Below are 49936 nucleotides of genomic sequence, written 5' to 3'. Positions count from 1 at the left end.
CACCAGCGGGGAGAACTACTGGCCGCCTACGGGGAGAACTTCGTGGCCATTGACATTCCACCTGCGGCATCGGGAGACTTTCTGCTCTCGATCATTGCGGCTTCGAGGGAGGCCTCTGTCTGAGGGGTGAGGACCCGCCCATCATTCGATGCCAGAGCCTGCTCGACCGCGACGCCGTCGGGGAGTTCATCCCTCCGTGAGCGATACATGTCGACGTCGAAGACTGGGTCAAGCTCTCGAAGGAACTGCAGTGACCGCGTTGCCAGCGCTGCGGTGACCGATTCGGCTTCCGGCGGCCCCTTTCGCGCCATGACTTTCAAGGTCAATCCGGACGTCGGATCGCGACGTAAAGATGAAGCAGACAACGTCACTCCTACTCGAAGACGATCGGCCAATCCGAACAGGCTCTGGCGCTACACCGGATAACCCAACGCCGCCCGCACCGCCACGATGTCGGCGGCAGCGACCTCCATTGGCTTGTCCCCCAACCGAATCAACGTGCCAGCGGGCAGTTCCTCGATCGCCGCAGATCGGGGGAGTTTGCTGCGATCGAGTGTGATTCCGGAATGAAAGTACGTCTCCCATCCCACCTCGACCTCGCCTTTCGACCGATTCTGAAGTTTCCTGTAGTCGCCGATGCTCCATCGAGCCCGATCCGGTTCCCAATGTTCGACGATCACTTTCATGATCGAGTCTCCGATGCCTGGGTCGAGCAACCGTCGCAGTTCGGAGGGAACATCCTTTTCCGTCGGCAACGCCACCTGAACACTGTTGGGTGCACTGGTTTCCACGCCGCCGACCCAGGCGATGATCGCCCGCGCGGTTCCGTCTTCCGGCGACAAACTGATGCTGTAGCCCGGCCCCGGGGTATCCGAGTATCCCATCTCCCCGGAGCGGGAGTGCTCGAAGATTCGCACCAACCCGTCCACACTGAGATCCGCAGTACCTCGACTTCGCTGCTTCGTATTCACCCACGGCAATGCCCAATCCGGGTCGATCGCTTCCAGATCGTCGAGGAAAGCCCGCATCGTCTGCGCCACCTCCTGACTCGACTGCACCCGCGTGCCCCAATACCCGATCACTGTCGGCCATCGCCCGACTATGCTCATCGCCCCACCCTCTCCAACCCACGAATCTTCATTGTCGCCACGGACACCGCAGACTCTGGCGAGTTCAGCACATCGTTCGGTCATCTCGCAGTGCAGGACTGTGTGCCGTTCGGCACCCGAAGAACCCGCACTCTGCCTCCAGATGCGGGTTCCTCCTTTTCAGCCTCGGGTGGGCGGACAGTTCCTTGCTTCCCGCATTGAGATCCCCGCGAAGCTACCTCGCTGAGATCGGCCAGTCTGGCGAACGGCGACGCCTGCCCGGCGGCCGATGTACTGGGTGGTCATCGGGATGCGTGGATCATGCTGGATGACGATCGTTCCGTCCCTGTGCGGCAGAACCTTCAGTTCTAGTAGTTCGATGGCGTCGTCGGTGGGGTGTCGAGAGCGCTAGTGCGAGAACGCCGAGCGCGGATAGAGCCGATCCTGCTGCGAGGCTTATTGTCGCGGTGGTGAATTGAGCGATCAATCCGGCTCGGGCGTTGCCGAGTTCAGGGCCGGCGATCTCGACGATGTGGTCGAGAGCGCTGATCCGCCCCCGGTGGGTGTCGGCTATTTCTCGCTGAACAATCACTCCTCGGGCGACCACGCTGACGGTATCTGCCGCGCCGGCGATGGCCAGAACACCGAGGGCCGCAGCCAGGTGCGGGGCGGCGGCGAGTGCCAACAAGGAGAACGCCCAGATCAAGGCAGCTCCGAACATCAGTGCCGCCGGCCGGTGGGAGTGCGCGAAGTATTTGGACGCTGCGCCCGCCAGGATGCCTCCGAGCGCCAAAGCGGCGAACATCAGGCTCAACGTGTACGTCTGACCGCCGAAACGTTCGGAGTTCAGAGCCGGGAACAGGGCGGTGGGCATGGCGAGGACCGTGGCATTGAGATCGACCAAGAACGCCCTGCGTAGGGCCGGTGTTCGCCATCCGATGCGTAGGCCGCTCAGCAGGCCGTCAGAGGTGCGTCGTGGTCGCGGGGTGCGGGGCTGTGGAGGCGTGCGCGGTAGGCGGGCGATTCCGTAAACGGCCGAGGCTGCCAGTGCTGTCGCGAGCGCGAAGCACCCCGCGACCCCGTGTGTGGCGGCGACGATTCCGCCGATTGCCGGTCCGAGCAGCACGCTGAGTTGAAAGGAGGTTGCGGTCAGCGCCAACCCTCTACCCCATGTATCGACTGGTAGGAGGGTGACGACCAGGGCCTTGCGGGCTGGAGAACCCACGGATGATGCGGCGGAGAGGAGGGCGAGGAGGCCGAAGATCACCGCCGGTGAAATGTCGGGGCCCAGTGCTGCCGCTGTCATGGCGACCAAAGCGATTGCCTGGCCGAATGTGCTGGTGAGAGCGATGGTGCGGCGATCGATTCGGTCGGCGAGCATGCCGCCGACAAGTGCGAACACGATGATCGGTACTGATTTAGCGAGACCGAGCATCCCCATCCACAGCACACTGCCGGTGGCGTCCCATATCGCTATGACGGCAGCGAAGGATGCAACCTGGGCCGCGATCGCAGTGAGCGTGGTGCTCGTCCAGAGCTTGCGAAACATTGGCGACTGCACCAGAGGTGAGGGTCGCCGCGCCGGAGTGCCCCGAGGGCGGTGTCGTTGTTTCCACGTCACGAGTGGCGAGGGCCTGAGCATCTCTGATCTCCGATATCGCTTGCGCGAGAAGACCAATCTGCACTGACACTAGGAGCCCGGGCAGGAATGATCCCGGGCCTCGCTGGGTTGTCAGCTGGAAAGGGCGCGCCGGGTATCCGGCGCTGCTGTGCACATTTGAATCGTGACCATGGTCAATGACAGTAACAATGTCCGTGGGCGTGCGTCGTTTGAGCACCGCACCAGCGGGTGACACCCCGTGGGTGGGCAGGAATGCCCGGATGCGTCCGCTATGTGAGTACGTCGAGTGGGTTCCGTCGGCCAAAACATTGGTTCGCGCCGGGTGTGTGGTTCGGTAGGAGTTCCGGCGATGTGAACATTCACCGAAGCGCGCTGCAATAGTTACACCCACATATGTAACTTTTGCAGATCGGTGGATATTTACGCTGGTATAGTGGTGCATATGTCCAGCGATACCCGGATCCTCGACCTTGCTGACCTCTCGTCGGAGCAGTGGGGTCTGTTCACCATGGCTCAAGCAAAGGAACTGGGGTTCTCTGCGCAGCAGATTGCTCGCATGGCTAAGGCTGGAACGGTGGAGCGGATCCGCCATGGTGTCTATCGGATCGGTGGGGCGCCGAGTGTTCCGTCCGAGCGGCTGCGGGCTGCGTGGATGATGATCGAGCCCGGTGCCACTGCTGGTGAGAGGCTGCGTGAGGGGTCTCCGGCTGTGGTGACGCACAGGTCTGCTGCGTGGCTTCACGGCCTCGGTGACGTGGATGCGGATGTGATGGAGTTCGCGACGTCGAAGCGGCGGCAGTCTCGTCTTTCCGATGTTCGATATCGCGTTGCGTCCTATGAGCCGGATGCGTGGACGCTCGAGGATGGGCTGCCGGTTACGACGGTGCTGATGACGATCGTCGATCTCGCCGCGGGGCATCTTGACGGTGGACACCTGGCGGGCATTGTTCGTGACGCTGTTGTCACCAATCGTGTGGATTCGGAGAGAGTGAGTGAGGCGCTGCGGCCGTTTGCGCACATGTACGGGGTTCGTCTGGGCGATGGCGAAGCTCTTCTGAGTCGCTTCCTGGAGGAGGCGGGGATTCCTCAGTCCACGCGTGCGCTGGGGCAGCGTCTGGCTGGTCAGGGGGTGCTTGATCTCCCGAACTCCGCGTTCATGGATATTCCGGCGCTGCAAAGTCTGCGAGATACGGTGGCTCTGATGAATTCTCCGGCGCTGCAAAGTTTTCGGGATGCGGCAGCGCTGCTCAATTCTCCGACGATGCACAGTGTCCGGGATGCGGAGGGGTGGATCCATTCTCCTGTCATGCAGAGCTTTCGGGATGCTGCGCTGGTCAATTCTGAGGCGATGCAGAGTATTTGGGATGCGGCGGCGCTGATGAATTCTCCTGCGATGCAGAGTCTTCGGGATGCGGCAGCTGCTGTGGATATGCCCGTGGTCGAGGCTGCTCGGAAGGTCGCCGACGGTCAGCGGCGCGCGCAGTGACGCGAGGTCGAGGAGCTGCGGCGTTCAAGCGGTCGCTGACGGACCGGCTGAAGAAGGAGTCCACACTTCGGGGGCGCCCGTTCGAGCATTTGCGGCGGGAGTTCTATCTGCAGCGGTTTTTGGCGCGGATCTTCTCGCAGCCGGAGGGGCGGTGGTTGCTCAAGGGTGGGGCGTCGCTGTTGGTGAGGCTCCCAGATGCACGGTACAGCCAGGATATCGACCTTCTGCATACTGCTGCGGGCCTGGCGGAGGCAGTCGAAGATCTTCGGGCGGCGGCCGATTTGAGTGAACTTGATCCACTTAGCTTCGTGATACGCGATGAGCCTGTCGCGATGACTGGTGGTGTCGATGGCGCGAAACTGAAGGTTGAGGTCTATTACGACGCGCTGTATCTCTTCAGTTTTCCGATAGACCTTTCCACTGAGCTTGTTGCGGTAGGTGATGTCGATTATCAGTCTCCGAGACCGATTGTGGCGATGGAGGGTTTGGCTGCGATGCCGGAGTTTGCGTTGTATCCGTTGCCGGCGCAGATCGCCGACAAGGTGTGTGCAATGTATGGGCGGTACGGGCGGGATGGGGGCCCGTCGACGAGGTATCACGATTTGGTGGATCTGGTACTGATCATTTCTGCGTGGCGTTTCCCGGCGGATGTGTTGGTGCGTGGTCTATCTCAGGAGTCTGAGCGTCGTGGATTGGTGTTGCCGGCCGCTATGTCGGTGCCTTCGGTGGGGTGGTCTGCCGGTTACGAAGCGATCGCTCGGACGGTCTCGGGGTTGCCTGGTGGGGCGTTGACTCTGGATTCGGCGTTGGTGGCTCCAACATCGCTGCGAACACCGCCGGTGCCGGATCGAGGTGAACGACATTGTCCGCCAGCACTAAGTGCGCCGAGCCAGGCGGATGCGGAGTCACAAGTATGTTGTATCAGATACAACATTGATGTGCCACATGTTGATGCGCAGCTAGCGCCGATGAACGTCACCGCTACCATCGGAAACGACAAGGCTGACCAGCGAAAATGATGCACGAGCCTATGCCGAATTGATGCGTTCAATGCAATTCCGCTCAGTTCTCGCGGTATTCCACGTCGCAGACTAGGACAGGTCTTGACCAGGAAGCATTGCGGGTGACCGCTCTCGGTGGCTCGACGGTGAACGGGCTGATGGACTGTTCGAGCTCGGTGAGCTTGTCGCGCAGTTCGCGGCGCTGCCGATCCGTCAGGCCCGTACCAACGTTTCCGATATATCTGAGGACCCCCGAATCGTCGTGGGCGCCGAGGATCAGGGATCCGACTCCGCCTGTTACACCACCCGCGCCGGGGAGGAAGCCGCACACTACGGCCTCACAATTAGCTCTCAGAGGCGTTTTGACCCAATCCCGAGAACGCTTGCCGGGCTGGTAGTTTGAGGCAATGTTCTTGGCGACTATACCTTCCAGATGATGTTTGCGGGCTACCTCGAGCATGGTCGGGCCGTCGACGTTGAGCCAGTGCGGTGGGACTTTGATGCGCGGGTGTTCGAGGCTGAGGTTGGCGAGCGCTTCGCGGCGTTCGAGGTAGGGCAGATCGGTGGTCGATGTGCCGTCGACGTCGAGGACGTCGAACACGTAGTACGAGGTCACGGCCTCGTTGCGGAGCTGCGCGGTGGGCCGCAGGACGTGCATCCGTCGTTGCAACAGGGAGAAGGACGGCACGCCGTCGGGTCCGAGTGCGACGATTTCGCCGTCGAGGACGGTTTCGCGGTGATCGAGCACAGAGCGGAGTGCATCGACGATCTCGGGAAACGATGCGCTGATGTTGTTCCCGTTGCGCGACCAGAGTAAGGGTGGCTCGGAACCTGTTGTCGCGATGGCTCTTTGGCCACTGGAGTTCGAGCGGGTTCCGGCGTTCGCTGGTTCCTGGTATCGATACTGCACCGCTGGTCAGGGCCGGTGGTTCTCTTCATCCGGTAGCCACCCAGATTTCACCCACAACTAGCGGAATCTGCCAGTTGATTGCGTAACTTCACCGTTTGTGTCAGATTTCGCTACTCGTCGCAGGCAGCGCATTGCTGCGGACTCGGCACCGACTGGCGCGGCTACTCCGGCGCGGGCACTAGCCGATGTCGAGTCGCTGCAGCGACTCGATCCTGATGTAGACGAGCGCGAGTTCTACCGGAACACCCTGGTCGAATACGGATGGGCCCGAGACGTCGCGGGACTGACTCCGTCGACCCTGCAACAGATCATGTATCCAGTTATCGAGGTGTGCGACTACTTCGATTGTGTGCCATGGCGATTGACGCAGAAACAGTTCGACCAGTATTTCTCGGGTCCTGGTAAACGCAGCCACGCAACCGTGCGCAAGAAGACAGTCCAGATCGACAACTATTTTCGGTTCCTTGAGCAGCGATACGCGGGTGAGCTTTTGAGGTCTTTCGGCGTCGGTGTCGAATCGCCAGTCGATCCGTTCAACCGGCCCCGGCACCGAGGAGATTTCAAGCTCAGGATCCCGCCGTCTCACCGGGCGATGACGGCGTTCTTCGCTGACTGGCGTGACGCGCTTCCGTGTTCGCGGAAGTACCACGTCAACGCCCGTGACTACACCATGGCCAAGATTGCGTACCTATCTGGAGTACGTGCGTCGGAGCTGTGCGCCGTACGGATCGGTGATATCCATTGGGAAGTTGGTCAGTGGGGACGCTTTGTCGTCAAGGGCAAGGGCGCACGTGGATCAGGGCCGCGGGAGCGGCAAGCGTTCTTGTTCGAAGAAGGCCGTGATCTGCTGTGGTGGTACCTCGAACAAATTCGGGGTGACTTCACCGATGACCCCACCGATGCCGGCGCACCTCTATGGCCATCGGAGCGTCTACCAACTGCTGTGGTGGCGCTTGACCTGGCTGTGGCACCAGCAATTCAGCCCTCGACATTTCGGCGCAACCTCAAGACTGCCTCGCTCCGTCACCTGAACGGCCCGGTAACCGAGCTGTATCCGCATCTGCTGCGCCACGCTTGTGCCACACACAATTACCAGCAGGGCATGCCGTTGTGGGATGTGCAGAAGCTGCTGGGACACGAGTGGGCCAGCACGACTGTGGGTTACCTGGCGTCGGCCGGAGGTGACCCGGAACGGGCGGTCATCGAATCGACACAGCGCGCTGTACGGCGCTTGAGTACGGAGAACTGAGAACTGAGAACTATGAAGTGGAACTTGCGAATGGTCGCGGCGCAACGAGACATCTGGCGCCCAACGCAGCTGCTGAAAGCATTCGAGGAAGTCGATTTCCATCCTTCGCTCAGCAAGGCCGCAGCGTTGTGGTCCTCGGCCCCCATCACCGTGCGTCTCGACGATCTCGACAAGATTTGTTCGGCGTTGAACTGCACCGTCGGCGATCTGATGCAGGCAGAAGAGGCTGCTGCCAGCCACTTGGAGCAACCAGTAGCACGTGTAGTCGGCGATCGAGTAAGGCCGTCGTCGCCTGTGACCGGTAAAAGATTGCGCGGTACCCGCCGAGTGCCACCCCCGAACTGATGGCTGATTGCAGCCCCACGACCGGGTCGATCGCCAGCAATGCCGCCCGTCATACCCAGCGGACGTTGCGCATGATCGACGACACTCCGCCGCAGTTCCAGGAGGACGTTCGAGCTTGGGTCGCGGCGTTGGGTGGTCGGGGCCGACGGCCGTCGCGTCCGCTGTCGGAGGCGACGATCGCGATCTACCTCAACTTCGCGCTGCCGGTCCTCATCGGTTGGGGCGAGACATACGAAAGCCTGCGTGCCGTCGAAGTCCGGGACATCGAAGAGGCTCTGGTTGGGCATGCCGGGCAGTCACGGCACAACGTTCACACCGCTCTGCGGTCGCTTTTTCGTGGGCTCAAGCGAGAACGGCGTGTATTCGCAGATCCGGCACGAGCTGTCGCCGGGCGCTACAACCGCCGGATGCTTCGCCCTGTCTCTTCGGACCGACTGCACGGACTGTTCGAGCAATTCGAACGCGCCGATCATCGAATCATCCTGGCACTCGTGGCAATTCACGCACTGACCATCGAGGAGATCATCGATCTGCGTCTGGACCAGATCAACCGCACGAGCGGCCGAGCGACCATCGTCCGACCTCACACACGGCACACGGTGTGGTTCGACCAGCTCACCACCGAATTACTGCACAGCTGGCTGGCGTATCGACACGTACGGTGGCCATCGAGCGCGAACCCCTACCTGCTGATCAGTGGATACACCGCGCCGACCGCAGTGCCCGTCAGCCGCCACTACATCACCAGACCGTTCCGGGAGATCGGCCTGACCGCCGGGCAATTACGGGTCGATCGCATCCTCGACGAAGCAACCCAGACCGGCGATCCCGTCAGGTTGATGACCGTTTTCGGCATCGGTAACACCACCGCAGTGCGGTACGTCAGAACCGCTCACCCCGGACAATTCGACGTCGATCCCACCGCGCCGTAAGCGGCTCGACGTCGAACGTCGCCGGAGGTGGGGAAGCGGCGAGCGAGCTTCCGAACCTGTAGGACCCGGGCTTCAAGGTCAAGCACTTCAGTCAGGCGACTCAGTTGTAGGCGTGTACTCGTGTTGGCGGGTGGGCCTGTGCGGCGCGTCCGTCAGGTGCGCGCAGTGTGAAGCTTGAGCTGTACGGCGTGGTCGTAGTCGTCGTCGATCAGCGTCACGGTGCGGTGTTCGCGGTCGAGCAGTGAGGCCGCGATCGAAGCTCGGTAGCCGGAGGCGCAGTGCACCCACACGTCGCCGTCGGGGACCTCTGCAAGTCGGTGCGGCAGTTCGTGAAGGGGGATATTCACTGCACCGGGGATATGGCCGTCCGCGTACTCGGACTGTTGACGTGTGTCGAGCACAGTGATGTCGGAGTCGGTTGCGGCAAGTCCGGCGAAGTCGGACACCTCGTAGGACCGCACGTGGCCGTCGCCGGCGAGTGAGTGAATCTCACCGACAGCCGAACCGGAGGGGCGGTCGATGCCGATGCGCGCCAACTCTCGTGTGGCATCGTCGATTTGGTCGGAGGTGTCACCGATCAATGTCAGCGGCGCACCCCACTGGTAGAGCCATCCGAGGTAGGTGACGAACGTCGTCGACAGCTCGAAACCGAGGGAGCCGTCGAGATGTCCAGCAGCGAAGGCGGTTCGTGCGCGGAGGTCGACGACCCACTGGCCATCGTCGATGCGCCTGCGTAGTTCGTCGGGATCGACAGGCTCCGGGGTGGACAGATCGATCGGGGCCGGACCTTCGGTGTTGATGACGCCCATGTGGGCGTAGTACGCGGGGTAGGCCGACAATCCTGCGATCAACTCGTCGACGTACGTCTGCTCGTCCTGGGTCAGCGCGGGATTGGACTGCTGCTGTTCACCGATGGTCGACGAGTCGCCGCTGGTGGGGGTCGCGGAGCAGAAGCTACCGAACCCGTGGGTGGGGTAGACCTCGACATCAGCGGGCAGCTCGGCGGCGATACGACGGACCGAGTGGAACTGCGCGTGGGTGAGCTCGTCGGTGTGCTCGGAACCGAGCAGGTCGGTGCGGCCGGTGGATCCGTACAGCATCGAGCCACCGGTGAAGATCGCGATCGGTTCGTCGCCGAGTCGCAGCACGTAACTGACGTGATGATGTGTGTGGCCCGGGGTGTGCATCACCTGAAATGTCGCCGATCCCGCTTCGACGACATCGCCGTCGCCGACTGCGCGCCGTTCGTATTCGACCGGGTCGCCCTCGGGGACAACGTATTCGGCTCCGGTGGCGCGTGCGAGTTCGAGTCCGCCGGTGACGTAGTCGTTGTGGATGTGGGTTTCGAGTACGTGGGTGATCGCGGCGTTCTTCTCCGTGGCCAGTGCCAGGACGCGGTCGATGTCACGTTGGGGATCGATCACGACGGCGATGCCGTCGTGGCTGATCAGGTAGCTGCGGTCGCCGAGGCTCGACGTTTCGATGATTGCGATGTCTGGATCGGTGGTGCTCACGGGGTACTCCTACGGTGTAATCGGGTCGGCCTCGTTTCTGACGTGAAACGTCCTCGTTCAGGCCAGTGCGAGGAAGAGCTTTTCCAGTTCTGCTTCGGTCATGGGCTCTTTGTTGTCTGCGGTGTCGCCGGTCATGCATTCACGAAGGCCGGTGGCCACGATCTTGAATCCGGCTTTGTCGAGGGCGCGGGAGACGGCGGCGAGTTGAGTGACGACGTCTTTGCAGTCGCGTCCGTTCTCGATCATGCCGATCACACCGGCGAGTTGGCCGTGTGCGCGGCGCAGACGGTTGAGTACCAATGCGATGCTGTCTTCGTCGCCGATCATTGCGGTCTCCTGAGGGTGTGTGATGGTGGTAGTCGTTCCAGATTACCCCCGGGGGCATCGGTTCGGTGTGTGCAGTCGGTCATGAAAGAACGAGGGTGTCGACAAGTACATAGCCCGCGACGGCGAACACCAGGTAGGCGAACCACGTGCGCAGCTTGTCGGTGTCGATGCGTGTGCTCAGTTTTCCGGCGACCAGCGAGCCTGCGATCGCAGCACCGGCGAACGCCGCTTTCAGTGGCCAGTTCCCGCCGAGCCCGTCGGCCTGAGCGATCAGTCCGGCGGCGGAGTTGGCGACGATGACCACCAGCGACGTTCCGACAGCGACACTCATCTCGATTCCCAGCAACAGCACCAGAGCGGGGATGATCAGAAATCCTCCGCCGACGCCGAACAGTCCGGTGAGGACACCGACCCCGAACCCGGTCGGTATGGACCGTGGTGCGCATCGCCGCCAATCGATCCCGGAACTTCCTGTCTTGCAAGCGGTTCCGACATCGTCGGTGCTGCGCAGCATCCGCGCCCCGGCGATGATCATGACGATCGCGAAGCCGATCATCACTGCGGCCTCGGGCAGATGCCTGCCCAGGACGCTGCCGACCAGCGTGCCGACGATACCGGTGGCCGCGAAGATCGCCGCCAGTCGCCATTCGACGAGCTTCGCCCGCACCTTGGGGATGGCCCCGGTCGCCGAGGCGACACCGATCACCAGCAACGATGTCGGTATCGCCTCCGACAGGTCCATTCCCAGGGCGTAGACGAGAACCGGGACGGCGAGGATCGACCCGCCGCCTCCGAGGAGACCGAGCAGGATGCCGACGGCGACGCCGAGGACCAGTGCCAGCGTCAGGGTCATCAGCTGTGGGCTGCGTCCTGGCCACCGAGTGCGTCGATGGCGGCCTGGAGCTTGGTGGTGGCCTCGGCCGCGACGTCGGACAGTGCTGGCTCGCCGGTCGCTTGGACCATGATGTCGGGGTTCATCGCTTCGACAATGACCGATCCGGAAGCGGAGGTGTCGGCGCGGACGACGACATTGCACGGCAACAGCAAGCCGATCTGGCGCATGACCCCGACGGCGCGGTGCGCGAGGGACGGATTGCAGGCACCGAGGATCAGATACTGCTCCATGTCCTCGCCGAGCTTGGCCTTCAACGTGGCCTGCATGTCGATTTCGGTGAGAACACCGAAGCCCTGATCTGCGAGGGAGGCTTTGACGGCGTCGACTGCGGTGTCGAAGTCGGTGTCGGTCAGAGTGGTCGAGAGTGCGATGTTCATAAGGGAAGTTCCTTTCGGTCGTCGAACTGCGGTGATCTGGGCCTACCCGATTCGGGGCTGGCGAATACTCGGCACGCCCACCCTGGTGAGAAGCGCGCTGGCCGGGCACCAGCCGACCGCTGCGTAAAGGGCGAGGTTCGCGGCAGCGAACGCGCTGAGCAGTCGCCACTGCGGTGCGTGGAGTTCGCCGAGGGCCAGGCCGGTGGCGGTGACGCCGGCGGCGAGGGCGGGGACGATACGTTCGATCGGCCAGCCCGCGAACGCGGACGAGCGAGTGGTGTTCGGATCGATCATGATTGCTCCGTTCGGGTTGTAAGGGTGGTCAGTGCGAGAAGCTGATCGACGGCAGCACCTTGCACAACCAGGCCGGCGACCACCATGCGGCGCGTCCGGTCAGACGCAGCAGGACCGGCAGCAGGATCAGCCTGATCAGGAAGGCGTCGAGCAGCACTGCGACACCGAGGATGATGCCCATTTCTTTCGGTGGGAGCGGATCGGAGAGTGCGAAGGTGAAGAACACGGCGACCATCACCGCGGCGGCGGCAAAGATGACCCGGCCGGAGTGCGCGAGCCCGTCGACCTGAGCGGCTTTCGGGTCCCCGGTCTTCTCGTAGTGCTCTTTTGCAGTGGCGAGGAGGAACACGGTGTAGTCCATGGCGATTGCGAAGATCATCGCGAAGAAGAACACCGGCCCCCAACCGTCGAGGAAGCCTTGCGGGGTGAAGCCGAGCAGTGACGCACCGTGCCCGTCCTGGAAGATCAGCTTCGCGACACCGAACGCTGCGGCGGTCGAGAGCAGACTGACTGCGGTGCCGAGTATCGCGATCAGCGGTGCCTGCAGAGCCACGAGCAACAGAACGAAACCGAGCGCCAGAATGATGCCGATCACCAGCGGAAGGTAGTCGTTCAAGGCCTGCTGCAGATCGAGATTCTCCGCCGGGGCACCGCCGACCAACGCCGACTCCGGAAGTTCGGCGCGCAGGTCCCCGAGGATGGTGCCCATTCTCTCGTCCGAGGGGTCCACAGCGGGAAGTGCCTGTAGCAGTGAGTAATTCGAGCCGTCGGCGGCAGGCTGGGGCGGAGTGACCATCGAGATCCCGTCGACGGTACTGGCTGCCGTGGCGGTCGCGGCGGCATCCGCGGAGGGGACGACGATCTGCAGTGCGCCGGGTGCGCCGGCACCGAACTGGGCCTGGACGAGCTCGTAACCCTGGCGAACCGGTGCGTCTTCGGGGACGACGGCGATCGAGGGCATCGCCACTTTCAGTCCGAGGACCGGAAGGGCCAGCGCAATGAGGATGCCGACGGAGACCAGAGCGAACGGCCAGGGGTGCTTGTGGAGCAGTTCACCCCAGGCTGCGAATTTCGGGGAGCGGTGCTGCTGGCGCTTGGCGTAGGGCAGGGAGGCGGCGTTGACCTTGGAACCGAGTGCACCCAGGGTTGCGGGGAGCAGGGTCATGGTGGCGATCAGCACGAAGGTCACGGCGAGCATGATGCCGACGGCCATGGTGCGCACCGCCGGTGCGGGAACGAGCAGGACGGCCGAGAGGCTCACCAAGACCGTCAGACCGGACAGGACCACGGCTTTGCCTGCGGTGTCCATGGTTTCGGCGACCGCGGCACGTGGATCGGCGTTGCGCAGTGCGTCGCGGAACCTGGCGACGATGAACAGGGCGTAGTCGATTCCGAGGGCGAGGGCGAACATCATCGCGAAGTTCATCGCCCACACCGAGATCGGCGTGACGCCGTTGAGCAGAACGAGTCCGCCTGCGGATGCGACCAGGCCGGCAACGGTGAGTAGCAGCGGCAATCCCGCGGCGACGAGGGAGCCGAACGCGAGCACCATGATCGCCAAAGTGACCGGCCAGGAGAACAATTCGGCCTGAATCATGGCGTCGTGGTTGGCCTTGTTGAAGTCCGACCACAGTGCGGAGGATCCGGTCGGGTAGACCTCGATGCCGTCGCCGGAGAGTTCGGTCAGCTCGCCCTTCACCTCGTCGACGGCCTTGACCATGTCGTCGGTACTCGCGTTTGCGCCGGCGATCAAGATGCCGGTGTGACCGTCGGGACTGATCGTCATGCCCGGCTGGGGGGCGATGACCTCACCGAAGCGAGTGTCACCGTCGAATACGGCCGCGACGTCGGTGAGTGTCTGCTGCATCGCTGCGTCTTCGATCGTGGCGGTGTCGGAGTGAACGACCACCTGCACTGCTGCAGAGGAATTGCCGCCGAAATGCTGCTGGGCGAGCTCGCGGACCTGGACGGATTCGGAACCGTTGGCCTGCCAGCCGGCCCCGGCCAAGGATGAGAACACCGATGGCGCAGCCGATCCCAGTGCAACGAGGGCGATCAGCCAGATGCCGAACACCCACCGGCGGCGGGCGACCATCGTGCTTCCCAGGCGGCCTAGTGCGCCGGGTGCCGGTGGCCGATGGCGGTCGTGGCGGCCGGTGGCCGCCGCGGTAGCGGGCTTGGTCACAATTGCTTCTCCTAATACGGGTGGGGGTATTCAGAAGTGTTGAAGACGCCCAGAGATTCCTGCGAAATGCAGTGGAGTGCTGTTGGGGTGGGGGTCAGCGACGAAACAGGGAACGAAAGAAGTTGTCGCGTGTAGCTGGGGCGGGTGTCTCCATGGAGCAGGAGCACCGCTGCGACCGCGGAACGTTCTTCATGACGCTGTCGACATGTCGACCGCAGCCAGCCCAGGTGGTCTTACCGCATGCCGGGCACGGGACGGGGTAGCACATGGCGGTCCTTTCTGGCGGGTACATCACTACTGTGACACATACCTAGGGGGGTATGCAAGTACCCGTGGGGGTATGAGGGAAGGGTGGGCCGGAGCCGATCGGTAGACGGCAGTGGTTTTGCCGGATCCAACGCGAGGCTGTGCTGGCGGCCGCAGAAGGCGTTTGATGGTCGCCAGTCTGCGAATGCGGTTGTCCCTCAGGGGTTGATGCTCCACCCACGCGCGAGTTGCGCCGCTATCGTCCGCGAGTTTCTGTGAACCCGCGCAGTTGCATCCCATTTCGATTCGAAGGCCCTTATCTGAACTAGTGCGTAGCGACGCCTGGTCGAACTGGGGAATTTTTTCTATATCTGCTCGGCTCATCTGTCGAGGGCGCCCAATGGGCGGAGTTTTCGCGGGGTTTCACCGCAGTCGTAGCGGTGAGAGTTCGGCCCTAGTCGCTCAGCGACTTGGGCGGATGCCAGGAGGAGAGGCAGATAACAAATTTGCCGAGACTGGTGACGGTGCCTCCCAAGGCCAGCACGTCATATCTCACAAAACCGGACAGCACGCGATCAGTTCTCGACCTCAGCTGTATATCTTTGGCGGGGTAGAGGTTTCATTCTGCGTGGTCCCTGTGCGCCGGTAAGGCCAGCGCACAGAGTGCCGTCACGATCATGATTGCCGCAATGGCGTAGAACGCACCGTTGTACGAGGCCAGGAGGTCGTCCTTGTCGAGACTGCTCGTAGCTGCATAAGTGACCAGGACGGAGAGCCCGAGCGCGCCACCGATCTGTTTGGTGGTATTCATCAGCCCTGAGGCAGCACCCGCGTCGGCGGCGGGGATCCCTGAGGTGACAGCAGCAGTGATGGGAGTGTTCAGTATTCCACTCCCGACGCTGAAGATGATGGCGGGCAGAAGGATTCCCTGCACATAACCGCTGTCGGTATCGAGTTGGGCTTGTACCCAGAATCCTGCAGCAGCCACGATCGATCCGGATGCAATGAGAAAGCGGCCGTCAATTCTGCCCATCATCCAGGGAGTCAGCCCCACCCCGATAGCTATCGCGACAATGGTATGAGGCAGAAAGGCCAGACCTGTTTGTACGGGGCTGTAGCCGAGAACATTCTGCATGGACAGAGTCAGGAAGTACCACATCGGGTTCAGGCATGCTCCAGCCAGCAGCATGATCACATTGCCGATGGAGACTGCCCTGTTCCGAAAGATATGCAGCGGTATCAGAGGTGACGATGTCACCCATTTTTCGACGACGACGAAGGCGATCAGGAGCGATACGCCAATCGCAATGCCAGAGATGGTCGAGTTTGCCGACCAACCATCATCTGCAGCCTGGGCGATACCGTAAGCCAAGGATCCGAGACCTGCTGTCGCCAAGACTGCTCCAGCGAAGTCCAGTCGTGGACGCGGCCCAGAGGGACGATCAGCGGCAATATAGCGAACAGCCAGCAGCACTGCAGCCATCCCGATCGGCACATTGATCAGCAGCGTCGACCGCCATGTCAGATATTCGGTGAGGATACCTCCCACCAAATTTCCTGCTGTACCGCCTGCGATGCCCACCGCCGTCCAAGTGGCCAGTGCACGAGTGCGACGAGGGCCTTCGGGGAAAGTGGCGGTCAAAACAGTTAGCGTCGCTGGCGCGAGGATCGCAGCACCCAAGCCTTGAACCGCCCTGGCCACGACGAGAAGAGACGCCGAATTTACGAGGCCACCGGCGAGGCTTGCTCCGGAAAACACTGCCAAGCCGATCAAAAAGACCCGTCGGCGCCCCAGAAGATCCGCCAGACGGCCACCGAGCAGCAGGAAGCCCGCAAAGGTCAATGCGTAGGCATTCACTACCCATGCCAATCCGCCAGCGTCGAACCCAAGACTCTCGCGGATGGACGGCAGAGCAACATTCACCACCGAGATATCAAGAACAACCATGAACTGCGCGGCACACACCACTGCGAGTGCGATGCTCGCGGAGCGATGTCGGTTTTCCTCGACGAGCGTGGTGTTCATCGGACTTCGAGGCATAGGCCACTCCCCAAAACTTGGTACATCTGTATCTTATACAAACGTACCAAGGTGAGTTTTTGCAGATGTCGAGTTCCGGCTCTACCTCCGACACAGGGAGCCCTCGCGGAGCCACAGTTTCCGAGCACAAGACAAGCGGTACAGACGTATCATCTACGGCTGTACCAGGATCGGTTCGACACATGCAGGGAGATTTCACGGTGCCACGCAGACCCGACCCCACCCGGCGCCGTGCAGAAATTGCCGAGGCGCTTGTTCGTGCCGCCAATCGAGACGGTCTGCATGCGGTAACAATGAGATCCGTCGCCGCCGAAGCCGGTGTGTCGCTGCGGTTGGTGCAGTACTACTTCACCAGCAAAGAGGAGCTCCTGGTCGGCGCTCTCCAACATCTGGAACAAAGTAGCCAGGAGCGATGGGCACAACGACTGGCCGATCTTCCGAGTCCTCCGCCACCACGATCGATCATCGATGCGTTCGCGGCCGAAGCGTTGCCAACCGACGAACCCAGCAGCATGTTTCATCTGGTGTGGATGTCCTACGCGGTTCTCGCGATGACCAATACTCAGGTTGCACGGCATCCGTCCATCAGCGGCATCGACCGACTGGAGCGCCAACTCACCGAAGCACTGCAACGCTCGGCGGATGCCGACGAACTTGTCGACTGTGACGCGGCGATTGAGGCTGCACGCCTGGTGGCACTGGTCAACGGTCTGGGCACGAGCATCCTGGTCGGTCAGCGCTCCATAGATCGAGCCACCGAAGTAATCACCTACCACCTCGATCGCCTCTTCGCGGTTCCACCAGCAACGATCACCGAGCCTGCCACCTGATTACAACTGCAGTGCCGGCATCTACGCTCGACGAACCCCTGGGCTGCGGGGCCAGCTGAGGTGATTCAGCGAAAGATTGCCCATACTGCGAGGACTACCAGCAGTACGGCAAGGACGAACAAAACCACGAACGTGGCGGTGGGATGGTCGTTGATCCATTCGCTGAGTGCGTGGAGGCGGGTCGATGCATCGGATGTGATGGTCATGCCGTCACTTTCATGAGTTCACACCTGGAGTGGTTTCCGGTGAGGTGGCGGATGGGTGGTCAGGCCGGTGGGTCGAGCCTCTCCGTCGCCGGGACGGCAGCGGCGTCGAAGTCCGCGGCCGAAGTCGAGCGAACTCGCTGCCACGCGTGCCAGAGGAACCACGTCGAGAGAAAGGCACCGACCACGGTGCTCGCGACGAAATCGCTTGCGGTTTCAGTGAGGGCATGCACGTGGGGTTCCCTCAATTCCAGGTGGTATCGGGCAATCCAGAGGGGAATGGCACCGAGAGTGATGGAGACTGCCATGAGGGCGAAAAAGGTTGCTGCCCAGCGTCCTCCGCTTGCATGATCGATGTCGGCGAACGACCATGCCAGGCACAGGATGTATGCGTACACGGCGGAGATCAGTGCGGCGAGCATGTGCGCTGTGACCGGATTGTCTGTGAGCGCCGTCCATTTCAGGATCGAAAACAGTGTCGTCGTGGCCATGGTGCCCGCTGTTGCGATCAGGAGGAATTTCACGGCTTCGGGGTAGCGCAGAAGCCTCGCGATCCAGCGCTGCGGCAGGGCGTACACGAGGGCTTGGGAGAGGATGGTCAGTGCCGAGGTCACGTTTGCGCTTTCCGGCGTGGGGGCTGGGGGAACATGTACGACGAAGGTGTCATGAGGTGCTCCGGCGCGGCATGACGAAGAGCCATCGTTGTCCGGCGGAGGTCAGCGCTGCGTGAATCGCCAGGGATCCACCGACTGCAACGGTGGCTACCAGGAGGGGGCCGAACACCAACAGCGCGTTACGGGTGAAATCGAAGCCGGCGTGAACAGCGGCGACCACGATGATGCCGAGAAGTACTTCGTGCATGAGGTACACCGGCAAGGTGAGTGTTCCGAGCTTTCTGAAGGGGGCGAATATCCGCAGTGCCTGCAGTTGCGATGTGAGAGTGATGCCGACGAACAGACCCAAGGCGCTCAGGGTGATCGTCGCGGCGCCGACCGAGGTGATGTACCCATTGACGTGCAGGGCGTACGCGAGCGCGAATGCGGTGCCGGAGAGCGCGAGACGTGTCATCGTCGTCGATGCGGCGGCGGCGCGGATCATCTGTTGCAGGTGCGCTCCGGCGAGGAAGAAGAGGAAGAGTTCCATCATGTTTCCCCAGGTCCAGTCGACGCCTCCGATGCTGGGAGCGGTGAAGGCCAACGCGATCGCACCGAGCAGTTGGACTCGATAGTCGATTCCGCCGAGTGCTTTCGTGAGCACCGTGTACACCGCGAGTGCGTAGAGGAACCACAACCCGCTGGTCGGTACGACCAGCGCAGTGATCAAGTTCAGTGGGCTCGAGGTTTCGTCGGTTCCTGCGGTGGCCGGAAAGGCGCTGAAGAACACGAAGCGCAGAACCGTCCACATGAGGTAGAGGTATGCCAGAGGCAGGACTCGCCGCCGGATCACCGTTGCCCACGGCAGTGATGTCACTTTGTGTGCGAAGAGGCCGGCGGTGAGGAAGAACAAGGGCATCCGAATCGGTTCCGCAACAGCGTTGATGTCGTTCCAGATCCCTGCGGCCAACCCGCGGGTGACGAGAAAGTTGGTGCTGTGCAGGAGGACGACCAACGCGATGCTGATCCCTTTCGCCAGGTCGACCCAGTCCACCCGCCCTGTGTGCGCTGCCGTATCGCCCGATTTCGGTTCGATGGTTCCGTCGTTGATTCGGTGCACCGGATCTTTCTCCTCGATGGTGTTGGGCGGACGTGACTCTCATGGACTTGGCGGCGGTCGAACACCCGCCACAACTTTACTCTTACGTTACAGTAGGTTTATCGAGGGTCCGGAGCGTCCTGGTGCCATTTCACCGACCGCCGCGAACGGGGGCCCGCCGGGTGGCGAGTTCCGGTTTCTCGACAACACGGCGAGAACCAGACGTGAAGTACCACCATAATTCGTTGCGCTACAGCACAATTAGGTGATAACCGAGCGCAGACGGCGTCCACCCATCTCAATGCGATGAAGTGAGGGTGCCGCTGAGCCCTCGGTGACGCTCGAGGCTGGCGCCGTCGAGACCGATGATCTCGACGTGCTTTCCCTTCGCTTCGTACTTGTGCTGAATGGCATCGAGAGTGGCGACCGTCGAGGCATCCCAGATGTCGGCACCGGTGAGGTCGATGATCACGTTCGCCGGATCGTCGACGTAGTCGAACTGATAGACCAGATCGTTGCTCGAAGCGAAGAACAGCTCCCCGGTCACCCGATAGACGCGGGTATCGACGAGTCCGTCCTCGTTGGTGTCCGCTTCGGACACCTTCTCCACATTCGTCAGATGCGCGACGCGGCGGGCGAACATCACCATCGCCGTCAGCACACCGACGATCACGCCGTAGGCGAGGTTGTGTGTGGTGACGGTGACGATCACGGTGGCGGCCATGACGAGGGTTTCGCTACGCGGCATGCGGCGCAGGGTCTTCGGGTGCACACTGTGCCAGTCCATGGTTCCGACGGAGACCATGATCATCACCGCTGCGAGCGCGGCCATCGGGATCAAGGCGACGACGTCACCGAGTCCGACGACGAGGATCAGCAAGAACACTCCGGCCAGGAACGTCGAGATGCGGGTGCGGGCGCCGGATGCTTTGACGTTGATCATGGTCTGGCCGACCATCGCGCAACCACCCATGCCACCGAAGAATCCGGTCAGGACGTTCGATACTCCCTGCGCCCACCCTTCGCGGGTCTTGTTCGAGTGCGTGTCGGTGATGTCGTCGACCAACTTCGCCGTCATCAGCGATTCGAGGAGGCCGACCAGCGCCATCGCCAGCGCGTAGGGAGCGATGATGGTGAAGGTGTCGACGGTGAGCGGCACATCAGGAAAGAACAGCGACGGCAGGCTCGACGGCAATTCGCCCTCGTCCCCGACGTCGGGGACGTTCAACGCGAAGACCACCGTCGCCGCGGTCAGCAGCACGATCGCCACCAGTGGTGCCGGTACTGCGGTGGTGAGTTTGGGGAGCAGGATCATCACCAGCAATCCGACTCCGACCATCGGATACACCATGGCGGGGACACCGATCAGGTGTGGGAATTGGGAGGTGAAGATCAAGATCGCCAGTGCGTTGACGAAACCGATCATCACGCTGCGCGGGATGAAACGCATCAACTTGGCAACACCGAGGACACCGAAGGCGATCTGAAAGATGCCGGCCAGGATGACGGTGGCGATGAAGTAATCCAGTCCGTATTCACGTGCAACCGGCGCAATGACCAGGGCTATCGCACCGGTAGCGGCGGAGATCATTGCCGGGCGGCCTCCGAGGAATGCGATGGAGACGGCCATGACGAAGGATGCGAACAGCCCCACACGGGGGTCTACGCCGGCGATGATGGAGAACGCGATCGCCTCGGGAATCAAGGCGAGGGCAACGACCAATCCGGCGAGGACCTCGGTTTTGAGTAGTCGCGGTGATCGCAAGGCGCTCATGACCGTCGGTGCGGTCATCTGTGCGTCCCGAATGGTCGAGGGTGGTGAGGCATGTGCTGCCACGATGCTCCGTTCACGTGTGAGCAGGAGAGTTCCTACTCGGCTGGGGTGGCGCGTCGTGCGCCGGGGATGCGTGCGGCAAACCTGGGAATCTCCTGGCCGCGGCCGCCTGGACAGGCGACGGGGTTGACCGAGAACGGCGAACCCTACTCTTACGGAATGGTAGAGTTTGGTTACCGGATAGGCAAAATAGTGTGACGCGCCCCACCGTGCCGTGAAGAAAGATCGGGGCATGTGGGTAACCCGCATCCACGTTCTTGCAGTACTGGGCGCAGCTGCTGCGCATGACCGTGACCGAAGGGGACAACGATGGCGGCGGAGAATGTGGAGAAACTTCACGCACTGTTGCGCACACTGGACACGGTGATGGTCACGACCGTCGACGATCAGAACCGGTTGATCAGCAGGCCGATGGCCTTGCGCGTGGGCGATTTCGGCGGAACTTTGTTCTTCCTTGCTCCGACGAACTCGCGCATCATCTCCCACATCGCCGCGAGATCGGCGGTCAACATATCGTTCACATCGGCGAACAGTTCCGTATCCCTCACTGGTACTGCGGATTTCACCACCAACTACAACAGTGTGGCCGAGCACTGGCACAGCATGCTTGCCCCGTGGCTCCCCCGCGGAACCACCGGGGCGGCGCTGATCGAGGTCACCATCGACGAGGCGAGATTCTGGAGCGTTCCCCACGGTTCGACAGGAGCTACCGGCGCCTAGCGCTCGCCTGTCACCGCAATTCAGCCGTGTCGAATCGCCGGAATATCAAGTGCGCAATAATAGTTCACAGACCGGAGGCCATCCGAATATCTGGACGGAGAGCCTCGACCCGCCCTGGGACGGGGCCTACTCCGCCGGCGCGCTCCCGGATCAGAGAGATGCCGGCGACGATGAACCCGAAGTCGCGCTTCGCGCTGCGAGCAGTTCGGTCAGTTCCTCGGCGTACGCCAATTGCCGCCGAAGCGTGGTGCAGCTCTCCGAAGCCTTGCCGTGGCATTCGTTGATGAAGTCCTCCGCCTCGGAGCGCTCTTTCTCGGTAGCCGAGTCGTCGTTGACGACGTCGAGCGCATCGAGTAGGCCTTTCATTTCGGCCAGGGTGAATCCGAGTGGCTTCATACGCCGAATAACCAGTAGGCGTTCGACATCGGCTTCGGTGTAGAGACGGAAACCGCCGACGCTTCTCTCCGAGGGAACGACCAATCCGACGTCGTCGTAATGCCGCACGGTGCGGATGGACAACTCGGTGCGGTGCGCGACCTGCCCAATCTGCATATGCATGCCGTCGTCGTCACCCATCGGTGCACCTCCACATCCATCTACCCGGCCTTGAATGACGGGCAGATGTTTGCGCCCGCGCTCGGTGACCACTCTAGCGAGCACCCGCATCGGACCAGACCTGCCGGACCGAACGCGAGGTGCGAGCCACCAAACTCTACTGTAACGTACGGGTAGAGTTGCCGTCCTGAGTTGATCGGCGAAAATCCGAGGAGACAGTTCGTTGCCTGTTCCATCGCTGACGTCACCCCGCTGGGCACCTGTCACCATTGCCATGGGTACCGCATTCTCGATTGCGGTGGTCGCCGCGTACTCGATCATCGCAGTCAACGGATATTTGATGGATCTGTCCGTCTTCCGTGACGCAGGACTGGCTTTCACATCAGGGTTGCCGCTGTATTCGGAAGATTTTCCGAGCTCGTCCGGGTTCCGGTTCATCTACTCGCCGTTCGCGGCGATAATTTTCGCGCCGATGGCGTGGAGTGATCCCGTTGTCCTGCAGGTGATATGGACATCGATCAATATCGCGCTGGTGTGGTGGATCCTGAAAGTCGTCCTGCGCCAATTGTCGATACCGCGGCCATCTCTTGTGGCTGCGGCGCTGACTGGTGTGGCGCTGGTCCTCGAGCCGGTGCGCTCGAACCTCGGGTTCGGGCAGGTCAACATCGCGTTGATGGCGTTGGTCGTCGCCGATTGCTGCGGCGCCCTGCCCCGCAGATTCAGAGGAATCGGCATCGGAATTGCCGCGGCCATCAAGATCACTCCCGCTGCCTTCGGGCTCGTCCTGCTCGTGCGGCGAGACCTACCCTCGATCGCCCGCGCCCTCGGCGCATTCTTGGTCACCGTCGGTATCGGTTTCGTATTTCTGCCCAAGGATTCGGTGTGGTTCTGGGCGACGGAATTCTTCCGCAGTGACCGCGGCGGTGCGCACGAGTTCTTCCGCAACCAAGCCGTCACCGGACTGTTGGCCCGACTCGGCGCCCAGGGCATGCTCAAAGATGCGATCTGGCTGCTGATCGTCGCCATGATCATCGCCGCCGCAGCCTACGCAGGGCACCGCTTCACGCGCAGCGGGGAACCTGTCCTCGCCCTCGGGGTCGTCGCGCTGGCGTCGCTGCTCGCGGCACCGATCGCGGTCACTCACCACTGGGTGTACGTCATCATGCTGATCCCCCTCGGGGTGGCGCCGCAGTACCGATCGTGGAGGCCCCTCATCGCCGTTGCCGTCACAATTTTCGCCATCGGCCCCTATTTCGTCCTGAGATGGACGTTCCCGGGGGGATGGGCTGGTGAACTTGCGCAGCAGGTGATCGGAAACGCCCAACTCCTGACAGCGCTCGTCCTCTTCGTGTGCGCGGTGCGTGTCGCTGCGACCCGGGACCGCACCGGCTCCGATGCAGCCCCTGCTCCCGCATCCCGTCAGGATGTGGAAGAAGCCGTTCCTTCACCCGTGTGAGCAGGTGAAGAAACGGCCCCTTCGGTGAGGATGAGCTGACGTCAGTGACCGCCGCCGAGCTTGCCGGAGAGCCGATCCAACCGCTCGAGGCTGGCGCCGTCGAGACCGATGATCTCGACGTGCTTTCCCTTCGCTTCGTACTTGTGCTGAATGGCATCGAGAGTGGCGACCGTCGAGGCATCCCAGATGTCGGCACCGGTGAGGTCGATGATCACGTTCGCCGGATCGTCGACGTAGTCGAACTGATAGACCAGATCGTTGCTCGAAGCGAAGAACAGCTCCCCGGTCACCCGATAGACGCGGGTATCGACCAGGCCGTCCTCGTTGGTGTCCGCTTCGGACACCTTCTCCACATTCGTCAGATGCGCGACGCGGCGGGCGAACATCACCATCGCCGTCAACACACCCAAGATCACGCCGATCGCCAAATTGTGAGTACCCACAGTCGCAGCGACCGTCACCACCATCACCAACGTCTCACTCTTGGGCATCAGCTTCAGAGTGCGCGGATCGATACTGTGCCAATCCATGGTTCCGACGGACACCATGATCATCACCGCAACCAGAGCGCCCATCGGGATCAACGCGACGACGTCACCGAGCCCGACGACGAGAATCAACAAGAACACACCGGCCAGGAACGTCGAGATGCGCGTGCGGGCACCGGAGACCTTCACGTTGATCATCGTCTGCCCGATCATCGCGCAACCGCCCATGCCACCGAAGAACCCGGTGACCAGGTTCGCCACACCCTGCCCCCACCCTTCGCGAGTCTTGTTCGAGTGAGTGTCGGTGATGTCGTCGACCAACTTCGCCGTCATCAACGATTCGAGGAGGCCGACCAGCGCCATCGCCAGCGCATACGGCGCAATGATCGTCAGCGTCTCCATATTCCAAGGCACATCAGGAAAGAACAACGACGGCAAGCTCGACGGCAATTCGCCCTCGTCCCCGACATCGGGAACGTTCAACGCAAACACCACCGTCGCCGCAGTCAACAGCACGATCGCCACCAGCGGCGCCGGCACCACCGAGGTCAACCGCGGCAGGAAAATCATCACCAACAAACCGACTCCGACCATCGGATACACCAAAGCCGGCACACCGATCAGATGCGGCAGCTGCGAAGTGAAGATCAAGATCGCCAACGCGTTGACGAACCCGACCATCACGCTGCGCGGGATGAAACGCATCAACTTGGCGACACCGAGAACACTGAGCACCACTTGGAAAATGCCGGCCAGGATGACAGTGGCGATGAAGTAATCCATCCCGTACTCACGCGCAACCGGCGCAATGACAAGCGCTATCGCACCGGTAGCAGCGGAAATCATCGCCGGGCGGCCCCCGACGATCGAGATGGTGACCGCCATCGTGAACGAGGCGAACAGCCCGATCCGCGGATCGACCCCGGCGATGATGGAAAAAGAAATTGCCTCGGGGATCAACGCGAGCGCGACGACCAGTCCGGCAAGGACCTCGATCTTGAGCCGGCGAGGTGAACGCAACGCCGCACGCACAGACGTACCCGCCTCCCCCGCCTCTCGCACCTGCGGGGCCGTACCGCCCGTGTTCTGGGCCATCACATTGCTCCATCCGACTCCGCCCACGTTCGAGCGCGGAATCAATACGTAATTTTCGAGGCTGCAAGCGCCTACGAATCGGATTTACCTGTGCACACCACCGCGCTCGGCAGCGCACAAACACAGAGGCACTCTACCCTCACAAGAGAGTAGAGTGCCTACCGGAAATTCTCGGTCGCTACCACCTGCCATCCGTCTACCGGCTGCTGCACCCGGCACGGAAGGTTCCCGATCCGGCACGCTCACCCCAATCAGGTTCATGCTCGTCATGCAGGAGGTTGGACGATGTGCGCGACGATGTCCGGGAAGCTGGGCATGTTGAGTTGAACGGCACGACGGGCCCGTCGATCGATCTGATCGAGCTTTTCCTCGGTAGCCACGAGGCTCACGCGGAGACCTTCTGCTTCACCGATCCAGCCTTCGCTGTCCGCCTCGGCAATTCGGGCAGCAAGGTTGTCGCGTATCTCGACGAGCCGGAAACGTTGTGCGGGATCAACACGCAATACAGGGCACCGGATGCAACTGTGTTCATGCTGGCAGCTGGTGCCGTAGGCGCGGCCGCATTCGCCGAGGGCGAGTTTGCGGCGCTCGAAGTGTCCGAGAAACTCATCCCATTCGGTATCTGTCGGGGTGCGGTACTCCTCGCTCGGGCGGAGGGCACGTCGGCGCGAGATGAAGGCGCGGTGACCGTTGATCGCTTCCTCCGGGTAGATGGCTTTGTATCCCATGGTTGTGTTGATGTCCTTGTGCCCCAACAGAACTTGAGCGATATGCGGAGGCATGCCGTTCATGATGGCGTCGGTAGCGAAGATTCGGCGCAGATCATGGGGCTGGAAGTACAGCGGTTCGCCTGCTGCGTCCTTCACTCCTGCCGCATCGATGAGTTCGGTCAGTGCATTGCGGATCAAACCTGCAGATACCGCGCGGTGGTGACCACCGCATTTCCATTGGAACAAGAGTGGGGCCGGGGCCACCCAGATACGTTCGTTCCGGTCGTAAAGAGGCACAAGCGGTACTCCTCCGTCCGCGCCGCGTATTCGGGACACGATTGTCGACAGCATGTCGGCGAGGTCCGGGCTGACCACAAGTAGGCGTTCCTCGTCTGTCTTCGAGGGTGCTATCTGCAGTAGCGGGATGAGCTCTCCGGTGGCGGGTAATCGATATTGGGTGATGCTGTGATGGCTGATTTCGAGCATCTCTTCGATTCGAACGCCTGTGTGTCGCAGGACTTCCACAGTTGCCAGAGCCCAGAATGCTCGGTTCTCGGCTTCTCGGAGCCGGATGGTTCGTCCCTCGGAGTCGTAGATGACCGGAATGCCGTCAGCGCTTGCTTTCAACCATGGGTCCGACTTGGTGTAGGTCTTGCCGAGGACGGTGAATTTGGAGCCCGGCGATGCTGCAACAGCGGCCTCGAGGAGCATCCTGGCGTCATGGGCTCGTTGTTCTGCGATACGCACCAGTTCTGGCAGTCGAGGTAGTCGCTCTCGTGTGCGCTGATCCATGCGTGCTTTGCGTCGGCGTCCGATTTTCTTCGCGCTCGTCTCTCCTGGGCCGATCGGGCACGGCACTACCCACCTCGCCCACCGTGCGGGGTCGAGTGCTGCCCACGCCGCCAGGTCGAGATAGAACGCGCGCACAGCTGTCAGCATGTCGGTGTAGTTCATTCGTGGACTACGGGTCTCGGCGTACGTTCCGTCGGGGAGTCGGCGGCGGCTGACCTTCCAATGCATGCGTTCTTTCCATGCCTGGGCTACGCCGCGGTCGAGTTGCAGCGAGTTGATTCCGGGATGGGTGGTCTCCAGGTTTTTCCAGAAATGCAGCGCCAAATGTCGTGAGAGATTGTCGAGCGTCGTGTAATCCAGCGAAGGGTGACGTTCGGACAGATAGTCCACGAGGAGATTCCGGACGTCGGCGTTTGCGATGTCGAAGCGATCGACGAGTTCTGCGACGGTGCTCTGTCCTCGGTACACCGTGACGAATCGTAAAGTCGGTGGCGCGTCTGGTGGGAAGATCCCGATGTCGTGGAGAAGTTTGTAGAAGAGGTAGCGCGTTTTACCTCTCGAACATACGGCGAGCTCCGCCTGGCGAAGTTCGACGCAGTCGCCGACGGTGATGTCGGATAGGCCGCCGCCTTTGGACAGGATCAACATGGAGATCTGCCATCGTGCAGTTCGACCTTGCATTGCTTGGGCAGTCTCTGCACCGGCCGCGGCCTCCAGTCGTTCGAATCCTCTCGGATCTCGGCTGATTGCCGCCCAGTCGCGCCAGTAGTGCGACCGGTGCAGTTGGACCACGAAACGTAAATCGGGGCGAATCAGATCCGCGACGAACAATCCGATCAGGGCATGCGTCAGGACTGTGGGCCGAACCGATTGCACTCCCTGTTCGTCCATCCACGTTTCCGGTATCGAAACCCATCCGAGACCGTGTTCGGCGACGCAACTGCCGTTCCAGCGGCCTTGCCAGCTCTTTCCTGGAAACGAATTCAGCCACCGCAGAAGCATCCCCGCACCTCGGACAGCATCGCGCTGAAAGTTCTCGCTACCCGGAGCCCGGATCATGAGTGCTTCCACCCGCTTCAGTGCGGCCGCTCGGCCGAGTTCAGTCGTCTTCCACGACGATGGCACCACACGCGGTGGATACCGATCGAGGAGTGTGTCGATGACACTGCGATTCGCACCTTCGCGGGCATCGACGTTCAGGCTCCAACTGGCAGGCGCTTTGGAGACACGTGCAGAAACCATCAGCGTCGACCTCCGAAAAGTACGTCCAACACTGCCGGGTTGTAGCCCGGCGCTGGCGGTGCGTGCAGCGATTGGGTGTTGCCGGTGTACCGAGCATGGTGGGCTCGTACGTGCGCGAAAACTTCGTCGCGGCTCGGGGTCAGATACAGCTGAGTGGTTGTCAGGTGCGCGTGGCCCAGGATCCATTGCACATCGGACAACGGCATGTCAGGATCGCTCGTCATCCGAAAGGCTGCGGTGTGGCGCAGGTCGTGAATGGTCCAATTGGATCCCAACATCGACTGCGCCCGTGAGAACATCGCGCGCGCTCCCGAATACGACAGCTGCCGCCACGGCCTGCGCAACGTCATCCACAAGGGATGATCGCAGCCGTGAGGGGCATCCTTTCCCCAGGCCTCTTCTTGATAGATCCGCAACCACACGAATGCATCTGGCGACGCCGGCAACTGTTGGACCTCCCGGGTCCCCTTCCTTATTACGGTGATCAATTGCTGGCCCGGGTCCGCACTCTTCTGGGACATCGACAGGAGCTCGTCGGCGCGGGCGCCGGTCGAAACCCAGAAGGCCAACATTGCCCGATCTCGGTTAGACGACAACGCCGCGAATAGTTCGTTGAAACGATCATCGGGAATGCGCTTGGGTATCCGTTTCGGAACCTTGGGTCTGTATCGCCCCTTCCGCTCGTTACGAAACGGATCCTGCGGATCGTGATGCGCGTTCGACCGAAAAGCGCGGGGCGAGCGATCCACCGGGAACGGATTGACGACCGGCCCAGCACCGATGCTCATCTGAAAATCGTAGAACGCCCGCAACACCGTTTCCGCGTGCGCTCGAGTGGCCGGGGAGAATTTCTGTCCCTGCCGCGGCTTGCCGGTGACCTCGTTGACCACCCAATGACCACTCTTGGCCGCATTGCCCCCTACAGGTGTTGTGCCGGAGACTTTTTCGCCCCGCCTCCGCCAATGTTCACGCCTGGGTTTATCCGCAATCTTCATCCAACGCGCAAAATCACGGCCCTCCGCGGGACTGGCTCTCTCCCATCCCACGTCGACCGCTGCGAGAAATCTCCACCACCGCAACAAGTCATGCCCGTACGATCGGATCGTCGCCGACGATCGGTCACACGCGTGAAGTTCCTCGAAAAATAGTGTCGCAGCGCCGATTACCTCACCCGACGCATCGAGTAACCGGTAGGGCTCTGCTTCGGAACCTGTCGAAATCAGCCGCCCCACGTCGGGAACGACCAGCCCTGCAAGATCAGCCCGGCGCATCTCGCTGCACATACTGAGGAAAGTATCAGCACAGCCCCTGACCTGCAATGATGCAATTTTTTAGTTCAGTTAATACGCCAGCGCTCCCCTGTTGGGGGCTGCCCGAGCGTGGCGAGCATCGGCGGCACTGGTTTTCCTGTGGCGGCGCTCATGCCTTCTACTGTGCGCGGGTTTGTGCTGGGTTCGGCCAGTTTTCGGGAGGTTGAGACAATAGCGATATGAGCGAGACTGCAGAACCGGGCGAGGATCAGGGGTGGACTCCGGCTCCGGATGTGGGGCAGGCCGGCGCCGTCATCCTCGAGAGTGGCAGGTGGGCGTACCGATACAAAGAAGGTGCGGTTCCGATCCTCATGAAGATGCCAGAGCGCCCGAATCCGGCGTAACTGGTTGCTGTGCTGTTCGCGGACCCCGTTCGTAAGCTGACTACCCATAGATCACTGAGGGATCACCGGCCGGGTACTAGGCGGAATGTAACGCGGTCTTCGCACCGTGTTGAGGTGTGTCCGTCCGATGCCTTCAGGACCACCGAATAACTCCTCTGCGCGTCGGCTGTTGAGGAACCTGCTGATCAGCTCCCATAATTCGTCGGCGAATGTAGGCGCGTCGGGTCCGACCAGCCGGAGCAGAACTTCGAACGCCTCGTCGTCGTCGAGCGCGGCAACGACACCGTGCGAAGCGATCACTTTCCCTTGATCGGGGTACAGACTGCTCAGTGCTTCCAGCCCGTACAGAAAATCTTTGAGGTAGGTGTCCGGGAGCATGCCCATCATTGTTCCACTGGTTGTCAGGTGTCCGATTGTCTCCTGGTCTGGTGTCGATCCGAGATCGCCGCCTTCTCTGCATGAATGAGATGACTGCATACGGTTGTCGCTCCCTGCCGTCCGGTGACATTTTGGACGTCGTCGGCGAGTCCATGAATCGTGGATTGTGTGGGGTCGATGGAAGAGTCATTGAGTAGGTCGGTTTCTGGATCTGGGCAAGACTCGCCCGGCGAAGGATTACGGAGCCGTTGATTGCCCTCCGTCTTGGAGTTCCGGACTTATCGCTCTCTGTTAGTTTGTTGTTCCGGAGGGCCGTCACGAGATGGGGGAAGTACGTTGTCGGATGACTGGAGTCCGGATTTTCAGCCGCACAAGTGGGCGCGGGACAAGGCGGAGTTCGCGGCGTGGATGGACGGGGCGACGGTTCGTGCGCCCTGGAAACGTAACCGGTTCACCATCTGGCGTCGTGAACAGCATGCGAAGCAGATGCACGATTCAGCAGCTGCGGCACGAAAGCAGAAGGCAGATCGGATTGCCAATCCCAGTGCGGAACTTGTTGCGGCGTACCAGGAGTTGCAGGCTGCAGAGGCAGCGTCCGGCGCTCGGCTCGGTTGTGCGCGCGGCGGCGATATGAGCGACCCGGAAACGGTTCGGGTTATTGCTCGGCTGCTCAACGATCACGCAGACAAGTTCAGTAGGAAAGAATGAGCGGCGGTCTGTGAGGATCTGGGGCATGAGATGGCTTCGGCGCAATGCTCCGCCTGCTTCGGTAAGAACGCCGGTGATAGTGCCGCCGCCACCCGCGGTGTTGTTCAGCGAGTACATAAAGAAGCGGCCGCGGCGCCCATCGCCCGTGGGCACAATTTCGAGCATGCTCCACGCTGCGAACCCGTCCGGCGGTGTGAACGAGACAGTTCGCACGCGGCTGGCGATGGTGCTGTACAAACATCAGCAGCCACGGGCTGCCGGGGATCCGCGGTTCCCGTCGATGACGGACCAGATGGTCTCTATTGCGATTGAGCGATTGGTGTTCGTACAGGGCAATTTGCGGTTGGGTGGGCTCGCCCCGACATCTGGCGCACTGTTACGGCATTTTGCCGGTCTCATCATGGACGAAGAGGTGTCAGTCGTCCTCGATGCAGTAGGGGCATACGCGGACGCGCATGCGAGGGTTCCTGGAGTGCCGTGGATGAAAGACGCGGAAGAAGCGTTTCTCGCGGATGTCGAAGATGTGCTGGCCTCCACTGAATACGGTGTGCGCGGCCGGGAATTGGTGTTGCGCACCGACCTGGCATCGGCGGTGCTCGTGGACGAGCCACTGCGACTGTTGTCCGCTGGGGTTCCAGCGCTGGAGAAGATTGATCTCAAGTACAGGGAGGCAGTTGCCGAGTTGTCGGCAGGAAAACCGGCGGACGCGATCACGGACGCTGGTACGGCGTTGGAGATGCTCCTCGATGCGCTGGGCTATTCGGGCGGCACGCTGGGCGACCAACTCAAAGCCGCAAAGAAGCAAGAATGGCTTGCCGGCGTCGACACACCATTGGCGAATGCGCTCGAAAATCTCGTGAAGTGGATTGCGTCTGTGCGAAATCAGCGATCTGATGCGCATGACACGCAATCACCTGATCAGGCGAACGCCGAGCTGATGGTGCGGTTGGTTGGGGTGTTGGCGCTTCGGTTCGGTCCCGCCGTGCCGGAGAAGTAAGAGGCGATCAGGGTTTCCGACACCGCGACGATCCGACCGGACGGGTTGAGTGCTGACGATTCACTAGATCAGAGCATGATCGCACGGGCATGCAGGTATTCAGGCAGTATACCCAACGAAAGTGCATGTCGGACTGGTCCATTTGTCGCTAGTTAGGCGTTTCGGGTAGTTCTGCTTCTCTTCTAACGTGACCGAAAGCACTGCTGTACGCAAATCCTTGGTTACCTAAATATGCGATACTGTCAGTCACATCCAAGTGGGGCTGCGCCCGATGCAGCCTGCGCGTCGCAGGAGGTTTTTCATGTCCCGTTCACGTATGGCTGTAGCTGCCTTGTTGCTTCCGGTCGCCGCTGGCGCCGTTGCTCTTGTCGGTGCAGGCGCCGCCTCGGCCGTCACGCCCTATTCCGGAAACGGTTATGTCGGTGTCACGTTCGATCAGAACGAGACTCGGTTCATTGCCGATACCAATGCCGGCGAACTCCTCCGAGGTCTCCCGGACCGCACCCTGCACGTCAATCTCGATCCCGAGTCGATCTACCACTCGCCCGGCAACGTTGTTTACGCGACCGTCGATCAGTTGGTCGACGAGTCGGCGTCACACGGTGGCCGCGTCGCCTTGACGGTCAGCGATCCGGCGATCTGGAATGGCGTTGTGCTCACCGGTTTTCAGCAGTGGTGATCTAGCTTCATCGCGGTTCTTCTCGCACGGGCGGTGACCTTTTCACCTGCCCGATCCGTATGAGGCTGCGCCCGATGCAGCCTCCTCCCATTTGGAGGTTTTCATGTCCCGTTCACGTATGGCCGTCGCCGCGTTGATGATTCCGGTCGCTGCTGGTGCTGTCGCAGTTCTCGGAGCCGGTGCAGCTTCCGCCCTCGAACCGTATTCCGGCGAGGGCTATGTCGCGGTCCGCTTCGACGAGAACGAAACTCGTTTCATCTCCGCTACCAATGCCGGCGAACTGCTCGATCTGATCCCCAACGAGTTCTGGAGCGTGTCCCTCGAAGAGGGGTCTGTCTTTGAGAACGAGGAATACGTCACGTCCGCGACTATCGACCAGTTGGTCGACGAAGCGGCAGCTCGCGGCGGGATGATCAGCTTCACGATCAACGATCCGGCGATCTGGTCGAAGAACATCTCGATCATCCAGCAGTGGTGACCTAGGTCGAGTTTGTACGTGCAGGGCCGGTGAACATTGTGTTCGCCGGCCCTTTTTCGTGTGCCCGACAGCTACCTCGTTTAGGTGGCTGTCGCGTCGGTGCCGTCTGAGCTAGTGCGTGAGCTTCATCTGGTCGTGAAGAACCTTGGCCCCGGCGAGCGACAATCCTCGATTCGCTCGACGTAACTCGCGTATGGCGACAAGGGGTTGTTTCGAGGGAGAAATCCCCTCCGCAGCCAATATGTCTACCGCCCAACGCGTTCCGGATCGCACTGCTTCATGCTCGGTCCCGCCGAACACCGCGGTCAGGTTCTTTCTGCCACCCACAGGGCGGGGCGCCAGCACAGCAACACCGATAACCAAAGCCAAGGTCGTGTAGATCGCCGTCACACGGTGAACGCTACCGCCGATCTGCCGGCCCTGCCTGGCGCAAAGATTCTCAGCTTCTGCAGGATTGGACGCTTAAACCTTCCGGTCAGCTCACCGATGGCACTTCGGTGATGGCGTCGGCAGTGACGAGCATGTCGATCTCGACGCTGTTGGTTCCGCCGGCGTCGGTGACGTGCACTGTTACTCCGCCGAGCCACTGTCCGTCATGCATTTTCGCCCAGAATTTCAAAACCCCGTCCAGGTATCCGGACATGTACAGCGCGGACGTTTTCACCCGCATACTCACATGATCGGCGCGTGATGCTCCTCCGCGTCCGAGTGGCAGCGCCCGACCGATGTCGATTCTCACTGCCCTCGGCTCGTCGAATGTCCTGATCACAGGGTGGTCCGGCCAACGTTCGTTCCAATGATCGGTGTTGATCACAGTGCCTTCTTCAGGGGGGCAGGCTTGTGTGCTGCGTCGACGGCCGGTGCGATTGCTCGCCACACTGACACCCCTGCCTCTTCGCGGATCTCCATCCGTCCTGTGCGCCGTTGGAACCCCTTGCCTACGGCCGCGACGTCGAGCTGCACGGAAGTCACCCGCCCGCGCCCCGCAGTCAGGCCGCTGTACCCGGCGACTCTCGACTCGATGCGCAGATCCGGGCCGTCCCATTGCCCGTGAGTGACCACGAGAACATTGCCTTTGGACCTCGCTCTGGCGACGACTGCTCGCGCCCTCGACGGTGTGACGGCCGCGCCGGAAAGTCCGAGTATCACCAGGTCAATGCCGTCAAGCAGGATGGCTGCCACCTCGACCGCACTGTCCCGAGGCTCCGGGATCAGTGCAATCCGTGACAAATCTGCACCTTGTTCCGTGGCTGCGAGTAGTCCCAGAGTGGGCATGCCGATCACTGCTGCATGGCCGCCGTTTGCGGTGACGGACGCGAGCAGGCCGATGAGGACGGAGTTCGTTCCGGAGACGCTGACGACGGTGCCTCGTGCGAGTCCTCCGCGTGGAAGTAGTTCGCCGATCGGCGGCGGCACCGGGAGCATTCGGAGGGTTGATTGCGCCGTGGCCACGATCGGAGTCGGCTCGCGCTCGTCGACTGGGCGGAGCATCACCGAGGGTGTCGCTGGTTCGGTGCCGTCCGAGCGGGCCGGGATCGAGGCCATCTTGCGGCGTAGCTGTTCGAGCTTTTCCGCCTTGGTCAGCACCGTTGTTGCTGATGAGTGGGGCTGTTGGCTCACCGTCGCCCCGCTTTCCTGGATTCGCGCGTATTTCTCGCACACCCAGGATACTCGAACACAAGTTCGATAAGAATAGGTCTGGGCCGAGTAAGCGCGGCGTCTAGTTCTCGAGGGTGGTATCTGCGTCGCGACGAGGACGGGGCGCACCCTCGATGTGTTTGGTGCGGACGACGCCAGGACTGTCTGTCGCTTCGTCCGCTGGGATGTCGCGTGTGAGGTCGGAGCGGTCTGTGAATTGCGCTCGTCCGAGGGACGCCGGGAGGAGCGGGAACGAGGGGGATGTGCGCATCCACCGCTTTTCTGCGCCGATCGTCGCCCACAAGTTGATCCGGTCCGCCAGCAGCGACCGGGTGGAGGCGATAGTGCTCATATGTGCTTACTTTCGATGCGAAGGGGAGGATGCGGCGCGGCCGATCCGTGATCTCTAATTGCTCTGTCGGCCAGCATCATTCATTCTTGGATGACAGGTGGAATACTACGAAGCGTCCAGAATGCAGGCACTAGACTTCGGCGTTTCGAAGGGTGTCATCGTCATGTCGGGTTTTCCTGCTGAGCAATGGTTTCGGCGCGGCTTGCGCAGTCTTCGAGATCGGCGATTGTGTGCCACGCGTCCTCCCAATCGCCACCTTCGTGGGGGTCCAGTACGTTCATGGCGCTTCGTAGTGCAGCTGCAGCGACACCGATCACGGAGGCACCGATCGTGGCCGGGGCTTTCGGCGAGTCGATAAGGTCTCGGTACGGGATGTCCTGCCGCAGGCGGCACTGGCGGCACAGGCGTCCGTCGAACTCTGAATCCAGACCATCGTGGTACCAGTCCGGCGTGACGCACCGGCAGTGTGTCGGCGTCGTCTCCGTCGTAACAGACGGGGAGTTCGGGCATGGTTTGTTGGTCCCGCCGCCGCCGGCGGGGTAGCGCTCGTGAATTCTGTTGTGTGATCCATTTCGCCCGAAGCAGTTCGGGCACAGTGTTACTGCCTCAGTCTTCGTCTCCTCGGCTGTGAGGGTGGATGGGATGGAACCATCCGAAGCGCCGACATTCTCGGCTGCTGCAGTACTGGTATCGAGACGCGCCTCGGTGGGTTCGGTGGCCAGGAACTGTGCGTGGAGACGGCGGGCGGCTTCTCGGCTGGCGATGTTGCCGTACTGCAGCGCGCAATTCGACACCTGTCGTATCTCGTTCGCCTCTTCAGTGGTGATGCGTCGGTGACCGTTGAGTTGTAGCCAGTAGAAGACAGCTTTCCCTGCTGTCAGGAAGAACTCGTCGGGCTCTGAGCCGTAGGGGACACCTTGACCGGCTTCGATCGCGACTCTTCCGATGTCGATCGCGAGTTCGTCTGCGGTTGTGAGGTTATCGGCGTCGAAACCTGTTGCCGGTTCCGCTGCGGGGGTGGGGAATTCGTAGCCGTGCTGGTGGGCGGTGTCGCCGGTGGTGGTCATCTGTGGTGTCTCCGTTCGATATCGGGAGGAATTTGAATTCGTTGTCCCGGTGTGTGGTTCAGGTATGAGTGGCTGCTTTTTCAGGGGTGAAAAGGGTTATCTTGTAGGGCTTGGGTACTCGCAGCGTTGTCGCTAAGAACTTCAAGAAGGGGGCCGGTGAATGTGCCGGTGTGCAGTGCGTTGCGGAGTTGGGTTTCGAGTGTCGCTCATTCCGCCACCGCCGGAGTGAGTGGTGTCCACGTGCTTGCTGTCACCGTGCGGGATACGGCAATGGGTTTGAGCGGTCCAATCCCAGTGGATGTGTCCCACATTGAGGCGACATGTTCCGCCTCATTTTGGCTTTGCATCGGCGCTACCGTGCGGATGCCATCGAGGGTGTTTCTTTCAACGCCCCATTCGGTCCAGGTTTCCATCACTCACCGCTCGGGGTGAAGAGGACGACAATTCCGGTTTCCCATGCATCGGGTTTGAAATAGATCGGATCTCCGCCTGCGATTGCGTACCAGTCGATATCTTTCTGTGCCGCGAGCTGCCCGCCTACGAGCACGACGCTCAACTCTGGCAGCGCGTCGAGTTCGGCCGCGTTGTGCACCGTGCGAGGTTTCGACCAGCCCTGAGACTTCATCACCTCCACTGCTGCTGCGGCTGCTTGTTTGCGGAAGGGTCAACCTTCGAGCGTCGCCCTGATTGCGTCGATCAGCTCCACCTCGGCTAGTTCATCGCTCGCGGGTATGGCCTGTGATTGGATCTCACTCACTTCAACTCTCCTTTCTGCGCTGGTTCATCGAAGCCCCGTTCGTACAGAAATTGCTTGCATGACTTGAGGTGCTCGATCAGTGGGTCGAGTTGGTCGAAGGGGATGGTGAGGTCGTCACCGGAGCGGTTGTCGATGGTGATGGCAGGCTGGTGGATTTCACCGATGCACTCGACAATCGGGTCGTGCCCGTTGTCGACGTCGCCCCAGTTCCACATCTTGGTGCTCATCGCTGTTTCCTCTCAGAAGGCTTGCGGTTCAGTCGGTATGCGAATGCGACGAGGACCTGGTGCGGAATGGGCTCCGGTTCGGGATTCGAGCGGGCGCGCTTGATGATCCGCACTGCATTGCCGTCGATTTCCCACAGTCCGCACCCGTCCGGGATCTCCTCCGGCTTTAACAACCCGACTGGTGTGGCGTAGACGAAACGGTGGGTGATCTTCCGCCACGGCCGTCGCTTTTCCTCGCTCTCGCGGAGGAAGTCGGCGCGGCTGATCTTCACTTCGATCGCGGTTCTTGTTGCCCCGCCGTCGAACATAAGTCCGTCGATCCTGCGATAGACCGGCGTCCCGTCGTATTCGGGCATGGGATCGCCCGGCTTCCAAGCACTCCATGCATGCCGGACTGGGTCTAATGCATCGCGGTCGGTCACAGTGATTTCGCGAACCAGCGCACAACCGGAGTGCTTGCGGGCGATTGCATCGAGTACTGCAGTTGCGTTCATGATTTCCCTTCCAAAGTTGCGCCGATGGTTCGTGATGCTTTAGAAACTGAGCCACAGATGCATCCAATGCGCAGATTCACACCGCCCGGACTCACACTCGCCAACCAGGACCGGATGGCGACTATCGCGGCCCACGCACATACCGCGCGCGAATCGATCGAGCTCCGTAACCAGGCAATCAGACTCACTCGTCGGTGTATGGGCGCTTAGCCGCGGTGCGGAGTCCGCCTGCGAGTTCACCTTTCCGCTGCTTATGGGGGTTTTGCAGTGCCCGCTCGTTCGTGCGCCGCACGTCCGCGGCAGCTGTCACCTTGTGGGTATGTGGACGGAGTGACGCCGATGAGTTCGACACGGCCGCGTTTGGGGTGGTGTGAAGGATCGCGAGCGCGGCACGGATATCGCGGGCTGCGTCGGCGAGGTGGGTGGTGATGTCCTGGTTGTCGGCTTCGGCAGCGAGGAACAGTTCCAGCTCTTCGGGGTACGTTCTCGGTGCGGTGTAGACCCCTCGTAGTTCTTCGCGTGCGTCAGCTATCGCGGCCAGTGCATCGTCGAGGGCCGCGAGCATTGCTCGGAGGCCCCGTTCGGTCGAGTCGGGGAAAACTTCTGCGGGACGGTATGTCTGAGTCATGAGCGGGAAACTCCTGTCGTGTCATGTCGCGTTTCGAGGACCGGTTCGTACGTGTCAGCCGGCGGAATCGGCGCCCGGGGTATGCCGATCGGTGGGCGGGAGGATCGCGACGATGCGGGTCTCTACGCATTTCGACGGTCGGCGGCTCACTTGGATGTCTCCGGCGATCAGCTCGCGCATCCGATCTGCGATGTCGCTGTCGTCTTCGTAACCGCTGCAGAAGATTCTGTCGTCCGGGCCGCGCACGCCTCGCTCGGTGTCGAGGATCGTGTAATACGGGACCCTGCGGAGGTTGAACGGGCTGGTAAGGATCGCGAACCTGCCATCGCCGGATGTGGCTCGCACTCTCCACCATCGCCGGGACTCCGCGAATTGGACGCGGTGCCCCATTTCGAGCGCGGTAGCAGCGACCGTGGTCCGGGCTGATCCTGTCGTGACTTCTCCCATCAGTCCCGCTCCTCGAATTCGGAGAGCTCTCCGCGTAGTTCTGCCAACGCGGACTCTCGTGCGCGCCGAAGGTCTGTGAGGTCGATCGCCAACTGATCTATCGTCGAGGCCGCCACATCATCGCCGGCCGCGTTGGCCAGAAGGTTCTCGATGGCCCGGTCTCCATCGTGAATCTTGTCGAGAGATTCGCCGGCAGTGATCGATTCCTGCAGCGCGAGCAGATGGCGACGATAGCTCCACAGCGCAGCTACACGTGTGAGCAGCGATCGCTCGACGCGCTCGAGCCACCGGCTGCTCACCAGGTGAGCTTCCCTCGCTGCCCGAGCTTGCGGGCCGCCACCCGCCGTCGGGGTTCCCAAAGTTGCTCGCACTGCTGCTAGTTCACCGGCGTGCGCAAGAATTCCGGCCAGTTGTTCGTCGAGATTCAGGCGGATGCGGCTGACGTCGAGATCCTCACTTTCCCAGACCGGTACGGTGCGGATCTCGTCGACGAGTGCCGATGCCGCCAACGCCAACCGAAGCTCGACATGCGCTCCGCCCGCCGAGATCAACGACTGCACAGCAGCGACGGCGACACCGATCTCGGATTTGTCCTCCGCACTCAGCCGGAGTGGATCGTGGCGGGTCCACCACCACAACCCCACCGCCTCCATCCCCGCTACGAGACCAATGCAGACCAGTATTGCGACGAATGGGTTCGCCGGCGCAGTCACACCCGCAAAAACCGGGATGAGCCCGATCAGAACCGGCGCGAGAAGAGCGAGCGGAATCTTCACCTCCTCACCGCCTGCTACTCGACCGGTATGTACCGTCGTGCGCCACACATCGCGCCGGGGGTAGTAGTCGAGCGACGAGTTTCCTTCCCACCCAGGCTCGTCAGCACTCCACGTCTGCTCGCGCCTGAGCCCGACGATCTCCGCCGCTCGCTCGCTCAACATCTGCTCCCACAACCGGTCGAGCGCGCACAAGAATTCTTCGCTCTCTGGATCCACGTCGATGACGGCGATCATGGACCGCACTGCGGTTGCTGCATTATCTACGCTCACGTCACGCTCCGACCAGATCCGTTGTAGGTGAATGCTCCCGGTGATAGGTCTGCGCACGGACAAGTAACTGATCGAGCGCTTCTCCAACGACTGTGGCTGCTCCAGACCCACCATGTGCCGGCCCCCGCGACGTTGCTCAAGGCTGTCGAGATCAACTTCGTTGTCAGTCATGAGACGCGGTGCCTTTCGGTTGTTTCTGAGGGTTGTTCATCGAGGTGAGAGGAATGCAGTCAGTGGACGGCGACGCCCTTTTTGAAGGCTTGGTGTAGAGAGAATTCGCGGCCCAAGGGTTGTGCGAACGGTCGCTTTCCTGGGAAGTACGCCTTGTCGTGCAATGTTGTGCATTCGGGGTGGTTCCACAGCGTTGGTGTGTTCGGGCTGCCGACGTCGAATCCTGCTTCTCGCCAGAACTGGATCAGTTCCGGGCGGTCAGGGGTTGATCCGTACAGGTGCCCTTGCATCGCGGTGGCGGCGGAAAGGTCGTCAACCAGCGTTCGGACGAGTCGTGCTCCGATGTTGGTCGATCCGGTAGTTCCCGGTTTGACCACCAGGTCTTCGAGTATCCAGACGGTCCTCGATATCCACACGCATCCGGTTTCTGACCATCCAGCTCTGCGGGCGGCGCGTGCCAGTCCGTGTGGTGGTGATGCCAGCACGTATCCGATAGGGCGATGGTTCGACGTGGCGATGATTCCGATCGAATCCACTGCGTTCAGTCCGGCGGGGGCTGGTGCACCTGAGGTCCATCTTCGGTGCAGTGACGTCATTTTCTTGCTTTCGCGCGGGTGAAAACGCTGAAATTCGATGCCGTCCATGTGGTCAGTCCCTTTCCCAGTTTGAGGACAGGTGATTGTGCGTCCCCTCCTATAAGAGAGGAGGTCCGAGGTGGGGGTTGCTGTGACATCAATTGCGAAAAAAGTTTTGACGGGGCACTGTGCGGGGTCCTCGTGGTGGTGCCGAGGTGCTGCTGAAAAGTCGCGTCGGTGTGGGCATATCGCCAGTGTGACTGCGGGTCATTACATCGTGAGCAGCCCGATTTCGAGGCTGAAGGAGCGTGGATCGGAATGTGCGTGATGTTCGTAGTGTCATGTGCCGCGGTTAGCGTCCGGATTGTCACCACGACGTTTGCGTTGGGAGTCCTACCAACGCACAAGGACCAAGGAGTTTGTCATGGCGTTCGATCCGATTTCGATTCTTGTCGCAGGTGTTGCTGCTGCGGGTGCAGCCGTTCAGGGTTCCCCTCTGCCCCCGCCCGTTGCGGATGTTGCTGCGAATGTGGTTGCAGCAGTGGAGCAGTCGGCCCCTGAGTGGGATGCTCAGCTAGCTCCCTACCTTGAGCAGCTTCCTGCGGACATTCCCGCGTACGCAGAACAATTGCTTCCTCCGCAGGACACATCGCCGGAGCCAGCAGTGCCTGATGCACCGGTGGAGAGCCTCGAACCGACCATCACTGTGCCGGCACCAGTTGCTCCCGTGGTTGCTCCCGTCGTACTGGCCGGCCCGGGGTCCTCTGCCCCCTCTGCTGTCCCACCGTTGACTTCGCTGATTCCTGGGTTGTCGAGCGTTCCCGAACTTGTCTTCGATCCGAACATTCCGCGCGACGTGGAGACCGCCCGCAAAGTTATCGAAGCGGCCTTGACGGCGCTCGGGCTGCCGTACCAGTGGGGCGGCGGAGCCCTCGACGGTCCGACGATGGGCGATGGAACAGGTGGCGCGACAGCAGGTTACGACTGCTCCGGGTTGGTGCGCTTCGCGGTATTCCAGGCAACGGGAAAGGAATTGCCTCGTACTTCGCAAATCCAGTTCACTGTCGGCACTCAAATCGCCTGGGACAGCGCACAGCCTGGAGACCTGCTCTTCGGGAATTGGCAGGCTGACGGCGCGAATCATGTTGCTATCTACCTCGGTGGAGGCCGCATGATCGAAGCACCGCAAACAGGGCAGCTCGTGCAGATCAGCGCCGTCCGCTCGGACATGGTGCCGGTCAGGCTCTTCTGAGCCGACAGCCATGTCCAGCGAGGACGAGGCACACGAGATGGTCGATGCGACGGGTACACGTCGACGACTGCAGGCCTTGCTCGCCAACGGGCACCGCGCGAAGGATCTCGTTGCAGCTCTGGGCGTGCACACCAGTTGTCAACGAATCATTCGCAGCGAGAAGGTATCTGCGGTCATCCGAGACTGTGTCACACAGTTGTACGGAGAGCTCGAAAATCGACTCGGCCCGTCGGATCTGGCCCGCGAACGATACCGCGGTCTCGGTTACTTGTCGCCGATGTGGTGGGACCCTGACATCATCGACGATCCGGATGCCGAGCCGGCCGGCATTCGGGTGTACATGAAGATTCGAGTCGAAGACCCGCAGGGGGGCATCCGTTACCGACGAGTGTTGGTGGACGTCGTCACCGAAACACGAGTGGAACGTGTCGCCCGTATGCACCGGCTGGGCCTCACGGTTGATCAGATCGCTGTTCGTATCGGGACTCGGGTCCGTTACGTGAGGCGCGATTTGGCTGAACTCGGCGTTTCACATCGGTGATGGTGCTTCTTGTGAGAGCAGATCTGGATGTCGGTGGTGGAGGGGGCTGGGATCGACTCGTTGGATTTCCGATCAGCGGGTCGAAGTTGGGCTGCTGAAACGTACATCTACGTGCCTTTTTGTCGTGTGCGTGACTCGCTTTCCTGAATGTGACGTGTTCGAGATGTGCTGTACCGGATGTAGCGTCCCGTTTCGAGAGGTTGCTGGGGAACAAGCCCACAGTGGCCCGTTAACGATCGAGGAGATTCGATGACGATGAACTCACCGGAACCGTCAACCGCGCAGGCATCGATGCCTGGATCTGGGATCCATGGCGGACGGGGGTCGGACGAGATCGTGTCGACCTTCCTGCGTGCCGCGGTTCTTTCCGGGCATGTAAATGGAGATCGGTTATCTATCAACGGGAATGGCGACATTGATGCTGTAGGCGAAAGGAAAGTTTCATGACCAACGTGGGGGAAAGTCGCATCGAATCCCGACTGAGCGCAATGCTCTCGGAGTTCGATACAGGCGAACAACAGGAGGGATCCGTGCGAATGGACTTCGCGCTGGGTGCACATGCAGACGGCGGGGATCGATGAGAACTCGTGAGCTCGTTGTCGTACAGGTCAATGCGACAGGCGATGACCCGGCGAGGCACGTCGCATTGGAAGTGGCGGCCGTGAGCCTTGGCAGTGGGAAGCGCTGGGATTTGACGGTGCCGCTCACTCAGGAACAGCTTGCGGATGCGGATCCCTCCGTTCTGCGCCGAAATGGCTATTACCGGCGAGGTTTGGCGGACAGTGCCGACCTCACTCGCTCTGTTCTCTCTGCTCGAATCGCTGACCTGGCGGGGGCTTTGGCTGGCAACACCCTCGGTGGGACGTCCCCGGAAGACTCTGCCGATTTTCTCGCCCGACTATTCCGTAGCTTCGATATCGAGCCACGATGGCACCCACGCCTGGCTGACATCGGAGCATTGACGGCTGGCGCATTCGGACTGGCCGCGACGTCGATTCCGACGTTCACGGCGTGCTGTCGAATGTGGGGAATCGACTTCGACGCGGACGAGCCGTCAGCGATGACGACCGCCACAGCTGCCACAGGGTGCTTTCGCACTCTCGATCAGTACAACGCGGTCGAAGTGCTGCAGGGGAGCGATCCGCATCCGGTCAAGCTGTCAGCGGTCCCCGACCCGATAATCCGCTCGCAGTCATGATCGGGAAGGGGACTGTTGAGCGCTTCCTTTCTCGGGTCGCAGGTCGGCACCTCGCCGGCGCATATTTTGTCGTTGTCGTCATCGTCAACGTGGCCCAGTCGTGGCGACGAGATGGCGCCCTGCCGTCGTGGACGGTCTGGCTCCTGGACGTTCCGTTGGTCGTCGTCGTATTCGGAATGACCGGATTGTGGATCGTGCAGCGCGTCCAGCGGTCCAGGGGAGCGGACGGCCACCCCAGCACTGAAACGTCACTGTGACGAACCATAGGAAGGTCCGTACATGACCGACACCACCGCAATATGCGCGAAGATCATCCGTCGATACGCAACACTGCGCGAGGAATATCTCCACGGCAAGTCCGACGCGGATTTCAACAGCTCCTCGACAACTGATCAAGAGCGGTGGCTGATGTGTGAAATCAGTGGCCTACGCAAAGCCGCCGATCTGCTGTCCGCAGATGCATCAGAGGTACCGATGGGGCTGCCCTCGAGGTACTGGGACGCGTGGCCAGACATGGTGGAGGAGATCCGCAGTAGTCCGGTCGAGAACGAAGCCCGCTCGCAGAGCGTGACCTCAACAGCCGTTGCGCCGGGCGTGGACATGAACCAGCGGGAAATGTTCTCACAGTGCGTGCCGAGCTGCGATGCGTGTGGCACTGACGCCCCGCATCGCGAGGTTCCTTCAGATGGATGGACACAGTCGCACGGTGAAAAGTACTGCCCTTCGTGCTCCTTCGTCCGACAACAGAGCTGGGGAACCAGCACCCACCACCGAGTGAACGAGGCAGAATCATGACGCGCCGCCGCAGTGAATCTGAACGTCCACCGCACCTCGGCTCGCGGCTATCCCCGGCGCCGTTGCAGTCGACGAGTAAGTCCGAAGATCCCCGTACGGTCATGTTCGAGAGAATCGACGCGCGAATTCGCGCACGTTCGCGTTCCGTTTCAGCTACCAAGAATGCGACGCTTGCTCTCGGTGCTTGGACGGAACGCGCAGTGACGCATGGCGGACTCACAGTGTCGGAAATCGCGAGGCAGCTCGGAATGGTACGCACGACGCTCACGGAGTTCAGACGCCAAGCCAATGCTGCCGGCTACACCATCACAGACGAGCAGGATGAATGGATCCTGCAGTTGCCAGCGCACGAATTCGTCGACTGCGCTCTCTCCGCGGGTCCGCTCGCGGAGATCATTACGAGCACAGACCCCAGCGACCTCGTCTACTTGTCGGGGCAGCCGCTCCACCGATTCGACCTCTCGTCCCGCGGCTCGGTGCCTCACCTCATGGTCCGATGCGGAGACAACCCAGACAACTGGTTCATGCTGAGCCGATCCGGTTTCGACGGTGCAAGCGCGGCCGACAATATCCGTGTGGTGCTCATTGCGCTCGGGGTTGAAATGCGCATCATCGACCACATCACTCGACACACAGTCACCCACCTCGTGCTCGACGACGACCAGCTCCGAACGACGAAAGCCCGGCACCTGGGATTGCCCCTCCCGGAAGAAATCGAGGCCGGACGCCGACATCTCATCACGCTGACAGGGAAGTTCGAACCCTCGTCGCCGTCGGGGTATTTCGATGTCGACGATCTCGTTCTTCCGGGTGTCGCGGGACGTCTGTTCGGACTACTCGATCGTCACCCACGGTTCAGCGGTGTACCGCGCGGTGGCACGATCTTCTCTACTCGTAGCGTCGCCGGTGCGGCGGGGTTCGTCGACGACTACGGCACCGTCTACCCGCTGGTGATCGAGCAAGGTTCGCTGCAGATCTGGGTCACAGATTTCGAACCGACCGATTTCACCGAATGGTTGCCGCAAGAATTTCACAGTGTGCTCCACTCTGCGGGGCTGCTCCCCGCAGACTTGGCCGACGAGGATCCTGCCCAGGCCCTGCGGACACTTACCTCCACAGGACGCGGCCGCGCACCTGAGACTCATCTCAACGGCGGGATCACGTGGCTGCCGTAGTCTCCGTTCTCCATCGCTGTGGAGTGAGCGCAGACGCATTGAGGGCCACAGAACGAATTCTGTGACCCTCAATGCTCGCAAGCACTAGTTGATGCAACTAGGCGGTGACAGCTGCCCCGCCGTTGTTGATCTGAGTGCGAAGAGTGTTCGTCAGTTCCTCCGCTCCAGTTCGTCCGGAATCGTTGATCGGAGTACTGGCGTAGGAGTTGTGATCGTCGTTGGCGATGAATGTTGCGTAGTTCAGTACCTCGTCGAGAACCTTGCCTGGGGTGAGTTCGTCAGCCATCTTGTTGAGCATGGGGAAGGCATCGAGAGGAAGTGCCTTCAGCGTCTTGCGGACCGCATTGTTGAGCTGGCCGACGAGCTTTCCGAGATCGGGTGGCAGTGCAATGTAGTTCTGCATCGCCGCGTTCGCCGAGATACGTGAGACGGTAGCGCCGATCGCCGCGTACTCGTTGATCGGCAGCTTGGATACGACCTGCCCGATGACGGTGGAGAGCTGTGTAGCGAAATTGATCACCTGAGGAGCCAGCTGCGCGAGCAGTCCTGGGACCGCGAGGAAGTCGCCTCGGGCGACCGTGTCGGTGAGCTGAGTGACAGAGGCGGTGATAGGCGCGATGTCCGCGCCGGGGACCGTTTTGGCGGCGACATCTGCGCTCAGATTGCCGACCTGTGAAGCGAGATCGAGAGCGAGTTGCGGTACCGCCAGGAAGTTGCCGGTCGCGACATTTTGGTTGAGTGCATCGAGAGTTTTGGTCAGCGGAGCGCCATTGAGTCCGAGGAGTGTCGTGACGACGCCGGCGACGGACTTCACCGGATCGCGCGCATCGATCTGCGAACCGAGAGCACCGATGAATTGTGTCCCGACAGCATCGTCGGGGGTGTTGCAGTAGAGGTCTCCGGCAGCGCAGACGCTGACGACGATGTCACTCAGGTCGCCGAACCCTGCCGGACGAACGCCGGCGAATCCGACGCCTGTGATGGGAGCGCCGATGCTCTTTCCCGCGTTCTTGGATTGTCCAGGGTCGGCGAGGAGGGCGACGCCGAACATGCGATTGCGATCGACTGGTCCCGATCCGCTGCCGATATCTGCCGCCAGGTCGCCGGCTGCATCAGCGCCTTGGGAGAATCCGGTGAGACCGAACTTGGTGTTGGTGCATTCGGCTGCCTTGTCGGCGATCATCTTCGAAGCGGTGTCGATTGCCTGCTTCTTGCTTGTGCCGTAGGTGTTCGCTTTGTCGTCGACGATGAGAGCCATGTACGGCACGTACTCGACTTGAAGTTGCGCGGTAGAGAACTCGCTCACCAAAGGATCGGTGACGTTTTTGAGCATGCCCCGCGACTGGTTTGGATCGGCATCTGCAGTTGTTTCGGTCGTGCCACCGATAGCGAGAAGAAGGTTGTCTGGGCACGCAGGCTTGGGAGCGCTTTGATTGGCTGTTGCGGCGGGTACCGCAACGACAGCTGCCAGAACTCCGATGGCAACAGCGGCCACCGTGACTCGTCGTGCGGTGATGAATGTACTCATCGGAGTGTCCTTGTCTTGAGGGCGTGAGTGGAGTGAAACTCAGCTTGCGAGGGGAAGGTCGTTCTTCGCTGATCGGTACATGGAGATTCGCTTGATTTTGGGTTCTGGGACGTTGAGGTGATCGCACACGGCGTCACGAACCCGGGCGATCGAGCGACTCAACCGCTTCCGTGCGGCGGCGTGGGTGATTCCCATTTCTTGCGCTAAAGCGGCGATATCGGCACCGTCTTCGTTCATGTACGAGCGGGTGATCAGTGTGCGATCGGAGTCCGAAATGGTGCCCTGATCTACTGCCCAATTCAGCACATCCATGACATCGATCTCGGTGGGATCGTCGTCCCGAAGAAACTCCTCCGCTGCCCGTTCTGCATCTGCAATCTGGAAGTGGGCGTCGTCGACAGCGACGTCGAGAACCGCAGTCGTGGCGGTGATTTTGTGGAGGGTGTTGAGCGCGAGTTGCCCTGCGATTCCGCGGTGAGTTCCGCGATACGTCGAGATGGTTTCCCAGAATGCGTGAAGCGTCGCAGCCGTCCGGTCTGCGTACGCGGCCTGGACGGAAACGCCGTTGGCGACTCGTGCGTACTTCTGCATCCCGCTCAGTTTCGGACGCATGAATTCAATGAGCGTGCTGCCCGCCAGTGACGACCCCGCTTGGTGTGCGTGAAGTAGGACCGACAGAACGGCGTCGGGTTCACAGAAGGTGAGTGCCTTCAGTTCCGCGAACGACTCGGCCTGCACAAGTTCGGGCCGGGTGTTGACCCACTGCGACAGTTCGATACGAGCAGAAGGCGTCGCGGACTCTCGTATCCACTGCTGATGCAGGACCGCGAGGAAGTCGGTCGAGTTGACGGGAATGGCGGCGCTGGTGTGCGCGTGGATGGACGTGTCCACGGCGATCTCCTATGCAGAAGGAATTGGTCTGCATAGGAGTAGATCAACGGGTTATTGCCGTGACCTGCATGTATGTCATTGCCATTGGGGCTTCTGTTATTGCCACGGCCACCCCGACCGACTCAAATCCACCGTGAACGCGGTCACAGTGAGTTGCGCAGGTGGTCGCCCGAGCAGGCAGTTCTTCGACTGGCAATGACACCGAAAACTGCTTCCGAAAACTTTTTGAAGAAAGTTCGCCGAGACCTGTCACAGCAATCCGAAAATCGAACCTCCTCTCTTGTAGAGGCCCTCGAAATTGCCGAGAGCCAGACGAGAGGAAGGACCTGACATGGCCGAGCCGGACCCGCAGGTGAGCACCGATCCATGGAGAGACCCGTTCACTCGTTTCAGTGGTGAATCAGACGATCTCGGTGGCCAGCTACGCGATGCAGGTCTGGTGTTCGCCGTACAGGAACAACTGCGGACCGCACTGTCGGAGCTTGCAGATCACCCCCTCAGTCCAGAGGCCGGCGCGCGGGTCCACTACCTGTTGGGCGAGCCTGCCGCTGGCGCACGTGCGGCGCTCGGTCGGATGAACACGAGCCGAAAGGCTGCAACACAACCGCCGACTCTGTCGATCGTCGCGCCGCTCATCGAGAGCGAAGGCAGCGCCTCATGAGTCGCTTCAAGGGGATGAAACGGAAGCCCCGCACGGACAAGGTCGCCGTCGAAGGCAGCGAATCGCAGAGCGAACAAGCGACGTGGGCGCGCACCCAGGATCGGAAGACGCAACTGGTCCGGTTCGGACTTTTCGGAGCCATCGGAGCTGGAGTGCTGGCACTCGTTCTCGTGTTGTCCGGGTTCACCGTGTCCTCGCCAACGGTGGTGAAACCGAAGTCCACGACATCTGTGAACACCGCTTCACAGGCACAGGCGGAAGACCTCGCGCAACAGTTCGTTGTGACGTGGCTTCAAGCGAAACGTGGTGCCGAAAAGTCGCTCGCACCATACGTTCGCTCGGAAGGAATCAAGCTCCCTGCGGAAGCGCTCTTCGTTGCCAGCGATGCGCGAATTGCAAGTGTCGAACTGCAACAAGCACCCGCGAAGTCTGCCGCAGCATCCGGAACTGGTGCGCCAACTACCGACAAGTCCGAGGTCTACTCCGTCATCGTCTCGGCCTCCGTGCGACAGGTGTCCGAACCCTCCGAAGCCGCGCAGAGACGCTTCTATTCAGTACCCGTTGTCGTCAACGACGGCCGGGCCCGTGCGGCATCAATCCCGTCACCTGTTCCGGCGCCTGCAACCGGGCCCGACGTGAATCTTGGCTACAAGTACCGCATTGTCGCCGGGCATCCGTCGAACACCGCAGTCCAACAGTTCCTCGCAGCTTTGACCGCAGGAACGGGAGAAATTTCGCGATACATCGCGCCAGGGACCTCCCTTCGGGCGATCAGCCCAGCCCCGTACAAGAGCGTCAAGGTCGTCGATCTCGTTTCCGATCGCGACTTCTCCGGTGAGGCAGCTGACAAAGCGCCGGCCGACGGAATCAAGATCCGAGTGCTCGCCACTGCCGAACTTTCGGTGACAGCTACCGAGTCGGTAACCGGCCAGTATCCACTCACTCTCACCTCACGAGGCGGCCGATGGGAGGTTTCCGCCATGGACCCCAGCCCGCTGCTTCCTGCCCCCGAACAGAACGCAGCAGCCAGCGGTGCGCCCTCTACTTCCGTTTCGACGACGCCCGCGAGCGCAACTGCTCCCACTTCAGCCACCCCCGTCAACTGACATCCACGAAAGGCATCCCGATGAGTACAGCAGCACTTCTCCTCGACCCGAACACTCACCTCTTGGCGGAAGGAATCCTCGAATGGACCAACACCAAAGCCACCGAAACGCAAGACACGATCCGAATCCTCACCGCCACCGGCGCCTGCGGGGGCGTCGCCTTCACCGCAGTCAAGAGCCGCTTCTCCATGGCTCCCATCCTGCTGTCCGGACTCGTTGCGGGACTCCTCGTGTGGATCGTCTGGAACGTCACCGAAGTCAAGGACAAGGTGGGCTCCGAACTCGATTCCATGGGTCACTCGATCGTCGTCGATGCACCCGAGCCGCGTGCTGACCTTCTCGGATTTCCGAACCTGCCAGACCCG

58 protein-coding genes and 1 pseudogene (1 of these 59 cut by a window edge) are annotated in these 49936 nt (G+C 61.4%); 23 read left to right on the top strand and 36 right to left on the bottom strand.

What is annotated here, in order from left to right:
- Positions 1-26: 26 nt before the first annotated feature.
- The 3 genes from QRN54_RS25980 to QRN54_RS25970 all read right to left on the bottom strand — a co-directional run bounded on the left by QRN54_RS25980 (position 27) and on the right by QRN54_RS25970 (position 2730).
- Positions 27-365 carry a hypothetical protein gene (locus QRN54_RS25980; RefSeq protein ID WP_285183392.1) on the bottom strand — a complete coding sequence of 113 codons (339 nt, stop codon included), beginning with the start codon at positions 363-365 and terminating at the stop codon, positions 27-29.
- Positions 366-413: 48 nt separating this feature from the next.
- A complete protein-coding gene (locus QRN54_RS25975; protein WP_230691650.1) occupies positions 414-1109 on the bottom strand; it encodes an Imm52 family immunity protein in 696 nt (231 codons plus the stop codon).
- A gap of 298 nt (positions 1110-1407) precedes the next feature.
- Positions 1408-2730, bottom strand: a complete 1323-nt coding sequence (locus tag QRN54_RS25970) for an MFS transporter (protein WP_080961115.1) — start codon at positions 2728-2730, stop codon at positions 1408-1410.
- Positions 2731-3151: 421 nt separating this feature from the next.
- Here QRN54_RS25970 and QRN54_RS25965 point away from each other — a divergent pair, with 421 nt between their 5' ends.
- Positions 3152-4195 carry a type IV toxin-antitoxin system AbiEi family antitoxin domain-containing protein gene (locus QRN54_RS25965; protein ID WP_080961114.1) on the top strand — a complete coding sequence of 348 codons (1044 nt, stop codon included), beginning with the start codon at positions 3152-3154 and terminating at the stop codon, positions 4193-4195.
- On the top strand, positions 4192-5214 hold the full coding sequence (locus QRN54_RS25960; RefSeq protein ID WP_052959895.1) for a nucleotidyl transferase AbiEii/AbiGii toxin family protein: 1023 nt from the start codon (positions 4192-4194) through the stop codon (positions 5212-5214). The genes QRN54_RS25965 and QRN54_RS25960 overlap by 4 nt, the downstream gene beginning before the upstream one ends.
- 43 nt (positions 5215-5257) lie before the next feature.
- On the opposite strand, the gene QRN54_RS25955 is transcribed toward QRN54_RS25960, so the two are convergent.
- Complete coding sequence (locus tag QRN54_RS25955) at positions 5258-6106, bottom strand: ATP-dependent DNA ligase (RefSeq protein ID WP_307807312.1); 849 nt, start codon at positions 6104-6106, stop codon at positions 5258-5260.
- 97 nt (positions 6107-6203) lie between these two features.
- On the opposite strand from QRN54_RS25955, the gene QRN54_RS25950 reads away from it, so the two are divergent.
- From QRN54_RS25950 to QRN54_RS25940, 3 genes are read left to right on the top strand one after another with little or no spacing between them, the layout of a single operon-like run.
- Entirely contained in the window at positions 6204-7355 is a 1152-nt protein-coding gene (locus tag QRN54_RS25950) for a tyrosine-type recombinase/integrase (protein WP_206539353.1), read from the top strand.
- Between the two features lie 12 nt (positions 7356-7367).
- Positions 7368-7700, top strand: coding sequence for a helix-turn-helix domain-containing protein (locus QRN54_RS25945; RefSeq protein WP_052054821.1), 333 nt, complete (start codon positions 7368-7370; stop codon positions 7698-7700).
- Positions 7700-8632 (top strand): site-specific integrase, encoded by a 933-nt coding sequence (locus QRN54_RS25940; protein ID WP_052959894.1) that lies wholly within the window; start codon positions 7700-7702, stop codon positions 8630-8632. Before QRN54_RS25945 ends, QRN54_RS25940 begins: the two co-directional genes overlap by 1 nt.
- A 152-nt stretch (positions 8633-8784) precedes the next feature.
- Here QRN54_RS25940 and QRN54_RS25935 read toward each other — a convergent pair whose 3' ends face one another.
- From QRN54_RS25935 to QRN54_RS25905, 8 genes are all read right to left on the bottom strand, one after another.
- Positions 8785-10146 (bottom strand): MBL fold metallo-hydrolase, encoded by a 1362-nt coding sequence (locus tag QRN54_RS25935; protein ID WP_037154330.1) that lies wholly within the window; start codon positions 10144-10146, stop codon positions 8785-8787.
- Positions 10147-10203: 57 nt separating this feature from the next.
- Positions 10204-10473, bottom strand: coding sequence for a metal-sensitive transcriptional regulator (locus QRN54_RS25930; RefSeq protein WP_027494148.1), 270 nt, complete (start codon positions 10471-10473; stop codon positions 10204-10206).
- 79 nt (positions 10474-10552) lie between these two features.
- Complete coding sequence (locus tag QRN54_RS25925) at positions 10553-11326, bottom strand: sulfite exporter TauE/SafE family protein (protein ID WP_047269964.1); 774 nt, start codon at positions 11324-11326, stop codon at positions 10553-10555.
- The gene (locus QRN54_RS25920) at positions 11326-11745 is read right to left on the bottom strand and encodes a DUF302 domain-containing protein (RefSeq protein WP_027494150.1); all 420 of its coding nucleotides are present in this window, start codon (positions 11743-11745) and stop codon (positions 11326-11328) included. Before QRN54_RS25920 ends, QRN54_RS25925 begins: the two co-directional genes overlap by 1 nt.
- A 42-nt stretch (positions 11746-11787) precedes the next feature.
- Complete coding sequence (locus QRN54_RS25915; RefSeq protein WP_027494151.1) at positions 11788-12039, bottom strand: YgaP-like transmembrane domain; 252 nt, start codon at positions 12037-12039, stop codon at positions 11788-11790.
- Positions 12040-12067: 28 nt separating this feature from the next.
- A complete protein-coding gene (locus QRN54_RS25910) occupies positions 12068-14134 on the bottom strand; it encodes an MMPL family transporter (protein ID WP_230691652.1) in 2067 nt (688 codons plus the stop codon).
- A gap of 184 nt (positions 14135-14318) precedes the next feature.
- Positions 14319-14492, bottom strand: a complete 174-nt coding sequence (locus QRN54_RS33750) for a DUF8730 family Cys-rich protein (protein ID WP_500690727.1) — start codon at positions 14490-14492, stop codon at positions 14319-14321.
- 597 nt (positions 14493-15089) lie between these two features.
- Positions 15090-16511 (bottom strand): MFS transporter, encoded by a 1422-nt coding sequence (locus tag QRN54_RS25905; RefSeq protein ID WP_003944647.1) that lies wholly within the window; start codon positions 16509-16511, stop codon positions 15090-15092.
- A 200-nt stretch (positions 16512-16711) separates the two neighbouring features.
- Between QRN54_RS25905 and QRN54_RS25900 the strand changes: the two genes are divergently transcribed.
- Positions 16712-17341, top strand: a complete 630-nt coding sequence (locus QRN54_RS25900; RefSeq protein WP_054802509.1) for a TetR/AcrR family transcriptional regulator — start codon at positions 16712-16714, stop codon at positions 17339-17341.
- A 65-nt stretch (positions 17342-17406) separates the two neighbouring features.
- Here the strand turns inward: QRN54_RS25900 and QRN54_RS25895 are convergent, their stop codons facing one another.
- The 4 genes from QRN54_RS25895 to QRN54_RS25880 all read right to left on the bottom strand — a co-directional run bounded on the left by QRN54_RS25895 (position 17407) and on the right by QRN54_RS25880 (position 21028).
- Positions 17407-17547, bottom strand: coding sequence for a hypothetical protein (locus QRN54_RS25895; protein ID WP_003944648.1), 141 nt, complete (start codon positions 17545-17547; stop codon positions 17407-17409).
- Positions 17548-17606: 59 nt separating this feature from the next.
- Entirely contained in the window at positions 17607-18158 is a 552-nt protein-coding gene (locus QRN54_RS25890; RefSeq protein ID WP_003944671.1) for a GtrA family protein, read from the bottom strand.
- 49 nt (positions 18159-18207) lie between these two features.
- Complete coding sequence (locus QRN54_RS25885; protein WP_003944632.1) at positions 18208-19257, bottom strand: acyltransferase family protein; 1050 nt, start codon at positions 19255-19257, stop codon at positions 18208-18210.
- Between the two features lie 277 nt (positions 19258-19534).
- Positions 19535-21028 (bottom strand): SulP family inorganic anion transporter, encoded by a 1494-nt coding sequence (locus QRN54_RS25880; protein WP_011331654.1) that lies wholly within the window; start codon positions 21026-21028, stop codon positions 19535-19537.
- A gap of 351 nt (positions 21029-21379) precedes the next feature.
- Between QRN54_RS25880 and QRN54_RS25875 the strand changes: the two genes are divergently transcribed.
- Positions 21380-21790 carry a pyridoxamine 5'-phosphate oxidase family protein gene (locus QRN54_RS25875; protein WP_064073725.1) on the top strand — a complete coding sequence of 137 codons (411 nt, stop codon included), beginning with the start codon at positions 21380-21382 and terminating at the stop codon, positions 21788-21790.
- Positions 21791-21940: 150 nt separating this feature from the next.
- Here QRN54_RS25875 and QRN54_RS25870 read toward each other — a convergent pair whose 3' ends face one another.
- Positions 21941-22366, bottom strand: coding sequence for a MerR family transcriptional regulator (locus QRN54_RS25870; protein WP_003944676.1), 426 nt, complete (start codon positions 22364-22366; stop codon positions 21941-21943).
- A 253-nt stretch (positions 22367-22619) separates the two neighbouring features.
- On the opposite strand from QRN54_RS25870, the gene QRN54_RS25865 reads away from it, so the two are divergent.
- The gene (locus QRN54_RS25865) at positions 22620-23801 is read left to right on the top strand and encodes a glycosyltransferase 87 family protein (protein ID WP_064073726.1); all 1182 of its coding nucleotides are present in this window, start codon (positions 22620-22622) and stop codon (positions 23799-23801) included.
- Positions 23802-23842: 41 nt separating this feature from the next.
- On the opposite strand, the gene QRN54_RS25860 is transcribed toward QRN54_RS25865, so the two are convergent.
- The 4 genes and pseudogenes from QRN54_RS25860 to QRN54_RS25845 form a co-directional block, all read right to left on the bottom strand.
- Positions 23843-25384 carry a SulP family inorganic anion transporter gene (locus tag QRN54_RS25860; protein ID WP_064073728.1) on the bottom strand — a complete coding sequence of 514 codons (1542 nt, stop codon included), beginning with the start codon at positions 25382-25384 and terminating at the stop codon, positions 23843-23845.
- Between the two features lie 266 nt (positions 25385-25650).
- Positions 25651-28128 (bottom strand): tyrosine-type recombinase/integrase, encoded by a 2478-nt coding sequence (locus QRN54_RS25855; protein ID WP_003944634.1) that lies wholly within the window; start codon positions 28126-28128, stop codon positions 25651-25653.
- Positions 28128-28916: a tyrosine-type recombinase/integrase gene (locus QRN54_RS25850; RefSeq protein ID WP_197491354.1), complete on the bottom strand. Its 789-nt coding sequence runs from the start codon at positions 28914-28916 to the stop codon at positions 28128-28130. The genes QRN54_RS25855 and QRN54_RS25850 overlap by 1 nt, the downstream gene beginning before the upstream one ends.
- Before the next feature lie 204 nt (positions 28917-29120).
- Positions 29121-29399, bottom strand: a pseudogene (locus tag QRN54_RS25845) (site-specific integrase); the annotation flags it as partial.
- 218 nt (positions 29400-29617) lie between these two features.
- Between QRN54_RS25845 and QRN54_RS25840 the strand changes: the two are divergent.
- On the top strand, positions 29618-29782 hold the full coding sequence (locus QRN54_RS25840; RefSeq protein WP_196305142.1) for a hypothetical protein: 165 nt from the start codon (positions 29618-29620) through the stop codon (positions 29780-29782).
- Positions 29783-29833: 51 nt separating this feature from the next.
- Here QRN54_RS25840 and QRN54_RS25835 read toward each other — a convergent pair whose 3' ends face one another.
- Positions 29834-30160, bottom strand: coding sequence for a hypothetical protein (locus QRN54_RS25835; RefSeq protein ID WP_155419188.1), 327 nt, complete (start codon positions 30158-30160; stop codon positions 29834-29836).
- Positions 30161-30496: 336 nt separating this feature from the next.
- On the opposite strand from QRN54_RS25835, the gene QRN54_RS25830 reads away from it, so the two are divergent.
- The 4 genes from QRN54_RS25830 to QRN54_RS25815 all read left to right on the top strand — a co-directional run bounded on the left by QRN54_RS25830 (position 30497) and on the right by QRN54_RS25815 (position 33022).
- Entirely contained in the window at positions 30497-30868 is a 372-nt protein-coding gene (locus tag QRN54_RS25830; RefSeq protein WP_047269961.1) for a hypothetical protein, read from the top strand.
- Positions 30869-31031: 163 nt separating this feature from the next.
- The gene (locus QRN54_RS25825) at positions 31032-31865 is read left to right on the top strand and encodes an abortive infection family protein (RefSeq protein WP_047269960.1); all 834 of its coding nucleotides are present in this window, start codon (positions 31032-31034) and stop codon (positions 31863-31865) included.
- Positions 31866-32166: 301 nt separating this feature from the next.
- On the top strand, positions 32167-32544 hold the full coding sequence (locus QRN54_RS25820; RefSeq protein ID WP_047269959.1) for a hypothetical protein: 378 nt from the start codon (positions 32167-32169) through the stop codon (positions 32542-32544).
- A gap of 103 nt (positions 32545-32647) precedes the next feature.
- A complete protein-coding gene (locus QRN54_RS25815; RefSeq protein WP_155419187.1) occupies positions 32648-33022 on the top strand; it encodes a hypothetical protein in 375 nt (124 codons plus the stop codon).
- A 111-nt stretch (positions 33023-33133) separates the two neighbouring features.
- Here QRN54_RS25815 and QRN54_RS25810 read toward each other — a convergent pair whose 3' ends face one another.
- From QRN54_RS25810 to QRN54_RS25755, 12 genes are all read right to left on the bottom strand, one after another.
- A complete protein-coding gene (locus QRN54_RS25810; protein WP_047269957.1) occupies positions 33134-33412 on the bottom strand; it encodes a hypothetical protein in 279 nt (92 codons plus the stop codon).
- Between the two features lie 85 nt (positions 33413-33497).
- On the bottom strand, positions 33498-33761 hold the full coding sequence (locus QRN54_RS25805) for a hypothetical protein (protein ID WP_285183389.1): 264 nt from the start codon (positions 33759-33761) through the stop codon (positions 33498-33500).
- A gap of 71 nt (positions 33762-33832) precedes the next feature.
- Positions 33833-34642 carry a DnaE2-dependent mutagenesis accessory factor ImuA' gene (imuA', locus tag QRN54_RS25800; RefSeq protein ID WP_047269976.1) on the bottom strand — a complete coding sequence of 270 codons (810 nt, stop codon included), beginning with the start codon at positions 34640-34642 and terminating at the stop codon, positions 33833-33835.
- 100 nt (positions 34643-34742) lie between these two features.
- A complete protein-coding gene (locus QRN54_RS25795) occupies positions 34743-35012 on the bottom strand; it encodes a hypothetical protein (protein WP_047269955.1) in 270 nt (89 codons plus the stop codon).
- 161 nt (positions 35013-35173) lie between these two features.
- Complete coding sequence (locus QRN54_RS25790) at positions 35174-36079, bottom strand: hypothetical protein (protein ID WP_047269954.1); 906 nt, start codon at positions 36077-36079, stop codon at positions 35174-35176.
- 412 nt (positions 36080-36491) lie between these two features.
- Positions 36492-36704: a hypothetical protein gene (locus QRN54_RS25785; RefSeq protein ID WP_285183388.1), complete on the bottom strand. Its 213-nt coding sequence runs from the start codon at positions 36702-36704 to the stop codon at positions 36492-36494.
- 128 nt (positions 36705-36832) lie between these two features.
- Entirely contained in the window at positions 36833-37063 is a 231-nt protein-coding gene (locus QRN54_RS25780) for a hypothetical protein (protein WP_047269952.1), read from the bottom strand.
- Complete coding sequence (locus QRN54_RS25775; RefSeq protein ID WP_047269951.1) at positions 37060-37557, bottom strand: hypothetical protein; 498 nt, start codon at positions 37555-37557, stop codon at positions 37060-37062. Before QRN54_RS25775 ends, QRN54_RS25780 begins: the two co-directional genes overlap by 4 nt.
- A 184-nt stretch (positions 37558-37741) precedes the next feature.
- On the bottom strand, positions 37742-38185 hold the full coding sequence (locus QRN54_RS25770; protein ID WP_230691649.1) for a hypothetical protein: 444 nt from the start codon (positions 38183-38185) through the stop codon (positions 37742-37744).
- Between the two features lie 54 nt (positions 38186-38239).
- On the bottom strand, positions 38240-38632 hold the full coding sequence (locus QRN54_RS25765; protein WP_047269950.1) for a hypothetical protein: 393 nt from the start codon (positions 38630-38632) through the stop codon (positions 38240-38242).
- Positions 38632-39678 carry a hypothetical protein gene (locus tag QRN54_RS25760; protein ID WP_047269974.1) on the bottom strand — a complete coding sequence of 349 codons (1047 nt, stop codon included), beginning with the start codon at positions 39676-39678 and terminating at the stop codon, positions 38632-38634. Before QRN54_RS25760 ends, QRN54_RS25765 begins: the two co-directional genes overlap by 1 nt.
- 230 nt (positions 39679-39908) lie before the next feature.
- Positions 39909-40493 carry a hypothetical protein gene (locus tag QRN54_RS25755; RefSeq protein ID WP_047269949.1) on the bottom strand — a complete coding sequence of 195 codons (585 nt, stop codon included), beginning with the start codon at positions 40491-40493 and terminating at the stop codon, positions 39909-39911.
- Between the two features lie 355 nt (positions 40494-40848).
- Between QRN54_RS25755 and QRN54_RS25750 the strand changes: the two genes are divergently transcribed.
- The 7 genes from QRN54_RS25750 (at position 40849) to QRN54_RS25720 (ending at position 45385) form a co-directional block, all read left to right on the top strand.
- Positions 40849-41676 (top strand): C40 family peptidase, encoded by an 828-nt coding sequence (locus QRN54_RS25750; RefSeq protein ID WP_047269948.1) that lies wholly within the window; start codon positions 40849-40851, stop codon positions 41674-41676.
- Between the two features lie 10 nt (positions 41677-41686).
- Positions 41687-42217: a hypothetical protein gene (locus QRN54_RS25745; protein WP_047269947.1), complete on the top strand. Its 531-nt coding sequence runs from the start codon at positions 41687-41689 to the stop codon at positions 42215-42217.
- A gap of 443 nt (positions 42218-42660) precedes the next feature.
- Positions 42661-42798, top strand: a complete 138-nt coding sequence (locus QRN54_RS25740; protein WP_155419186.1) for a hypothetical protein — start codon at positions 42661-42663, stop codon at positions 42796-42798.
- Positions 42795-43415, top strand: a complete 621-nt coding sequence (locus QRN54_RS25735; RefSeq protein WP_052959890.1) for a hypothetical protein — start codon at positions 42795-42797, stop codon at positions 43413-43415. The genes QRN54_RS25740 and QRN54_RS25735 overlap by 4 nt, the downstream gene beginning before the upstream one ends.
- Entirely contained in the window at positions 43412-43672 is a 261-nt protein-coding gene (locus QRN54_RS25730) for a hypothetical protein (protein WP_047269946.1), read from the top strand. The genes QRN54_RS25735 and QRN54_RS25730 overlap by 4 nt, the downstream gene beginning before the upstream one ends.
- A gap of 22 nt (positions 43673-43694) precedes the next feature.
- A complete protein-coding gene (locus QRN54_RS25725) occupies positions 43695-44210 on the top strand; it encodes a hypothetical protein (RefSeq protein WP_047269945.1) in 516 nt (171 codons plus the stop codon).
- The gene (locus QRN54_RS25720) at positions 44207-45385 is read left to right on the top strand and encodes a hypothetical protein (protein WP_155419185.1); all 1179 of its coding nucleotides are present in this window, start codon (positions 44207-44209) and stop codon (positions 45383-45385) included. Before QRN54_RS25725 ends, QRN54_RS25720 begins: the two co-directional genes overlap by 4 nt.
- Before the next feature lie 97 nt (positions 45386-45482).
- Here the strand turns inward: QRN54_RS25720 and QRN54_RS25715 are convergent, their stop codons facing one another.
- Together QRN54_RS25715 and QRN54_RS25710 are read right to left on the bottom strand one after the other, a co-directional pair.
- Positions 45483-46913 carry a cutinase family protein gene (locus tag QRN54_RS25715; protein ID WP_080961110.1) on the bottom strand — a complete coding sequence of 477 codons (1431 nt, stop codon included), beginning with the start codon at positions 46911-46913 and terminating at the stop codon, positions 45483-45485.
- A gap of 39 nt (positions 46914-46952) precedes the next feature.
- The gene (locus QRN54_RS25710) at positions 46953-47804 is read right to left on the bottom strand and encodes an RNA polymerase sigma factor (RefSeq protein ID WP_047269943.1); all 852 of its coding nucleotides are present in this window, start codon (positions 47802-47804) and stop codon (positions 46953-46955) included.
- Between the two features lie 331 nt (positions 47805-48135).
- Between QRN54_RS25710 and QRN54_RS25705 the strand changes: the two genes are divergently transcribed.
- The 3 genes in view from QRN54_RS25705 to QRN54_RS25695 are tightly spaced (at most 20 nt apart) and all read left to right on the top strand, a layout consistent with a single transcriptional unit that may run on beyond the window.
- A complete protein-coding gene (locus tag QRN54_RS25705) occupies positions 48136-48465 on the top strand; it encodes a hypothetical protein (RefSeq protein WP_047269942.1) in 330 nt (109 codons plus the stop codon).
- Positions 48462-49571, top strand: a complete 1110-nt coding sequence (locus tag QRN54_RS25700; RefSeq protein WP_052959886.1) for a conjugal transfer protein — start codon at positions 48462-48464, stop codon at positions 49569-49571. The genes QRN54_RS25705 and QRN54_RS25700 overlap by 4 nt, the downstream gene beginning before the upstream one ends.
- 20 nt (positions 49572-49591) lie before the next feature.
- Positions 49592-49936, top strand: partial view of a hypothetical protein gene (locus tag QRN54_RS25695; protein ID WP_047269941.1) — the 5' portion only. 12 nt of this gene lie beyond the right edge of the window; the window shows 345 of its 357 coding nt (coding positions 1-345); the start codon lies at positions 49592-49594; the stop codon falls past the right edge of the window.

The sequence above is a fragment of the Rhodococcus sp. MEB032 genome (genome assembly GCF_030208925.1).
Classification (GTDB): Bacteria; Actinomycetota; Actinomycetes; order Mycobacteriales; family Mycobacteriaceae; genus Rhodococcus_F; species Rhodococcus_F qingshengii.
This window is presented reverse-complemented; position numbering and strand designations above follow the sequence as displayed.

Excerpts from the sequence above, each read along its gene's own strand:
- QRN54_RS25975 (WP_230691650.1), bottom strand. The coding sequence starts at position 1,109 with ATGAGCATAGTCGGGCGATGGCCGACAGTGATCGGGTATTGGGGCACG.
- QRN54_RS25970 (WP_080961115.1), bottom strand. The coding sequence starts at position 2,730 with ATGCTCAGGCCCTCGCCACTCGTGACGTGGAAACAACGACACCGCCCT.
- QRN54_RS25965 (WP_080961114.1), top strand. The coding sequence starts at position 3,152 with ATGTCCAGCGATACCCGGATCCTCGACCTTGCTGACCTCTCGTCGGAG.
- QRN54_RS25945 (WP_052054821.1), top strand. The coding sequence starts at position 7,368 with ATGAAGTGGAACTTGCGAATGGTCGCGGCGCAACGAGACATCTGGCGC.
- QRN54_RS25940 (WP_052959894.1), top strand. The coding sequence starts at position 7,700 with ATGGCTGATTGCAGCCCCACGACCGGGTCGATCGCCAGCAATGCCGCC.
- QRN54_RS25930 (WP_027494148.1), bottom strand. The coding sequence starts at position 10,473 with ATGATCGGCGACGAAGACAGCATCGCATTGGTACTCAACCGTCTGCGC.
- QRN54_RS25925 (WP_047269964.1), bottom strand. The coding sequence starts at position 11,326 with ATGACCCTGACGCTGGCACTGGTCCTCGGCGTCGCCGTCGGCATCCTG.
- QRN54_RS25920 (WP_027494150.1), bottom strand. The coding sequence starts at position 11,745 with ATGAACATCGCACTCTCGACCACTCTGACCGACACCGACTTCGACACC.
- QRN54_RS25915 (WP_027494151.1), bottom strand. The coding sequence starts at position 12,039 with ATGATCGATCCGAACACCACTCGCTCGTCCGCGTTCGCGGGCTGGCCG.
- QRN54_RS25910 (WP_230691652.1), bottom strand. The coding sequence starts at position 14,134 with ATGGTCGCCCGCCGCCGGTGGGTGTTCGGCATCTGGCTGATCGCCCTC.
- QRN54_RS33750 (WP_500690727.1), bottom strand. The coding sequence starts at position 14,492 with ATGTGCTACCCCGTCCCGTGCCCGGCATGCGGTAAGACCACCTGGGCT.
- QRN54_RS25905 (WP_003944647.1), bottom strand. The coding sequence starts at position 16,511 with ATGCCTCGAAGTCCGATGAACACCACGCTCGTCGAGGAAAACCGACAT.
- QRN54_RS25895 (WP_003944648.1), bottom strand. The coding sequence starts at position 17,547 with ATGACCATCACATCCGATGCATCGACCCGCCTCCACGCACTCAGCGAA.
- QRN54_RS25880 (WP_011331654.1), bottom strand. The coding sequence starts at position 21,028 with ATGACCGCACCGACGGTCATGAGCGCCTTGCGATCACCGCGACTACTC.
- QRN54_RS25875 (WP_064073725.1), top strand. The coding sequence starts at position 21,380 with ATGGCGGCGGAGAATGTGGAGAAACTTCACGCACTGTTGCGCACACTG.
- QRN54_RS25870 (WP_003944676.1), bottom strand. The coding sequence starts at position 22,366 with ATGGGTGACGACGACGGCATGCATATGCAGATTGGGCAGGTCGCGCAC.
- QRN54_RS25865 (WP_064073726.1), top strand. The coding sequence starts at position 22,620 with ATGGGTACCGCATTCTCGATTGCGGTGGTCGCCGCGTACTCGATCATC.
- QRN54_RS25860 (WP_064073728.1), bottom strand. The coding sequence starts at position 25,384 with ATGGCCCAGAACACGGGCGGTACGGCCCCGCAGGTGCGAGAGGCGGGG.
- QRN54_RS25855 (WP_003944634.1), bottom strand. The coding sequence starts at position 28,128 with ATGGTTTCTGCACGTGTCTCCAAAGCGCCTGCCAGTTGGAGCCTGAAC.
- QRN54_RS25850 (WP_197491354.1), bottom strand. The coding sequence starts at position 28,916 with ATGAGCATCGGTGCTGGGCCGGTCGTCAATCCGTTCCCGGTGGATCGC.
- QRN54_RS25840 (WP_196305142.1), top strand. The coding sequence starts at position 29,618 with ATGAGCGAGACTGCAGAACCGGGCGAGGATCAGGGGTGGACTCCGGCT.
- QRN54_RS25835 (WP_155419188.1), bottom strand. The coding sequence starts at position 30,160 with ATGCTCCCGGACACCTACCTCAAAGATTTTCTGTACGGGCTGGAAGCA.
- QRN54_RS25825 (WP_047269960.1), top strand. The coding sequence starts at position 31,032 with ATGCTCCACGCTGCGAACCCGTCCGGCGGTGTGAACGAGACAGTTCGC.
- QRN54_RS25820 (WP_047269959.1), top strand. The coding sequence starts at position 32,167 with ATGTCCCGTTCACGTATGGCTGTAGCTGCCTTGTTGCTTCCGGTCGCC.
- QRN54_RS25815 (WP_155419187.1), top strand. The coding sequence starts at position 32,648 with ATGTCCCGTTCACGTATGGCCGTCGCCGCGTTGATGATTCCGGTCGCT.
- QRN54_RS25795 (WP_047269955.1), bottom strand. The coding sequence starts at position 35,012 with ATGAGCACTATCGCCTCCACCCGGTCGCTGCTGGCGGACCGGATCAAC.
- QRN54_RS25790 (WP_047269954.1), bottom strand. The coding sequence starts at position 36,079 with ATGACCACCACCGGCGACACCGCCCACCAGCACGGCTACGAATTCCCC.
- QRN54_RS25785 (WP_285183388.1), bottom strand. The coding sequence starts at position 36,704 with ATGAAGTCTCAGGGCTGGTCGAAACCTCGCACGGTGCACAACGCGGCC.
- QRN54_RS25780 (WP_047269952.1), bottom strand. The coding sequence starts at position 37,063 with ATGAGCACCAAGATGTGGAACTGGGGCGACGTCGACAACGGGCACGAC.
- QRN54_RS25775 (WP_047269951.1), bottom strand. The coding sequence starts at position 37,557 with ATGAACGCAACTGCAGTACTCGATGCAATCGCCCGCAAGCACTCCGGT.
- QRN54_RS25770 (WP_230691649.1), bottom strand. The coding sequence starts at position 38,185 with ATGACTCAGACATACCGTCCCGCAGAAGTTTTCCCCGACTCGACCGAA.
- QRN54_RS25765 (WP_047269950.1), bottom strand. The coding sequence starts at position 38,632 with ATGGGAGAAGTCACGACAGGATCAGCCCGGACCACGGTCGCTGCTACC.
- QRN54_RS25755 (WP_047269949.1), bottom strand. The coding sequence starts at position 40,493 with ATGGACGGCATCGAATTTCAGCGTTTTCACCCGCGCGAAAGCAAGAAA.
- QRN54_RS25750 (WP_047269948.1), top strand. The coding sequence starts at position 40,849 with ATGGCGTTCGATCCGATTTCGATTCTTGTCGCAGGTGTTGCTGCTGCG.
- QRN54_RS25745 (WP_047269947.1), top strand. The coding sequence starts at position 41,687 with ATGTCCAGCGAGGACGAGGCACACGAGATGGTCGATGCGACGGGTACA.
- QRN54_RS25740 (WP_155419186.1), top strand. The coding sequence starts at position 42,661 with ATGACCAACGTGGGGGAAAGTCGCATCGAATCCCGACTGAGCGCAATG.
- QRN54_RS25735 (WP_052959890.1), top strand. The coding sequence starts at position 42,795 with ATGAGAACTCGTGAGCTCGTTGTCGTACAGGTCAATGCGACAGGCGAT.
- QRN54_RS25730 (WP_047269946.1), top strand. The coding sequence starts at position 43,412 with ATGATCGGGAAGGGGACTGTTGAGCGCTTCCTTTCTCGGGTCGCAGGT.
- QRN54_RS25725 (WP_047269945.1), top strand. The coding sequence starts at position 43,695 with ATGACCGACACCACCGCAATATGCGCGAAGATCATCCGTCGATACGCA.
- QRN54_RS25720 (WP_155419185.1), top strand. The coding sequence starts at position 44,207 with ATGACGCGCCGCCGCAGTGAATCTGAACGTCCACCGCACCTCGGCTCG.
- QRN54_RS25715 (WP_080961110.1), bottom strand. The coding sequence starts at position 46,913 with ATGAGTACATTCATCACCGCACGACGAGTCACGGTGGCCGCTGTTGCC.
- QRN54_RS25705 (WP_047269942.1), top strand. The coding sequence starts at position 48,136 with ATGGCCGAGCCGGACCCGCAGGTGAGCACCGATCCATGGAGAGACCCG.
- QRN54_RS25700 (WP_052959886.1), top strand. The coding sequence starts at position 48,462 with ATGAGTCGCTTCAAGGGGATGAAACGGAAGCCCCGCACGGACAAGGTC.